The 57,671-nt window shown below is 43.9% G+C and carries 48 protein-coding genes (2 of these 48 only partly in view); 17 read left to right on the top strand and 31 right to left on the bottom strand.

The window, feature by feature from the left end; all coding sequences use genetic code 11:
- The 4 genes in view from QY309_14015 to QY309_14000 are tightly spaced (at most 59 nt apart) and all read left to right on the top strand, a layout consistent with a single transcriptional unit that may run on beyond the window.
- Nucleotides 1–1,136: the 3' portion of an aminotransferase class I/II-fold pyridoxal phosphate-dependent enzyme gene (locus QY309_14015; protein ID WKZ58977.1), read on the top strand. The gene continues 64 nt to the left of window position 1, outside the view; only the last 1,136 of its 1,200 coding nucleotides appear in the window; the start codon falls outside the window, past its left edge; its stop codon occupies nucleotides 1,134–1,136.
- Nucleotides 1,133–2,035, top strand: coding sequence for a prephenate dehydrogenase (locus tag QY309_14010; GenBank protein ID WKZ58976.1), 903 nt, complete (start codon nucleotides 1,133–1,135; stop codon nucleotides 2,033–2,035). Before QY309_14015 ends, QY309_14010 begins: the two co-directional genes overlap by 4 nt.
- A gap of 33 nt (nucleotides 2,036–2,068) precedes the next feature.
- On the top strand, nucleotides 2,069–3,172 hold the full coding sequence (locus tag QY309_14005) for a chorismate mutase (GenBank protein ID WKZ58975.1): 1,104 nt from the start codon (nucleotides 2,069–2,071) through the stop codon (nucleotides 3,170–3,172).
- 59 nt (nucleotides 3,173–3,231) lie between these two features.
- Entirely contained in the window at nucleotides 3,232–3,930 is a 699-nt protein-coding gene (locus tag QY309_14000; protein WKZ58974.1) for a M15 family metallopeptidase, read from the top strand.
- Nucleotide 3,931: 1 nt separating this feature from the next.
- On the opposite strand, the gene QY309_13995 is transcribed toward QY309_14000, so the two are convergent.
- Nucleotides 3,932–4,984: a mechanosensitive ion channel family protein gene (locus tag QY309_13995; GenBank protein ID WKZ58973.1), complete on the bottom strand. Its 1,053-nt coding sequence runs from the start codon at nucleotides 4,982–4,984 to the stop codon at nucleotides 3,932–3,934.
- Between the two features lie 159 nt (nucleotides 4,985–5,143).
- Here QY309_13995 and QY309_13990 point away from each other — a divergent pair, with 159 nt between their 5' ends.
- The 4 genes from QY309_13990 to QY309_13975 all read left to right on the top strand — a co-directional run bounded on the left by QY309_13990 (nucleotide 5,144) and on the right by QY309_13975 (nucleotide 14,831).
- Nucleotides 5,144–10,708, top strand: coding sequence for an MG2 domain-containing protein (locus QY309_13990; GenBank protein WKZ58972.1), 5,565 nt, complete (start codon nucleotides 5,144–5,146; stop codon nucleotides 10,706–10,708).
- Between the two features lie 9 nt (nucleotides 10,709–10,717).
- Nucleotides 10,718–11,155 carry a nuclear transport factor 2 family protein gene (locus QY309_13985; protein ID WKZ58971.1) on the top strand — a complete coding sequence of 146 codons (438 nt, stop codon included), beginning with the start codon at nucleotides 10,718–10,720 and terminating at the stop codon, nucleotides 11,153–11,155.
- A 13-nt stretch (nucleotides 11,156–11,168) separates the two neighbouring features.
- Complete coding sequence (gene pbpC / locus QY309_13980) at nucleotides 11,169–13,526, top strand: penicillin-binding protein 1C (GenBank protein ID WKZ58970.1); 2,358 nt, start codon at nucleotides 11,169–11,171, stop codon at nucleotides 13,524–13,526.
- Nucleotides 13,527–13,619: 93 nt separating this feature from the next.
- The gene (locus tag QY309_13975) at nucleotides 13,620–14,831 is read left to right on the top strand and encodes an OmpA family protein (GenBank protein WKZ58969.1); all 1,212 of its coding nucleotides are present in this window, start codon (nucleotides 13,620–13,622) and stop codon (nucleotides 14,829–14,831) included.
- Between the two features lie 55 nt (nucleotides 14,832–14,886).
- Here the strand turns inward: QY309_13975 and QY309_13970 are convergent, their stop codons facing one another.
- From QY309_13970 to QY309_13925, 10 genes are all read right to left on the bottom strand, one after another.
- Nucleotides 14,887–16,413 (bottom strand): tetratricopeptide repeat protein, encoded by a 1,527-nt coding sequence (locus tag QY309_13970; protein WKZ58968.1) that lies wholly within the window; start codon nucleotides 16,411–16,413, stop codon nucleotides 14,887–14,889.
- A 17-nt stretch (nucleotides 16,414–16,430) separates the two neighbouring features.
- Entirely contained in the window at nucleotides 16,431–17,807 is a 1,377-nt protein-coding gene (locus tag QY309_13965) for a cystathionine beta-synthase (protein WKZ58967.1), read from the bottom strand.
- Between the two features lie 97 nt (nucleotides 17,808–17,904).
- The gene (locus QY309_13960; GenBank protein ID WKZ58966.1) at nucleotides 17,905–18,831 is read right to left on the bottom strand and encodes an aspartate carbamoyltransferase catalytic subunit; all 927 of its coding nucleotides are present in this window, start codon (nucleotides 18,829–18,831) and stop codon (nucleotides 17,905–17,907) included.
- Between the two features lie 2 nt (nucleotides 18,832–18,833).
- Nucleotides 18,834–19,379, bottom strand: a complete 546-nt coding sequence (gene pyrR / locus QY309_13955; protein ID WKZ58965.1) for a bifunctional pyr operon transcriptional regulator/uracil phosphoribosyltransferase PyrR — start codon at nucleotides 19,377–19,379, stop codon at nucleotides 18,834–18,836.
- Nucleotides 19,380–19,412: 33 nt separating this feature from the next.
- The gene (locus tag QY309_13950; GenBank protein ID WKZ58964.1) at nucleotides 19,413–20,918 is read right to left on the bottom strand and encodes a hypothetical protein; all 1,506 of its coding nucleotides are present in this window, start codon (nucleotides 20,916–20,918) and stop codon (nucleotides 19,413–19,415) included.
- Nucleotides 20,866–22,467: a hypothetical protein gene (locus tag QY309_13945; GenBank protein ID WKZ58963.1), complete on the bottom strand. Its 1,602-nt coding sequence runs from the start codon at nucleotides 22,465–22,467 to the stop codon at nucleotides 20,866–20,868. Before QY309_13945 ends, QY309_13950 begins: the two co-directional genes overlap by 53 nt.
- Nucleotides 22,464–22,868 carry an EVE domain-containing protein gene (locus tag QY309_13940; protein ID WKZ58962.1) on the bottom strand — a complete coding sequence of 135 codons (405 nt, stop codon included), beginning with the start codon at nucleotides 22,866–22,868 and terminating at the stop codon, nucleotides 22,464–22,466. Before QY309_13940 ends, QY309_13945 begins: the two co-directional genes overlap by 4 nt.
- An 83-nt stretch (nucleotides 22,869–22,951) precedes the next feature.
- Nucleotides 22,952–24,826, bottom strand: coding sequence for an amidophosphoribosyltransferase (locus tag QY309_13935; GenBank protein WKZ58961.1), 1,875 nt, complete (start codon nucleotides 24,824–24,826; stop codon nucleotides 22,952–22,954).
- A 69-nt stretch (nucleotides 24,827–24,895) separates the two neighbouring features.
- Nucleotides 24,896–26,956 (bottom strand): tetratricopeptide repeat-containing sensor histidine kinase, encoded by a 2,061-nt coding sequence (locus QY309_13930; protein ID WKZ58960.1) that lies wholly within the window; start codon nucleotides 26,954–26,956, stop codon nucleotides 24,896–24,898.
- A 222-nt stretch (nucleotides 26,957–27,178) separates the two neighbouring features.
- The gene (locus QY309_13925) at nucleotides 27,179–27,913 is read right to left on the bottom strand and encodes a hypothetical protein (GenBank protein WKZ58959.1); all 735 of its coding nucleotides are present in this window, start codon (nucleotides 27,911–27,913) and stop codon (nucleotides 27,179–27,181) included.
- 134 nt (nucleotides 27,914–28,047) lie between these two features.
- On the opposite strand from QY309_13925, the gene QY309_13920 reads away from it, so the two are divergent.
- Together QY309_13920 and ispE are read left to right on the top strand one after the other, a co-directional pair.
- Entirely contained in the window at nucleotides 28,048–28,860 is an 813-nt protein-coding gene (locus QY309_13920; GenBank protein WKZ58958.1) for an SDR family oxidoreductase, read from the top strand.
- Between the two features lie 21 nt (nucleotides 28,861–28,881).
- On the top strand, nucleotides 28,882–29,694 hold the full coding sequence (gene ispE / locus QY309_13915; GenBank protein WKZ58957.1) for a 4-(cytidine 5'-diphospho)-2-C-methyl-D-erythritol kinase: 813 nt from the start codon (nucleotides 28,882–28,884) through the stop codon (nucleotides 29,692–29,694).
- Here ispE and QY309_13910 read toward each other — a convergent pair.
- The 3 genes from QY309_13910 to tgt are packed head-to-tail and all read right to left on the bottom strand — an operon-like array spanning nucleotide 29,684 to nucleotide 32,818.
- Nucleotides 29,684–30,583 carry a DMT family transporter gene (locus QY309_13910; GenBank protein WKZ58956.1) on the bottom strand — a complete coding sequence of 300 codons (900 nt, stop codon included), beginning with the start codon at nucleotides 30,581–30,583 and terminating at the stop codon, nucleotides 29,684–29,686. The genes ispE and QY309_13910 overlap by 11 nt on opposite strands.
- Complete coding sequence (locus tag QY309_13905; GenBank protein ID WKZ58955.1) at nucleotides 30,584–31,684, bottom strand: LptF/LptG family permease; 1,101 nt, start codon at nucleotides 31,682–31,684, stop codon at nucleotides 30,584–30,586. It lies immediately after the preceding gene.
- A 3-nt stretch (nucleotides 31,685–31,687) separates the two neighbouring features.
- Complete coding sequence (gene tgt, locus QY309_13900; GenBank protein ID WKZ58954.1) at nucleotides 31,688–32,818, bottom strand: tRNA guanosine(34) transglycosylase Tgt; 1,131 nt, start codon at nucleotides 32,816–32,818, stop codon at nucleotides 31,688–31,690.
- Nucleotides 32,819–32,959: 141 nt separating this feature from the next.
- On the opposite strand from tgt, the gene QY309_13895 reads away from it, so the two are divergent.
- Genes QY309_13895 through rsmG form a run of 3 tightly spaced genes read left to right on the top strand, consistent with a single transcriptional unit; the run spans nucleotide 32,960 to nucleotide 35,295 of the window.
- The gene (locus QY309_13895) at nucleotides 32,960–34,054 is read left to right on the top strand and encodes a glycosyltransferase (protein WKZ58953.1); all 1,095 of its coding nucleotides are present in this window, start codon (nucleotides 32,960–32,962) and stop codon (nucleotides 34,052–34,054) included.
- Nucleotides 34,042–34,653 (top strand): sigma-70 family RNA polymerase sigma factor, encoded by a 612-nt coding sequence (locus QY309_13890; protein WKZ58952.1) that lies wholly within the window; start codon nucleotides 34,042–34,044, stop codon nucleotides 34,651–34,653. Before QY309_13895 ends, QY309_13890 begins: the two co-directional genes overlap by 13 nt.
- A 12-nt stretch (nucleotides 34,654–34,665) precedes the next feature.
- Nucleotides 34,666–35,295, top strand: coding sequence for a 16S rRNA (guanine(527)-N(7))-methyltransferase RsmG (gene rsmG / locus QY309_13885; GenBank protein ID WKZ58951.1), 630 nt, complete (start codon nucleotides 34,666–34,668; stop codon nucleotides 35,293–35,295).
- Nucleotides 35,296–35,300: 5 nt separating this feature from the next.
- On the opposite strand, the gene QY309_13880 is transcribed toward rsmG, so the two are convergent.
- The 3 genes from QY309_13880 to QY309_13870 form a co-directional block, all read right to left on the bottom strand.
- Nucleotides 35,301–37,949: a PQQ-dependent sugar dehydrogenase gene (locus QY309_13880; protein ID WKZ58950.1), complete on the bottom strand. Its 2,649-nt coding sequence runs from the start codon at nucleotides 37,947–37,949 to the stop codon at nucleotides 35,301–35,303.
- 34 nt (nucleotides 37,950–37,983) lie between these two features.
- Nucleotides 37,984–38,721, bottom strand: coding sequence for a lysophospholipid acyltransferase family protein (locus tag QY309_13875; protein ID WKZ58949.1), 738 nt, complete (start codon nucleotides 38,719–38,721; stop codon nucleotides 37,984–37,986).
- Between the two features lie 114 nt (nucleotides 38,722–38,835).
- Nucleotides 38,836–40,020, bottom strand: a complete 1,185-nt coding sequence (locus tag QY309_13870) for a class I SAM-dependent methyltransferase (protein WKZ58948.1) — start codon at nucleotides 40,018–40,020, stop codon at nucleotides 38,836–38,838.
- Between the two features lie 73 nt (nucleotides 40,021–40,093).
- Here QY309_13870 and QY309_13865 point away from each other — a divergent pair, with 73 nt between their 5' ends.
- On the top strand, nucleotides 40,094–42,889 hold the full coding sequence (locus tag QY309_13865) for a CHAT domain-containing protein (protein WKZ58947.1): 2,796 nt from the start codon (nucleotides 40,094–40,096) through the stop codon (nucleotides 42,887–42,889).
- A gap of 37 nt (nucleotides 42,890–42,926) precedes the next feature.
- Here QY309_13865 and QY309_13860 read toward each other — a convergent pair whose 3' ends face one another.
- From QY309_13860 to aspS, 6 genes are all read right to left on the bottom strand, one after another.
- Nucleotides 42,927–43,898 (bottom strand): NAD(P)-dependent alcohol dehydrogenase, encoded by a 972-nt coding sequence (locus QY309_13860; GenBank protein ID WKZ58946.1) that lies wholly within the window; start codon nucleotides 43,896–43,898, stop codon nucleotides 42,927–42,929.
- A 13-nt stretch (nucleotides 43,899–43,911) separates the two neighbouring features.
- Nucleotides 43,912–44,646 carry a class I SAM-dependent methyltransferase gene (locus QY309_13855; GenBank protein WKZ58945.1) on the bottom strand — a complete coding sequence of 245 codons (735 nt, stop codon included), beginning with the start codon at nucleotides 44,644–44,646 and terminating at the stop codon, nucleotides 43,912–43,914.
- The gene (speB, locus tag QY309_13850) at nucleotides 44,646–45,434 is read right to left on the bottom strand and encodes an agmatinase (GenBank protein WKZ58944.1); all 789 of its coding nucleotides are present in this window, start codon (nucleotides 45,432–45,434) and stop codon (nucleotides 44,646–44,648) included. The genes QY309_13855 and speB overlap by 1 nt, the downstream gene beginning before the upstream one ends.
- Before the next feature lie 15 nt (nucleotides 45,435–45,449).
- Complete coding sequence (locus QY309_13845) at nucleotides 45,450–45,908, bottom strand: DUF3368 domain-containing protein (protein WKZ58943.1); 459 nt, start codon at nucleotides 45,906–45,908, stop codon at nucleotides 45,450–45,452.
- A complete protein-coding gene (locus tag QY309_13840; GenBank protein ID WKZ61706.1) occupies nucleotides 45,886–46,068 on the bottom strand; it encodes a UPF0175 family protein in 183 nt (60 codons plus the stop codon). The genes QY309_13845 and QY309_13840 overlap by 23 nt, the downstream gene beginning before the upstream one ends.
- A gap of 114 nt (nucleotides 46,069–46,182) precedes the next feature.
- Nucleotides 46,183–47,976 carry an aspartate--tRNA ligase gene (gene aspS / locus QY309_13835; GenBank protein WKZ58942.1) on the bottom strand — a complete coding sequence of 598 codons (1,794 nt, stop codon included), beginning with the start codon at nucleotides 47,974–47,976 and terminating at the stop codon, nucleotides 46,183–46,185.
- Nucleotides 47,977–48,063: 87 nt separating this feature from the next.
- Here aspS and QY309_13830 point away from each other — a divergent pair, with 87 nt between their 5' ends.
- The 3 genes from QY309_13830 (at nucleotide 48,064) to QY309_13820 (ending at nucleotide 49,853) form a co-directional block, all read left to right on the top strand.
- Entirely contained in the window at nucleotides 48,064–48,633 is a 570-nt protein-coding gene (locus tag QY309_13830; GenBank protein ID WKZ58941.1) for a hypothetical protein, read from the top strand.
- 5 nt (nucleotides 48,634–48,638) lie between these two features.
- Nucleotides 48,639–49,082 (top strand): nucleoside deaminase, encoded by a 444-nt coding sequence (locus QY309_13825; protein ID WKZ58940.1) that lies wholly within the window; start codon nucleotides 48,639–48,641, stop codon nucleotides 49,080–49,082.
- Between the two features lie 162 nt (nucleotides 49,083–49,244).
- A complete protein-coding gene (locus QY309_13820) occupies nucleotides 49,245–49,853 on the top strand; it encodes a superoxide dismutase (protein ID WKZ58939.1) in 609 nt (202 codons plus the stop codon).
- A gap of 86 nt (nucleotides 49,854–49,939) precedes the next feature.
- Here the strand turns inward: QY309_13820 and QY309_13815 are convergent, their stop codons facing one another.
- From QY309_13815 to QY309_13780, 8 genes are all read right to left on the bottom strand, one after another.
- Nucleotides 49,940–50,560 carry a hypothetical protein gene (locus QY309_13815; GenBank protein ID WKZ58938.1) on the bottom strand — a complete coding sequence of 207 codons (621 nt, stop codon included), beginning with the start codon at nucleotides 50,558–50,560 and terminating at the stop codon, nucleotides 49,940–49,942.
- Between the two features lie 58 nt (nucleotides 50,561–50,618).
- A complete protein-coding gene (locus QY309_13810) occupies nucleotides 50,619–51,041 on the bottom strand; it encodes a hypothetical protein (protein WKZ58937.1) in 423 nt (140 codons plus the stop codon).
- A gap of 33 nt (nucleotides 51,042–51,074) precedes the next feature.
- Nucleotides 51,075–53,099, bottom strand: coding sequence for an excinuclease ABC subunit UvrB (gene uvrB / locus QY309_13805; GenBank protein WKZ58936.1), 2,025 nt, complete (start codon nucleotides 53,097–53,099; stop codon nucleotides 51,075–51,077).
- A 93-nt stretch (nucleotides 53,100–53,192) separates the two neighbouring features.
- Nucleotides 53,193–53,936, bottom strand: coding sequence for a shikimate dehydrogenase (locus QY309_13800; protein WKZ58935.1), 744 nt, complete (start codon nucleotides 53,934–53,936; stop codon nucleotides 53,193–53,195).
- A gap of 2 nt (nucleotides 53,937–53,938) precedes the next feature.
- Complete coding sequence (locus tag QY309_13795; protein WKZ58934.1) at nucleotides 53,939–54,877, bottom strand: DUF368 domain-containing protein; 939 nt, start codon at nucleotides 54,875–54,877, stop codon at nucleotides 53,939–53,941.
- A 2-nt stretch (nucleotides 54,878–54,879) separates the two neighbouring features.
- On the bottom strand, nucleotides 54,880–55,683 hold the full coding sequence (locus tag QY309_13790; protein ID WKZ58933.1) for a phosphosulfolactate synthase: 804 nt from the start codon (nucleotides 55,681–55,683) through the stop codon (nucleotides 54,880–54,882).
- A 73-nt stretch (nucleotides 55,684–55,756) separates the two neighbouring features.
- Complete coding sequence (locus QY309_13785) at nucleotides 55,757–57,166, bottom strand: tetratricopeptide repeat protein (protein WKZ58932.1); 1,410 nt, start codon at nucleotides 57,164–57,166, stop codon at nucleotides 55,757–55,759.
- Between the two features lie 57 nt (nucleotides 57,167–57,223).
- Nucleotides 57,224–57,671, bottom strand: the final stretch of a protein-coding gene (locus QY309_13780) for an NAD-dependent epimerase/dehydratase family protein (protein ID WKZ58931.1). It continues 536 nt past the right edge of the window; only the last 448 of its 984 coding nucleotides appear in the window; its start codon lies beyond the right edge, outside the window; it ends in the stop codon at nucleotides 57,224–57,226.

Raw genomic sequence — 57,671 nt, 5'->3', positions numbered from 1 at the left:
AAGTGCGTTCGCTGGATACACCGAAACTAAAAGTAATCAACCTGGGTATTGGCAGTCCGGATTTAGCCCCGGCACAACCTGTTATTGATGCGCTTACCACTTCGGCACAGCAACCCAACAGTCACGGCTATCAGAGCTACAAAGGGATTCCGGATTTTCGAAGAAGTATATCTGATTTCTACAATCGCACATATGATGTCATTCTTGATCCCGAAACCATGATTCTTCCGCTTATGGGATCAAAGGAAGGGATTTTGCATATCAGCATGGCATTCCTGAATGAAGAAGATGAAGTATTGATTCCTGATCCGGGTTACCCAACGTATGCTTCTGTGACAAAACTGGTTGGCGCCAAGCCCAAAACATACGCGCTAAAAGAAACATTGAACTGGGGCATTGATTTGGAGGAACTGGAACAACAGGATTTATCGCGGGTAAAAATCATGTGGGTTAATTTTCCGCATATGCCTACGGGACGCATTGCTTCGCACAATGAATTGCAGGCGTTGGTTAATTTGGCGCGCAAACATAAATTTTTAATCATAAATGATAACCCATACAGCCTGATCCTGAACGATCATCCCATCAGTATTTTATCAACAGAAGGAGCAACGGAAGTCGCACTTGAATTAAACTCCTTAAGTAAGTCGCACAACATGGCCGGTTGGCGTTTGGGCTGGGTGGCCGGAAGGAAGGAATACATTGATGCGGTGCTGCGGGTTCGAAGCAACATGGACTCGGGAATGTTTCTTAGCTTACAACATGCCGCGGTTGAGGCGTTGAAGAATGACGCAGCGTGGTTTACGGAATTGAATAAGGTGTATGCAAGCAGAAAGGCATGGGCACACAAAATTCTGGATACACTTTCGTGCACATACTCACCGAATCAATCCGGATTGTTTGTGTGGGCAAAGGTGCCAGATCAAATTGCGGATGTAGGTGAGTGGGTTGATCAGATTTTATATGGTGCTAAAGTTTTCATTACACCAGGTTTTGTTTTTGGTCAGACAGGAAACCGGTATATCAGGCTTTCATTATGTTCACCTGAACAACAGTTGAAAGAAGCACACCAGCGGATTGCAGACTGGAAGCAAGCAGAGCCTGAATCGCTAAAAGATAAATCAGTAGCAGTATGAAAGTAACAGTTGTTGGATTGGGTTTAATTGGGGGTTCGTTGGCAATTGACCTGCGCAAAACAGGGTTGGCTACTGAACTGGTTGGGGTGGATGCCAGTGCGGCTCATGGTGAGCGAGCAGTCGAGTTAAAAATTGTTGATCGGATAGCAGATGAACATTCAGCTTTTACTTCGGCTGATCTTGTAATTTTTGCAATCCCTGTAAACTTGCTGGCTGGCAAACTTCCGCAGGTGTTGGATAGCATCGGAAAGCATACGGTTGTGATGGATGTAGGATCCACTAAGGCACAGATTTGTAAAGCGGTTACCAACCATCCAAAGCGTGCGCAGTTTGTGGCGGCTCACCCGATTGCGGGTACTGAAAATTCCGGACCCGATGCCGCGTTCTCCGGATTATTTACTGGAAAGACAACCATTATCTGTGAACATCAGCGGTCATCTGCGGAAGCATTGGCTTTGGTGAACAAGGTATTTGAAACCTTGCGCATGAAAGCCATCTACATGCAACCTGATGAACACGACAAACATGTGGCGTATGTTTCGCATTTGTCGCACGTAAGTTCTTTTTTGTTGGGGCAAACCGTGTTGGATATTGAAAAGGATGAAAAAAATATTTTCACCCTGGCCGGTAGTGGTTTTGCGTCAACGGTGCGTCTGGCAAAAAGTTCACCGGGTATGTGGGCGCCCATTTTTGAGCAAAACATGGAATACCTGAGCCAGGCGTTACAGGAATACATCATTCATTTGCAACGCTTTCAATATCATTTAATGAAAAAGAATACAACCGAATTGTACAGGATTATGACCGAAGCAAACGAAATCAGAAGAATACTGGATGGAACTGAACTTTCAGCTTCATCAACAAAAGAGAACAAACAAACCGAAATGGTAAAAGCATAAAAATTTTAAGAAATAAATAAGGATATGTCAACTATGAAAAAGGAATTACAACTTGAACCGATGAAGAACTGGTCGCCTGCAACTACGCGGCCACTCATTATAAGTGGTCCGTGCAGTGCGGAAACAGAAAGCCAGATGGTTACAACGGCCAAGCAAATTGCAGCAACCGGAAAGGCACATGTATTGCGTGCCGGAATCTGGAAACCCCGCACACGGCCCGGTCAGTTTGAGGGCATGGGTGAAGAAGGATTGAAGTGGTTGGTGCAAGCAAAGCAGGAGACCGGGTTGCCCATTGCTACGGAAGTAGCCAATGGGGCACACGTGGAAGCCTGTTTGAAAGCCGGTGTGGATATTCTTTGGGTAGGTGCACGTTCAACGGTAAATCCATTTTCAGTTCAGGAGATAGCGGATGCGTTGAAGGGCGTGGATGTTCCGGTGTTGGTGAAAAATCCGGTTAACCCTGATCTGGAATTATGGATCGGAGCGCTTGAACGCTTGAACAAGGCTGGCATTACCAAGTTAGCGGCCATTCATCGCGGATTTTCTTCATTCGAAAAAGGACCGTTTAGAAATGCACCCATGTGGGATATGGCCATTGAATTGAAAACACGCATTCCGGAACTGGATATCATCTGCGATCCCAGCCACATTTGCGGTACGCGCGAATTGATTCCGTTCATTGCACAAAAAGCACTCGACCTCGATATGGCTGGGTTGATGATCGAAAGTCACATACATCCGGATGCTGCGTGGAGCGATGCGAAGCAACAGGTAACACCATCATCATTGGCGAAAATTATTGAGGGATTGGTGGTGCGTACGCCATCGGCTGAAGATAAAAATGTGAAGGATGCATTGAGTATGTTCCGTGAGCAGATTGACCAATTGGATGATGAGATCATGCAGAAGTTTGCGGCCCGAATGAAAATATCTGAAAAGATCGGCCAGTTCAAAAAGGATAACCAGGTCACCATTCTTCAGGTAAATCGTTGGGAAGAGATCATTCATACACGCGTAGCGCTTGGGTTGGCGATGGGATTATCTGAGGATTTTTCTCGCGAAATGCTTAAGCTGGTACACCAGGAATCCATACAGGTGCAAACCCGTGTGATGAACAAGGCCGATGTAAAAGTTTAGGTTTCTTGTTTTGAGGTAAAATCTTAGTTTTAGGCTTCATTTTTGTAACCAAACCGAATATGAAGTCACTTACCTCATTTCTTGTACTATTTCTTTTTAGTCTATCACTTCTGCATGCGCAGGATGTTGATAAAAATTATTTGTTGGGCAAGTTCAATCAAAATCAGGATGACCGGTTTGTGCAACTTGACGACCAGTATACAGGTGGATCAGCAAAAGGAGCTTATTTGCGTAAGGAAACGTATGAAGCCTTTGTACGCATGGCTGAAGCTGCAAAGCAAGATGGCGTAAACCTGGTGATCATTTCGGCTACGCGAAATTATTTACAGCAAAAAGCCATTTGGGAAAGAAAATGGGTTAATGACAAGGAATCTAAAACTGATGTGGATCGGGCAAAGAAGATTTTACTCTATTCATCAATGCCGGGTTCATCGCGCCACCATTGGGGTACCGATATGGACCTCAACAACCTGAACAATGAGTATTTTGATTCTGGCGAGGGCTTGAAAATTTACGAATGGCTGAAGGCGCATGCCCATGAATATGGATTCTGCCAACCGTACACTACAAAAACGGATGGGCGAACTGGTTACGAAGAAGAGCGGTGGCACTGGTCGTATACACCGCTTTCCATTCCTTTTCTGGAAGCCTATAAAAAAACAGTAGCGCTGACCGATATACGCGATTTCTTAGGCAGCGAAACAGCGGCTAAGATTGACATCATCACCAATTACGTAGATGGCGTAGCCTGCAAATAGGCTAAGGCTGTTTTTGCAGGTGTATGGTTTGTGTTGGGAATGCAAACTCAATACCACGCTGCTCAAACGCTTCGTAAATTCTGAAGTTGATGTCCTGATGGATGTCCATGTACTGTTTATAATCAGCACTCTGTACAAAAAACACGATTTCAAAATTTAGACTAAAATCACCATAGCTGGCAAAGTGCACACGATCGGGAGTGGTGATGGGTTCGTCTTCCAGAATTTTAGTAATAATTCCAGGTATCTCCTTCAGTTTCTCCAGCGGTGTTCCGTACACTACGCCAATCTGAAATACAATACGTCTTTGCTCCATCCTCTTAAAATTATGGAGTCTTGAATTCGTTAAGTTGCTGTTTGAAATCACCACCTGTTCGCCTGATAAGCTTTTAAGCCGGGTAGTTTTAATTCCGATATATTCAACGGTTCCCTTCTTGTCATCAACCACAATAAAGTCGCCAACTTCAAAAGGACGGTCGAAGAAAATCACAAAATAGTTAAACAGATCGCCCAGAATATTTTGTGCTGCAAGCGCGATTGCGATACCACCAATACCCAAACCGGTGACAATGGCCGTTACATTATACCCAAGGTTATCGAACAAAAACACCAGGCCTAACGCCCAAACCGTAATGTTGATTACGATCATGATGCCGGTAATCTGCTTGAGTTTGGTTTCTCCGTTTTCTTGTTTGAGCACGTAGGCTTCAAGCGCCTTTCGGATAATAGTAAGTACAATGCGAACAACGAAATAAACAATAACCGCAGAGGTTGCGACTGTTACAATTCGCGATATTTGGTCGGATAGTTTGAGGTAGTGGATGCCCCAATAGAGCACAATAAAATTCAGAATGGGCAATCCAAATTTTTCAATTCCGGTGATGATGTAGTCATCAAATGAAGTTTCTGTTTTAGCAGCCCACGCCTTCAGACGCCTGAGCAAGTAGTTGCGGAACAAACGCACAACCAGTATTCCACCTAGGATAATGGCAAGTGCAATGGCATAGTCTTGTACGGTATTGTTTAAGTATTTCTCCTGAAGCAGATCTTCCATATAGCCAATGATTTTGTTATGAGGTTCAAAGTTAACGACTATCAACTTTTTAGCCTGAGCGAAATCACCTTATTATAAAATCTTTGCAAAGATTTTATACAATCGTGCAATCATTCTCCGTTAATTTTTCGAAATTTCATTTCCTAATCCTTGCATCTTATGAAAAACCTCCCCTGGAAAAAGATATCGATCGGTGTGATCGGTGTTGGCGTATTTGCTGTTGCCTTATTTTATGGAATTACCAGCACAGGCTCGCGCGAGCCGCAAGCTGCGCTCAACCCGGCCTTTGCAGAGTATATATCCTCCTACACATCGGGCGTGATCAGCTCAACAGCAACTATCCGCATTATTCTGGCGGAAGATGCTGTATCGGAGGATGTAGTCGGATCAGAAACAAGCGCCAGGCTTTTTAACTTTTCACCAACCGTTAAGGGGAAAACAGTTTGGCTGGATAAGCGAACGGTTGAGTTTACGCCCGAATTCCGGCTGACATCCGGTCAGCGTTATGAAGTAAATTTCAGCCTCTCGAAATTAATGGAGGTTCCTTCATCGCTCAGTAACTTCGTTTACTCGTTTCAGGTTATACCGCAACACTATGAATTATCTATTGATAATATTAAGCCTTACGTAAAAACGGAATTGGTTAGGCAGAAGATTGAGGGTATTTTGTTCACATCCGATTTTGCAGATGGCGATGTAGTTGAAAAGATGTTACAGGCCAATCAGGATGGTAAGCCGCTTACAGTTAGCTGGAGTCATGCAGGTGAAGGAAAGCAACATGCATTTGTCATAGAAGAAGTTTCCCGTAAGGAATCAGCCAGTAAGGTCAGCATCTCCATTGAAGGAGAGCCTTTGGGGATCAGTCAGTCATCTGCTCAGGAGGTTGAGATTCCTGCGTTAAGCGATTTTAAAGTCATGAATGTTCGCGTTGATCAGGGAACCACACAACATGTGGTGGTGCAATTTTCTGATCCGCTTAGTGAAAAACAGAATTTACAAGGACTTATCCGCATTGAGGGATTATCCAGTCTTGATTTTGAGGTCCGCGATAATGAAGTGAAGATTTATCCGGCCGTTCGTCAAACCGGAAGCAAAATACTTACGGTTGAAGCCGGTGTTCGAAACGTTTTGGATTACCGCATGAAAGAAGGAGGGACTTTTGATGTGTTGTTCGAAGAGGTAAAACCAGCTGTGCGCTTTGTGGGCAAAGGAACTATTTTGCCGAGCTCGGATGGATTGATTTTACCTTTTGAAGCGGTGAACCTGAAGGCCGTTGAAGTGCAGGTTGTGAAAATTTATGAGCGCAATATCGTTCAGTTCTTACAAGTCAATAATTATGACGGTAATGCTGAATTGCGCAGGGTTGGGAAGCCGGTATTGAAGAAGATGATTTCGCTTGAGAATTCCGGTGTAACCGATTTAGGAAAATGGAATCGCTTTACACTGGATTTGGCTACACTAATCAATACCGAACCAGGGGCCATTTACCAGGTGCGCCTCAATGTTAAAAAGGCTTATACAACATTAGCCTGTAACGAAGGCGAAGAGGCTTCCGCTGCAGCATTTGAACAAGAAGAAGACTGGTCGGAAGGTGAAGGAGAATCAAGTTACTGGGATTCGTACGATGATTATTATTATGGTTATGACTACGATTGGCGTGAACGCGATAATCCGTGTCATTCATCGTATTATACCGGTCAACGTAATATCAAACGAAATGTAATTGCTTCCGATCTTGGCTTGATTGCAAAACGGGGAGCCGATGGCAACACCACCATTTTTGTAACTGATCTGAAAACCACACAGCCACAATCGGGAGTGACGCTGGAGTTGTATAATTACCAGCAGCAGGTCATCGGTACAGCTTCAACTGGCAGCGATGGAAAGGCTGTGATTCAAAGCGATGAAATCCCATTTGCGTTGGTTGCTAAAAGTGGTGCACAACGTGGCTATTTGAAACTTCCGGATGGTGAATCGCTTTCGTTGAGCAGTTTTGATGTTGGGGGTGAACGGGTGAACAAAGGACTGAAGGGAATGATTTATGGTGAGCGTGGGGTGTGGCGTCCGGGCGACTCCCTGTTCCTCACGTTTGTGCTGGAAGATAAGATGAAAAGATTGCCGGCTACACATCCGGTTGTGTTTGAACTTCAGAATCCACAAGGTCAGGTAGCAAGCCGGCTGGTTCGTTCTGCCGGTGAAAATGGTTTTTACAAATTTGCTACGGTAACTGCCGATGATGCCCCAACCGGTAACTGGACTGCGCGGGTCAAAGTTGGGGGAACTGAGTTCTCACAATTGGTAAAGATTGAAACTGTAAAGCCAAACCGGCTAAAAATCAATCTTGATTTTGGCGTAGATAAGATCAAAGCCGGGACCAATAACATTTCAGGGGATTTAAAAGTGAATTGGTTACACGGGGCACCGGGTAAAAACCTGATGGCCGAATTTGAGGTACTGCTTACAAAGGCTGAAACGAAATTTTCCCGCTATCCGGATTACGTATTTGAAGATCCTTCAAAAGAATTTTACAGCGAAGCGCAAACTATTTTTAGTGGGTATACTGATGCGGAAGGAAATGCACGTGTTAATTTTTCACTTGAGCCAACCACCACTTCACCAGGTGCGCTAAATGCCATTGTTCGTGGAAAAGTATTTGAAGAGAGTGGTAATTTTTCAATCGATCGGTTTAGCATACCCTATTATCCATATACATCGTTTACGGGAATCAGACTTCCGCTTGGCGATAAGGCAAGAGGCATGTTGTTAACCGACACTACACACACGGTTGATGTAGTGACCATCGATGCCGATGGTAATCCGGTTAACCGTGATCAGGTGGAGGTTTCTATTCACAAACTCCGGTGGCGGTCGTGGTGGGATAATACAGAAGAAAGTGCGGTGTACATGAGCGATTACTACAGTACACTAATCAGCAAGGGAACCATTCGCACCAGCAATGGCAAGGGCCAATGGAATTTTAAAATCAAATACCCTGATTGGGGCAGGTACCTTGTGAAGGCATACGATCCTGTTTCGGGTCACTCAACAGCCAAAATTGTGTACATCGATTGGCCAGGATGGGCTGGTCGCGCACGCGGTGGAAGTGAAGGAGCTACCATGCTGACCTTCTCTTCCGATAAAAGCAATTACACCATTGGTGAAAAGGCCAGTATTGTTATTCCCGGAAGTGGTGAAGGACGAGCCTTAGTTAGCATTGAAAATGGAAGCCGTGTATTGGAAAGTTATTGGGTTGAAACCAAACAAGGGGATACGCCTTTCAATTTCACCATTACACCCGAAATGACACCGAATGCTTTTGTTCATGTTACACTTATTCAACCGCATGCACAAACAGTAAACGACTCACCCATTCGCATGTACGGAGTTATTCCAATCGGTGTGGAAGATCCAAAAACACATCTTGAGCCAGAGCTTTCCATGCCCGATGTGCTGGAGCCCGGTCAGGAAGTTGTGATTCGTGTTTCTGAAAAATCAAAGCGTAAAATGACTTACACGTTAGCGATTGTTGATGAGGGTTTACTTGACCTTACCCGCTACAAAACGCCTGATCCGTGGAAACGTTTTTACGCACGCGAAGCACTTGGCGTAAAAACATGGGATTTGTACGACAATGTAATGGGTGCTTTCGGTGCACGCATTGAACGATTGCTTGCCATTGGTGGTGATATGGAAATAGCAGCTAAGGAAGATGATGCCAAAGCGAATCGATTTAAACCCGTGGTGAAATTTTTCGGACCATTTACTCTTACAGGGGGAAGTGATGAACATAAGTTTATTATGCCGCAATACATCGGTTCAGTTAAAACCATGCTGGTGGCCGGCTATGAAGGAGCCTATGGGGCAGCCGAAAAAGCAACACCTGTTCGCAAGCCGTTGATGGTGCTGGCGACCTTGCCACGTGTGCTGGGCCCGGAAGAAAAACTTAAGTTACCGATAACCTTGTTTACCATGGATAAGAATATCCGGAATGTAAAAGTTGAAGTAAAAACGTCAGGGCCTTTGCAATTGAGTCAGGCTTCGCAACAGGTAAATATGGTTGGTTCTGACCAAACCGTTGAGTTTGATCTTGCTGTGTTGGGAACATTAGGCGTTGGAAAAGTTGAGGTAACGGCAACATCAGGAAATTTCAAAGCTACTGATGTGATTGAGATTGCTGTACGTAACCCAAATCCTCCGGTTACCCGTGTGCAAGAAGCATTGCTTGATGCCGGTAAAACCTGGAATGGATCAGTAACACCCGTTGGCATGGTAGGTTCTAATTCGGCAATGCTTGAAGTATCAAGCCTTCCTCCGATTAATCTTGGTCAGCGCATGCAGTATTTGTTGCAGTATCCGTATGGCTGTATTGAGCAGACAACCTCTTCTGTGTTTCCACAATTATATTTGGATCAGGTGAAAGTATTGACTGATGCGGAGCGAAGCATGATTCAATCAAACATCAAAGCTGGTGTTGAGCGACTAAAATCATTTCATCAGCGCGATGGTGGTTTTGGGTACTGGCCAGGGGCTGAAAATGCCGATAGCTGGTCAACAACCTATGCTGGTCATTTTTTGGTGGAGGCCGAGAAGAAGGGATACCTGGTTCCTGCTGATATGTTGAGGAAGTGGAAGAAGTATCAACGCAGTAAAGCACAGGCGTGGCGCAGGAATCAGGAAATGTATAGCAGCGAACTTATTCAGGCATATCGGTTGTATTCTCTTGCATTGGCAGGAGATCCGGAATTGGGTGCCATGAACAGGTTGCGCGAGCAAGGTAATTTACCGGTAACCGCAGCCTGGATGTTGGCTGCAGCTTACGCAAAAGCAGGACAGCCAGAAGCAGCAAAAGCGTTAGTCGAAAAAATACCAACTGTGGTTAAGCCTTATCAGGAGATGGCGTATACCTATGGATCGGATTTGCGTGACAAGGCTATCATTCTGGAAACACTTGTCTTGTTGGGCGATCGTACCAAGGGATTTGAGTTGTTGAAAGATATTTCTGCTTCATTAAGCAATTCGTCCTACTGGATGAGTACGCAAACTGTAGCGTGGTGTTTGAAATCCGTAGGGGCATTTGCAGGAACAGAAAAGCGTGGCAGCTTGAAGTTTACCTACTCGTATAATGGAAAAGATATTTCAGCCAGCACCGAATTGCCGATTGCACAGGTTTCTATTCCAGTTGATGGTGTAAAATCAAATGCGTTGAAAGTAGTGAGTGAAAGCGGTGGCTCGTTGTTCGTGCGCCTGATTTCGGAAGGAACACCAGCGCGTGGTGATGAAACAGAAGAATCCAATAACCTGAATTTAAGTATTGTATATACCGATGTGGATGGTCAACCTATTGATCCGACTTCACTGGAGCAGGGCAAGGAGTTTATTGCTTCGGTTACCATTTCGAATCCGGGAACAAAAGGTGCCTACAAGAATTTGGCACTGAATCAGATTTTTCCTTCGGGTTGGGAGATTAACAACCTGCGATTGGATGAGGCAGAAAGCCGGTTGGGTGGTGATGTGCCTACCTATCAGGATATTCGCGATGACCGGGTGTATACGTATTTTGATCTTGCAGTCAATCAACGAAAAACATTTCAGGTGATGTTGACGGCTAGCTATGCCGGAACGTATTACTTACCGGCTGTAAGTTGTGAAGCCATGTACGACCGGTCAATCTATGCACGTAGGAAAGGACAAGTCGTTCAGGTTGTTAAACCATCAGGAATTTAAAATCGGATTATGCGAAACGTTAGAAATGGTATTCTCGTGTTATTGACTGTCCTGATTTCAGATTCTGTATTGGCGCAGTCGAAAACTGAACGATACATACTCAATCTTTCGAAGCAAAAGTTTGTATGGCTGATAGAGAAGCAACGCGATTCGCTTGATCTGTTGTTGGATGATCGATTGATGTATATTCATTCAAATGGATGGACACAATCGAAAGTTGAGGTTTTTGATGATATACAGTCGGGCAAACTTGTTTATAAGCAGATAGATGTTGAGGCAATACAGGTGAGGCTATATGGCAACACAGCCATTGTTACGGGTACCGGAAGGTTTCAAGGATCAAGAGAAGATAAAGAATTTGATCTTCCGTTATCGTACACAGAAGTTTATGTGAAGGAGGGCAAGAGATGGGTTCTTGTTTCCCGTCATGCTAATCGTATGCTATGAAGAAATGAGGGGAATGAGCAGGAGAAGTTGGATCGGGCTAGTTGTTTTACTGATTTCAGGTATAGCATATTATTTCGCTTTGTCGGAAACTTTGTTTGATGATCCATGCTCAACTGTATTAGAAGATCAGGAAGGAGAGTTGATGGCTGCCACTATTGCTACTGATGGGCAATGGCGGTTCCCCCAGCTCGATACCGTTCCGGATAAGTTTGTTCAAGCTATTATTCATTTTGAAGATAAGCGCTTCAAGAAACACTGGGGTGTTGATGTGCGAGCCATGGCACGTGCCATCAGACAAAATATAAACGCTGGAAAGGTTATTAGTGGAGGCAGTACCATTTCCATGCAAGTAATCCGATTATCCCGTAAAGGAAAAAAGCGAACCTATTTCGAAAAGTTGTATGAAGTTATTCTGGCTACGCGACTGGAACTTCGATATTCTAAAGACGAAATTCTGACCTTGTATGCCTCGCATGCACCTTATGGCGGAAACGTAGTTGGTTTGGAAGCTGCCTGCTGGCGATACTTTGGTCGTGATGTACATGAACTTTCATGGGGTGAAGCCGCCATGTTGGCTGTATTGCCTAATGCCCCTGCGTTGATCCACCCTGGAAAGAACCGGGAAAAACTTCTTGCCAAGCGAAACGCTTTGTTGGATAAGCTTCAACAAGCCGGATTGATTGATGACGTTACCTGTGAGCTTGCCAAGTCAGAAGTGATTCCTGATCAATCTGCCCCCTTACCTCGGTATGCCCGGCATTTGTTGCAACGCATAACACGTGATGGGCGGGCGCAAACACGTGTGCGTTCAACCTTGCACTCCGGTATTCAAAGAAGGGTTGAACAAATTATTCAGGATCATCACAAACATTTGGTTGGAAATCAAATTTACAATGCAGCTGCATTGGTGTTGGATGTTGAGACCGGTGATGTTCTTGCTTATGTGGGAAATACAGCGGTGGAAGAGTCGGGCTATCACAGTGAAGAAGTGGATGTGATCAACGCTCCACGAAGTACAGGAAGTATTCTGAAACCCTTTCTGTACGCGGCTATGCTGGATGAAGGAAAAATTCTTCGACACACGCTGTTGCCTGACGTTCCGCTGGTTATTAACGGGTTTGCTCCCAAAAATTTCAAGCGTGAATTTGATGGTGCAGTTCCGGCAGATCAGGCGTTAATCCGTTCCTTAAATGTTCCGGCTGTGCACATGCTGCGCGACTACCGATATGAAAAATTTCATACTCTGTTGAAACGAACGGGTATGACTTCCCTTTACCAACATCCTGACCACTATGGGTTATCACTTATTTTGGGAGGCGCTGAAGGAAAATTGTGGGACATTACCGGCATGTATGCCTCCATGGCGAGGGTGTTGAATAGATATTTCATGCGTTCGCAATCGCTTCGGTATTCCGATGAAGATTATCATGGGCCTAATTACCTAACTCGAAGAAAGCAGAAAAATTCTGAAAATGCCTTGGCGCCATCGTCTGTATTCACAGCTTCAGCTATTTATCACACACTTGATGTATTAAAGGAAGTTTACCGACCTGGTGAGGAAACCGGTTGGCGAAATTTTTACAGTTCGAAAAAGATAGCCTGGAAAACCGGTACAAGCTTTGGCCATCGCGATGGTTGGGCCGTGGGCATTACACCACAATATGCCGTGGGCATTTGGGTAGGCAATGCCGATGGTGAAGGCAGGCCGGGACTTACCGGAACAGAGGCAGCTGCTCCGATCATGTTTGATATTTTTTCCTTGCTGCCAGGCAATGCCTGGTTTCAAGAACCCTTATTAGAAATGGAACAAGTAGCGGTTTGTTCAACCAGTGGCTTGCGTCTGGGAGAATTTTGTGAGCAGCCCGATACGGTTTGGGTTACCCCTAAAGGCCTTGAGGCACGGGCCTGTACGTATCATAAACGTGTGCACCTTACCCATGATTTAAAGCACCGCGTGTACTCAGGTTGCGTTCCTCCCAGCGAAATGATTAGCCTGAACTGGTTTGTATTGCCTCCTGTTCAGGAGCACTATTTCAAGCCGAAAAACGTATCCTATAAAGCCCTCCCTGCGCTGAAGCCAGGCTGTGGCGATGAAGTAAGTTTGCAGCCCATGGAATTGCTATATCCAAAGGCGGAAGCCCGAATCTTCATTCCCCGCGACCTTGACGGAGAGCCTGGAAATGCCGTTTTTGAGCTCGCCCACCGAAATTCCGCTTCGGTTGTATACTGGCACCTGGATGGGGAATACCTTGGAAATACCACTAAAAATCACCGATTTCCTGTAAATCCGGGCGAAGGACAGCATATTTTAACCCTGGTGGATGACTCCGGCCTTCTCTTGGAGAGCCGGTTTGAAGTAGTATCAAAATGATAAATATCTGATATGTAATGTTTTAAACATATATATTTAATTCTATATTTGATATGTAGCTACCTTTGTAGCTGTTAATAAACCCTGTCACTAATGAAAAAGTGCTATTTTTTTGGTTTAGTCGGGCTTCTGATTTTCCAATCAGCTTTTAAAGCCCCAGGTCAATTACCAGACCCGCAGTACCCCAACTATGTTGTGATTGGTGCATTTGAATTCAAAAAGAACGCAGTGAAATTTTCGTCAAAGGCTTCTTCCGAATTCAAGGTAACGTATGAGATTAACCCCAACCGAAATCTCTACTATGTTTACATCCTTAAAACCAAGGATCGTCAGGAGGCGATTGCAGAGGCGTTGCGCTTGCAGGCAAACTCTCCGTACAATGATACCTGGGTATATAGCGGTCCTTTGGGTAGCGATAGGGGTATAGTAAAAGGTAGCGACATTAATCCGGTAACGGAAGAGGCCATTGAGTCTGTTAAACCTACCGATTCGCCCGCCATGCAAGCGAATATTACTGAAGAACCAGTCGTAGCAACTGAAAAAGTTGAGGAAATGGTTGAGGAAGAAGCGGAAGTGGAGAAGCCGCTGCCTGCAAATGATGATAAGCAGAAGAATTTCTTTTTTAAAATTTACCGGGCCGATAACAGTTCCCAATTGGAAGGTAACGTAGATGTGATTGACGTTGAACGTTCAAGAAAATTAGGTACCTACGAGGGCAACAAGGCGGTTCAAGTCTCCTCGCCAGGAACTTCATCCGGCAACATCTCTCTGTTGTGTGAAGTGTTTGGTTACCGTAAGGTTCAGAAAAATGTGAGCTTCAACGATCCGCAGGAGGAAACTATCACTTTTGAAGAAGATAAGTATGTCGTTCCGTTTGAGTTGGTTCGTTTACAAAAAGGTGATATTGCTGTCATGTATAACGTTTACTTTTTTAAAGATGCCGCAGTAATGCGTCCTGAATCCCGTTGGGAAGTAAACAGCTTGCTGGATATGTTGAAGGAGAATCCAAACTATAAGATACGCATTCATGGACATACCAATGGAAATGCATCAGGTAAAATTATTTCGAAAGATGAAAAATCGGACAACTTCTTCAGTTTAACCGATACAAAAGATGGTTTTGGTTCTGCTAAGAAACTTTCAGAAGTTCGCGCAGAAATTATCCGCGATTATCTTGTTGCAAATGGTATTGATGCGTCACGCATGCAAATAAAAGCCTGGGGAGGGAAACGTCCTCTTGTAGATAAGCTTCATACACAGGCTCAGAATAATGTTCGCGTTGAAATAGAAATTTTAGAAAACTAATCCTGTATTGAGATTTCAGAAAGGCCTCACTAAGAAGCGGGGCTTTTTTGTTTGATTAATTTTCAATAATCCCACTTTCAAGCGTACGGCTGATTTGCCGTGTAATCTGATCGAGTTGTTCACTGCAGGTTTTAAGATGATTCATAATTACCTGCTTTTCTGACTCATTGGCCTGATCCATCAGGTTAATTAGACCAAGAATGCTGGATACCGGGGCGCGAAGCTTATGCGCATTTACAAACGTGTACTCGGTGAGTTTTTGATTTTGTACAGTGAGTTGTTGTGTGCATTCTTCAATACGATCTTCAAGTGTTTTGTTCAGTTGCTGAAGTTCTTCATTGAGTTTGATCAGGGCCGTAGCCTGAAGCTCAATGGCAATTTTCTGACTATGAATTTCCTCTGACTTACTTTTCAGCAATGCGTTCACAGAAAGAATCTTTCTTCTCTGCACAAGTAGTACCCAGGTCATTACCCCAGCCAGTATAAGCCCGAGACTAATGACAATGATGATTTGCTTTTGTTGTTTGAGTTGGGCATCGCGCAGGGCTTTTTCCGATCGAAGCTTACGGTTTTCTTCTTCCTGTACTTCGTTTTGATAGACCATTTGCATGCGGGCAATCTGTTCTGTCTTAGTCAGGTTGTATACGCTGTCTTTTAACTGATTGTGCTTGTATAAATTTTCAAGCGCTCCGGTATAATTGCCACGAAGTGAATCCAATTGCGATTTCTTTTGATAGTTAGTTACCAACAAATCAGTCGCTTTTACAAACAAGGCCATTTCGTTGGCAAACGTGAGGCATCGGTCTGCTTTTTCAAACAGTTTTAGCATTTTGTAGGTGTCTGCCTGGTGGTGATAGACCTGTATCAATATCCTGATTTCCCCAATTTCTGAGAGCATTTTTTCTGCACGGGTAAAGTAATCCAATGCGTTCTCCAGTTTGTTTTGTTTCTGGCTAATCAATCCAAAGCCCATGTAGTTGTAGGCAATTACCCGTTTATTATTATCGCGGATGGCTTGCGAAATCGAGTTTTCGTAATACTCATTGGCGGCTTTTAAATCACCAACCATTAGGTACTGCTCTCCGATATTATACAGCGTAATGGCTCGTGTGGCAGCATCCCGCTTCTTTAATTCAGCAGATTTTACTAAAAACTCCAAGGCTTTATCCGGATTTTCCAGTCGCTTATAAACTTCGCCAATGTTGTTGTAGGTCTGCCCAAGCCCGATACTATCTCCGATGGTTTGGTATTCCCGTGCAGCCTGCAGGTAATAGCTTTGAGCCAGTTCAAACACGCCTTCGTACCAGTAGGAGTTACCTACAATTGTGAGTGCACGCGCAAAACCTTTGGTATAGTCTATTTGCTGGGCTATTTCAGAAACATGTTGTGCAATTTTTCGGGATGCAATAGGATTGTTACGGAGCGAGGCAGTAGCCAATTCGTTCAGTGTGTTAACATACACTGAATCTTTGGGCAACTGCGCAAAGCGTTGCAGGCTATCTGGCAAAGGCGTTTGCGCAGCAAGCCTCAGCGTAATGATTAGACCAACAAAAACAATAAAAGGAGATACCCTTCTTCCCATCACAAGCCAGTTGATAATTAACTGGTCATCGCGCGTAACAAATCGTGCTGTGTTATGATGTGCACTTTTTGTGTTTCATCACGAATCAATACGGCCTTATTTTCCCGGTTTAGCAGGGAAGAAAGGACATCCAACGTGCTGTCAGGGGCAACGAATAACATGGGTTTATCCATTACCTCACCAACTGTTTTTTCCCGCAGTTGCGGATCCTCAATCATTTTTTCAAGCAGGGTAGATGAACTTACGCTGCCAACAAACTGATCGTTTTCAGTAACGGGAATCTGATCAATTCCTTCGCGGTTAAGCAATAAAATCACATCACTTACCCGTGCTTTCGGCTCAACCGTAACAAGTCCATCGTGACCATTGCGTACAGCAATAATATCTTTGGCTTTTGTACTGAATGATTTTGTTTCCAGAAAACCGTGGTCTTTCATCCACTGATCGTTGTACACCTTTGCCAGGTAGCGGGTGCCATGGTCAGGAAGAAGAATAACCATAACATCATCTTTCTTCAGGTTAGTACGGGCATACTCCAATGCACCGTGTACGGCCGAGCCACTCGACCATCCAATGAACAGTCCTTCTTCACGCGCAAGTCTGCGTGTCATTAAAGCGCCATCTTTATCGGTAACCTTGATGAAGAGATCAATCACATCGAAGTTAACGTTCTTGGGTAGAATATCTTCTCCGAAACCTTCTGTCAGGTAAGGGTAAATTTCATTCTCGTCAAAAATTCCTGTCTCTTTGTATTTTTTAAATACTGATCCGTAGGTATCTATACCGACACTCACTACGTTGCTGTTCTGCTCCTTCAAAAATTTAGCCGTACCGCACATGGATCCACCAGTGCCAACCGTAGCCACGTAGTGTGTTATTTTTCCATCCGTCTGTTTCCAGATTTCTGGGCCGGTAGTTTCGTAATGTGCCTGGGCGTTAGATGGATTATCGTATTGATTTGGATAGAATGAATTTGGAATTTCTTTGTTGAGTTTTCGGGCGATCGAATAGTAGGAGCGAGGATCGTCCGGGGCAACGTTTGTCGGGCACACAATAACCTCTGCGCCTACTGCCTTCAAAATATTAATCTTCTCCTGCGATTGTTTATCAGCCATAGTAAAGATGCAACGGTAACCTTTGGCTACCGCGGCAAGCGCCAATCCCATACCGGTGTTTCCGGAAGTACCTTCAATAATGGTTCCTCCTGGTTTTAAAATGCCAGCCTTTTCAGCATCCTCAACCATCTTTATCGCCATGCGATCTTTGGTTGAATTTCCAGGATTGAAATATTCAACTTTTGCCAACACGGTACCTGGAATTCCCTTAAATACCTTATTCAGTTTAATAAGTGGGGTATTTCCAATGGTTTCAATAATGGAGTTGTGATAATGCATGAATCAGGAGGATTTTAATTTCGAGTGCGCAAAGTTACTAAAAACCGCCCGAACGGGCCGGTGATGTAGGAAAAACAGCAAATCGCAAAATAAATGATTAGTTGGCGCTGCCCGCAAGCAAATAAAGTACGGCCATTCGTATCGCTACGCCATTTTCTACCTGATCGAGTATTACAGCGTGATGTGAGTCGGCTGCATCGCTGCTTAATTCCACGCCCCGATTTATTGGGCCGGGGTGCATCAACACAATTGGCTTTTTCAGTGCATCCAGCATCTTTTTATTGATGCCATAGTAGAGCGAGTATTCGCGCAGGGAAGGAAAATATTTTATCTGTTGACGCTCTAATTGAATACGCAGTACATTGGCAACATCGCACCAGGCTAATGCTTTTTTAACATCGGTTTCTACCAACACTCCGGTGTGAGAAATGAATTTAGGCAACAACGTTGGTGGTCCGCACACCATCACTTTAGCGCCAAGTTTTTGAAGCGCGAAAATGTTGGATAGGGCTACGCGTGAGTGTAGTATATCGCCAATGATGGCGATTTTTTTACCGGAAACGTCTCCTAATTTTTCGCGGATGGAGTAAGCATCCAGCAAGGCTTGCGTGGGGTGTTCGTGTGTTCCATCTCCGGCATTAACAATGTTTGCCTTGATGTGTCTTGCGAGGTAATGCGGGGCACCGGGGCTTGCGTGTCGCATCACCACCATATCCACTTTCATTGCGAGAATATTGTTGACGGTATCCAACAAGGTTTCGCCTTTTTTTACCGAGCTGGTGGAGGCTGAGAAATTCACCACATCAGCCGAAAGCCTTTTTTCAGCAAGCTCGAAAGAAAGTCGTGTGCGGGTTGAGTTTTCAAAAAAGATGTTGGCGATAGTAATGTCGCGCAAGGAAGGAACTTTCTTGATGGGACGATTCAAAACATCTTTGAATGTATCGGCTGTTTCAAAAATAAGTTGAATGTCCTGAGTGGTGATGTCTTTTATTCCTAGAAGATGTTTTTTACTCAGCTTCGACATGCTCAATCTTTATTATTAATCAGCCAGATTTTATTTTGTTCATGACCTTGCGCTTCCAGTTCTACCAAAACTTTTTGCGATGCCAATGTATTTACAGTTTTGCCTACATAGTCTGGTGCAATTGGTAAGTCGCGTGTGTGACGTCTGTCAATCAGAACCAACAGTTCAACACGGGCGGGTCTTCCAAAGGCGATCATGGCATCCAACGCGGCTCTTACGGTTCGGCCAGTAAAGAGCACATCATCAACCAGAATCACTTTTTTGTCTTCTATGATAAACGGAATCCGAACCTCACTTGCTTTTGCAGGGATTTCACGTCTTCGAAAATCATCGCGGTGAAAGGTGGCATCGAGGTAGCCCAAAGGCACCTCTTTTTTTGTTAATTTCTGGAGTTTTTTGTGGATGATTTCAGCCAAAAAAACGCCTCTTGGCTGAAGCCCAAGAATTACGCTGTTTTCAAAATCACCATGATTTTCAATGAGTTGCTGGCAAAGACGGCTTAAGGTTATATCCAGCAGGTCCGAATCGAGAATGAGTTTCTTCTGCATAAGCCGGGTACAAATATACGGCTTTCCTTGTCTTTATTCGAACCTGATTTTATTCACAAAGAAAATTTGTCTGGTGTGTCTGCCGGGGGTGTTTCTGCCGAAGTACTGAATACCCGAGGCCAGGAAGTGTCCGTTATACCAATACTCCAGCCGGGCTATTTTTTGATCTTCCAATGGTGCAGCGTTTTCCAATCCTGTTCCCAACTGGCGGAAAGACTTACCCTCAAGTACGGTATTGTCCTGGATAATTTTCGAGCGGATTTTATTATCGAATAAGTAAAGGAGTACAATTTTATCACCCTGTAGGTCCATTTTAACAAATTGTTCGAGTGTAAATGTTTTTACATCATTGATTTCAAAGCTGTTATCCCATAAAAGTTTTCCTTGTTTATTAAAGCCAAGTATAACCGCGTGGGTGTACTGATAACCGTCAAAGATCATGCTTGACTGAGTGGAGCCTATTCCATAAACACCCCGGTCAATGCTGCGGTATTTTGGATAAAAGGCTTCTCCCAACAGAATATATTCATTGTTGTACTCCACAAATTCGTGAACCAGAAAGCGATATTGAAAGCGGATTTTTTTTCCTTTAATTTTTTTTCGCTGGATTCGCTCTTTCACACGCAATTCCCGCTTAGCCTTCATAAACTTGAAAAAGTTCTCCAGGTCGGCAAAAGGAAAATAGAGGGGTGCTGAGGTTTCATCACCGTTAAGTTGGGCTAAAAAGATGCCACGTGAATATTCGGAATTCCGCTGTCCATAAACACCGGCTATCAACTGGTCGTTACCTAAAGTGAGTGCTCTTCCAAACAACAAGCTACTGTTCTCTTCAGGTTGTAAGATTTCGTTTTGGAGCAGGTCTCCGGTAGCGGTGTACCGTTTGATCCACAGGGTGCGTTGCCGCTGTATATTTTTTGCATTTATTAAAACGGAGAATTCTCCTGAGGCTTCACTTTCCATCTGAACCAGTTCTCCTTGTTCATTAAAAAGGCCGGGCAAGATTTTGCTTTTAAGGGTTTGAAAGTCGAAAAACAAAACCACTGGTATCCTTCCACCAAAATAGCCACCCACCAATGTTCCTGCAGGAGTCACTTCAAACTCTGTAACACGAAACGGTATGTAATTGCGAATGGTATACCTGCTAAAATTTCCAGAGGCCAGGTTTACCTCAATCATCTGGAAATGGATGTCTGCATAGGTTTTGTTTGTAAGAAGAAAATAGACATTGCCCTTTACTACGGCTTGTTTTGATAATTGATATTTGGGATCCAACGTAATTGAACCGAACCATTTCTGTTGAAAGGCGGTATCCAGGTGTATAAGCTCCAGGGCGGGTGAAGCTCCATCTCTGCCTCGGTATAAAATCAGCCCTGCGGTGGAACAGGGTAACACCTCGTAGTCACTTGCCCCTTTTATGAGGGGGATTTCAATGCGTTCTTTAAAGGTAAGTTGTGCATTACCCGAAAGAGAAAGCAGTAGAAAAAACTTAAGGGATAGAAATTTTATTGATGTAGAAAACCTGGCGATTTCCGGCCGCACGTTTTGCTTTATTGGCCACAGCATGTTGCCCCCAAACAAAGAAATGCTTGCCATACCAATGCCTGACATATCCTATGGATTTGTTTTCTGAACGAATCTCATCTCCCTCTGCAAGGATCTGGATTGTTTCTTTGATTTCTTCAATGTCACCACTTTCCAAAGTAATGATTTTTCCAATCAGGTCAGATTCCTTTTTGTACAGGATGTAGATTTCGTCCTTATCAACATAGCAATCGGCAATTTGTTCAAGTGTGCCGGAGCGCATATCCTCCAGCTTGAGGCTATAATCCCAAACCACTTTTCCTTCACTATTAAAAGCCATTACAACCGACTGTACCGCTTTTATTTCATCGTTATTGGTGCGCATGTTATTGCCATAACCGTAATAGTACGGATTGTACATGCGGTTGTATGTACCGGGATAATATCCCCAAAAGGGTGAGTAATAAGGATAGGGCGTAAATGCGTAGGGCGAGTTGGCGGGGTATCGGTTTATGGTGTTGCTGGGATTATAGGTTTCAGCAAATAGAATGAAGCCGTTCGGTTGCTCTTCAATTTTATACGGCATTACATAGTTGGTGAAATCCGGTAACCTGTTTTGTTTGAGTAAGGCTTCCGTACGCTCTTTAATTTTTGCCGCACGCTTTTCGGTTTGGTAACTCAGGTATTCATTGAGTTGCCCGAATGCAGTGACCCGTAATTTTTGTTCTTTAAACGGGTCAACCGAAAGCGCATAAAAGCCAAGCGATTGTTTGGAATTTCGGTTCCCCCATGTGCCCAGCACCATCATATCTTCCCGAATAAGGGAGCTTGCTATGCCGGTTTGTAAAAAGTAGTCTTCTTCAATGGGCGAGGAGTCCTCCAGCAATTCCTTACCGGTAGCATCAAATGTTTTGAAAACAAGTTTTCGTTGTCCACGATCACTACGGTCGACCAAAATAACATTGAATGTTTGATTTTGATTAGGCCTCAGATCAACCAATTCGGTTTGCTTTTGAAAGAACCCGGGTAAAACACGCGTGTTGTTTTCGGTCATGCTATACAGCAAAACTGTTGGTTCGGTATTCACATAACCCCCAACGATGATGTTGTCGGCTACTTTTATAAAATGCGTTAGTTGTAACGTAAGTTCTGTCTCTATTTCATAACGTTCAATAGCGGCATCACTCAATCGAACAGCAATTAAATCCAGTGTAACTTTCAGGTTATCGCCTGGCTTGTACAACAGGTACAGGTATCCGGGAGTTTGCTCATAGCCAATCAGGCTTTTGCGTTGATCAACCTCCAGAACGAGGCTGTGGCGTTCTTTAAGTTCATTGTCGAGAATAATTAATTCCCAGCTGCGGTTACCGCCTTTGTATTTGTTGTCGCTACGGATAAGGGCAATACCATCTTCTTTTAGCGAGATGATGGTAAAGTCGTCATCGGAAAACTTGTGTTCCTTTTCAAATCGTGCAGTTTGCAGGATCAATGGGTCGCGTTCATCCTGGCCAAAAGCAAGCGATTGGAAAAGAAATAGTACGAGTATGCCTGCGAAGCCTTTTTTCATTTCTGTTCACTCAATTCAAGTATGCGATCAAATTCTTCTTTTTTAACCGGCTGAACGGAAAGCCGGGCATATTTAACGAGGGCCATGTCGGCTAATTTTTTATCAGCTTTTACCTCTGCTAACGATACGCCACGTTTCAGTGCTTTTTTAGGCACCAGTTCAACAACCAGCCATTCTTTATCTTTTGGGTCGGCATAGGCTTCTTTTTTCACTTCCGCAATGCCCACCGCAGCCTTCTCTGCTCCTGTGTGGTAAATAAACACCCAGTCGCCAACTTTCATGGCCTTCATGTTTTTGCGTGCCTGAAAATTCTTAACGCCATCCCAAACGGTTTTCTTGTCTTTCACAAGATCGTTCCATGAATATGTATCGGGTTCAGTTTTCAATAGCCAGTAATTCATAAGCCATAGCAAATTTGAATTACTAAAGTAACAAACTTTAATGGGCTATAGTGTCGGGAAATGGGTGTTTTTTGGGAGTCTTGTTAATAAGCACGCACAAGTTTGCCTTCCATAAAGTTGACGAATGCCCGGTTAGCAACTTTCATACCGCCCGGTGTTGGAAAATTACCGGTGAAATACCAATCGCCCAGGTGATCCGGGCACGCCTTGTGCAGGTTTTCAACCGTTTGGAATACAACTTCCAATTCAGCTTTCATGGATGCAGGACGAACAATCTCTGCAATCTTAGCCGAGATTTCCTCATCGGTAAATTGCTCGTATAATTTTTTAACGTAGTTCTCTTCCCCTTTTGAACGCAGGCACTGGTCGTACACTTCGCCCAACTGGTAATCTTTACCGCTGTCCTTCACCAGTTCAATCATGGCACGGAAGGCCACAAAATCACTCATGCGACTCATATCAATTCCATAACAATCGGGAAAACGAATTTGTGGTGCTGAAGAAACAACCACAATCTTTTTTGGTCCGAGCCGATCTAAAAGTGTAAGGATGCTTTTTTCCAATGTGGTTCCGCGTACAATGGAATCATCAATGACCACTAACGTGTCTTTTCCGCGGTTGACTACTTCATAGGTTGTATCATACACGTGGGCAACGAGGTCATCACGATGTTGATCATCGGTGATGAACGTACGCAGCTTGGCATCTTTGATTACAATTTTTTCAATACGCGGCCTGAACGACAATACGTCTTCTACCGGATCTACAGAAGGTTTTCCTTCTATGATGATTTCCTTTTGTTTGTTGATCAGGTAATCTTCAATGCCTGCCATCAATCCATAAAATGCTGTTTCGGCTGTGTTTGGAATGTAGGAGAAGATGGTATTTTTCAGATCGAAGTGAATGGCACGTAAAACTTGCGGCACAAGTAAACGGCCAAGCTTTTTTCTTTCCTGATAAATATCCGGGTCGTTGCCCCGCGAAAAATAAATGCGTTCAAAGCTGCAAGACTTCTTTTCATCTACACGTGTAATGAGGTGTTGACCATACTCACCATTTTTATTGATGATCAGGGCGTGGCCAGGTTTAATTTCTTCGATTTGATTATACTCAATATTGAAGGCTGTTTTAATGGCAGGTTTTTCGGATGCAACAACCACCACTTCATCATCGGCATAATAATAGGCTGGTCGTATTCCGTTTGGATCACGTACCACAAAGGCTGAGCCTGATCCGGTTAAACCAGCCATGGCATAGCCGCCATCGAAATCTTTACACGCCCGCTTCAGTACCCTGGAAATATCAATCTCATTTTCAATGATCTCGGATATTTCCTTATTGCTGTATTTGTCTTTATAAAGCTCGAAAAGGTTTTGAACTTCTTCATCCAGGAAGTGGCCAATTTTTTCCATCACGGTGATGGTGTCCACTTTTTCTTTCGGATGTTGCCCGATGTTGATGAGGATGTCAAACAATTCATCAACATTGGTCATGTTGAAATTACCAGCCATAACCAGGTTACGGCTACGCCAGTTGTTTTGCCTTAAAAACGGATGAACGCTTTCGATGCTGTTGAGGCCGTGAGTTCCATAGCGTAAGTGACCCAGCCAAAGTTCACCGGTGAAGGCAACATTCTCCTTCAACCACTTTTCATTGCGGAATTTCTCCTTTCCTTCTTTTTGGGCGTTACGGAATTTTTTACCGATTTTCTTAAAGAGGGCTTCTACCGGCTGGCGTTTTATAGAACGGTACCGGCTGATGTACCTGCGTCCTGCTTCCAGGTCTATTTTGATGTTGGCAATACCTGCGCCATCCTGCCCCCGGTTGTGTTGTTTTTCCATGAGGATGTACATCTTTTTCATGGCATAGGTTGGGCCATATTTCTCGATGTAATAGGAGAGGGGTTTTCTCAGGCGGACCAGGGCAATTCCGCATTCATGGAGGATTTGATCACTCATGGCGCTTGGTAAAGCACAAAATTACAGCTATTCGTGCTACCCATCAACAGGAACGGGGGTATAAAGGTTTCAGGCTTTGGGAACGCTGAACCAGAAGGTACTTCCTTCGCCTAATGTGCTCTCTACCCAAATTTTACCGTTATTCTTTTCTACAAACTCCTTACAAAGGATCAATCCGAGTCCGGTGCCCTTTTCATTGGCGGTGCCGCGGGTGCTGTATGGATTAATTTTATCGAACAACATGTTCAGTACTTCAGGTTTTATACCAACACCGTTGTCGGATACGGCCACTACCCAATGGTCGGGCTTTTCCTCCGCAGTTAGTTTTATCTCACCACCTTCGTTGGTGAATTTGAGCGCATTGCTGATCAGGTTGCGGATCACCAGGTTAATGGTGTTGCTATCCGCAAAGGCAATGGATTCTGTGGGGATGGTATTGATAAAGTTTACCTGTTTAGTTTGGGTGGAGCGAATCAGTTCAATGTTTTCATTAGCCAGATTTTTCAGGCTGATTTTTGCAGGTTGCAGATTAATTTTATCCATCTGCAACAAGGTCCAATCCAACAGGTTGTTCAGCAGTGTACGGGTATGGTTAAAACGAACGCGCAGTTCTTTGATGGCCATGGGCAATTCATCGCTGGCGATAGCGCCTTTGTCCAATAAATCCAGTAAGCCGGCCAGGGCGTTAATGGGCGAACGCAAATCGTGCGAAATGATGGAAAAGAATTTGTCCTTTACCTGATTGAGCTGCTCCAACTCAATGCTTCGCTTCTCCATTTCTTCCTGATGTTGCAGCAACAGCGTATTGATGCGTTTTCTTCGCTGGCCGCTTCGGTACACCGTAACCAATAGGATTACAGATAGTGCCATCACGACAACCAAAACATTTCGGATAAATTCCTGGCGTTTGATTTCAGTTCTGCGAAACTCCTCCATCTTCGTTAGCGCCTGAATCTGTATATCTTTTGATTCTGTAGCGAAGCGCAACTGATCACGGAAAAGTTTTTGCTGCATTTCCTGACTGAAAAGGCTGTCGTTGAGGTTATTGAATTTTTTGTAATAAGCTAAAGCGGTTTTGTGATCACCTTTCTTTTCCCACAACTGGGCCATTTGTGTATAGCAATTGATTTCCAGTACGCGCGCATTGATGCGGTGAGCAATTTCCAGCGCGATGTCAAAGTGATTCTCAGCCTCCACAAAATTTTCTTGGGCGAGAAATACCGTTCCACGGCCTAATTCAACTTCGGCAATGCCAAACTGGTTATTGGTAAATTCATGGAGCTGATAAGCGGAATCATAAAAAGCCAGTGCACTGTCAAATTCTTTTTTGAACATGTATGCTTTGGCAATTTTTATCAGTGTTTTAGTCCGAAGTTCTTTAACCAATGTTTCCGGATCTTTTCGGATGAAATTATTGATCTCATCCAACGCCAGTTGCAGATATATTAGGGCAGAGTCGTACTTACCTTGCCGGATCATAACATCTCCCAATTCATCAAGCGCATAAGGTCTGCCTTCTTCATCTTTTAGCTTAATGCTGGTTTGCTGAGATAATCGAAGGTGTTGCAGGGCGGTTTCAAATTGACCCATTTCTTTAAATACACGGCCCACGTTATGAAGCACAATGTTCATCAGAACCGAGTCTTCGCGTGTTACATCGCCTTGACTTAAAATACTGTAGGCGCGTGTGAGGTAGTAATAGGATTCATCGTATACACCCAGTTCGTAGTAATAGTTGCCTATGTTGCTATAGCTAAGGCCTATTTCCGTTGAATCCTTTTCTTCATCAGCAATTTGCAGGGCTATTTTTTCGTGACTTAATGAAGAAGTGAAGTCACCTCCCAGCATATATACCAGTGCCATTTCACGGTTAGCCTTCAAACGCGATTGTGCCTCTTCAGTCTTGTCTGCCAAAGCAACTGCCTCCCGGGCATACTGAAGGCTTTTATTAAAGTTTACCAACATGTAAGAATTCGCCAAAGAAGTAAGCAACCTTACACGGGCTGTATCAGGCTGTTTGTTTTGAAGCTCTTGCTCCAGGCTATCAATGTAAGCACCTTGGCGGGCAAGTGAGGTGAATGCCAGAAAACAGCAGATTAACAGGGGACTATAGACACGAAAAAAGCTCATCGAAATTTGTTGAAAAATAATCTTTTAATAGCATTTCATGGTAATACAACTCATAAAGTTGTTAATAAAACCTCACTTATTTTGCTAAAAAAGCCTTAAAACAATACATGCGTTAAAAGTACGGGCTCATGGCACCCGGGTTGTTTACGTAAGCGTATGGCTTATAAAAAAAACTGCGACAAGGAATTTATCCCTGTCGCAGTCTGTATGCTTGCCTCTCCATTATACGTTAGATGAAAGTCGGGCTAAAACTTGTTCACGACCTTCCCGATGCGAACAATAACTACACTTAAAGTGCTTAATAAATAAACCGGTTTCATTTTGGGTGGGAGCCTTTTCAAGTTCTTCCCGGTCTATTCGGAAGGTAAAGTATCCGCACTCGGGGCATTCTTCAGAATGTTGGTAAGCAAAATACTTCTCAATTTTCTTTTCACCACTCGCATCATCAATCCAAACATCGTAATCAACCGAATGGAACATCTCCTCTTCAATCATGCTGGTTTCCAGGTGTGCATCCTCCTCTTTTTCGGAGAGTTTTCGCATAGGATTTCCCGTGGAAGAAACGCGGGGCTTGTTCCGGAGTTTGCGTAATCTTTTTTCAACAAAGCGTGGGTAATAAATGCGAACAGCACTGAAAAAGATGAAGTAAAAGATGATGGCAAAACTGGTAGTAATGAAAAGGCGAACATAAAACCAGGTCATGCCACTCTTGTGTATCATGTCGGTGGCAATGGTATTGAAAAACATAAAGCCAGCCACAATAAAGGCTATTATGGCATACCAGAAATACTTGATTTCATGCAGGTTTACATAGTCGTATTTTTCTTTGAAATCCTTGATCATGAGTATGCGAAACTCATGATAACCCAAAATCAGAAAGCCAAGGATGATAAAAGCGACCATTCCCAGGTACATATAGTTACTCCAGGAATCAAGAAATTCGTGTGGAACGTCCATGGTGAGTGGGGTTTAGGTAACTAAAATTACTAATAATTCCTTAGGCAACGCAAGATTTCGCAGGTTTTTCCGGATTCCCTTTGCATATTGTCTCCCAAACGGAATTCGAATACTTTTGACAAAATTTTACACTTATGGCCTATAGCTTATTGAAAGGAAAACGCGGTATCATTTTTGGCGCGCTTGATGAGAACTCTATTGCGTGGCGCACAGCCCTGAAAGTAAAAGAAGAGGGTGGAAGCTTTACCCTTACCAATGCTCCCATTGCCATGCGCATGGGCAAGATTAATGAGTTGGCCAAAATGTGCAATGCTGAAATTATTCCTGCCGATGCCACATCAGAGCAGGATTTGAATACCCTGTTTACCAAATCCATGGAGGTACTGGGCGGTAAACTCGACTTTGTACTGCACTCCATTGGCATGAGCCCGAATGTGCGGAAAGATCGCACCTATGGTGACCTTAACTACGAATGGTTTTTGAAAACACTTGATATCTCCGGTCTTTCTTTTCATAAAGTGATGCAAACGGCCGAGAAGACCGATGCGATGAACGAGTGGGGCTCCATTGTTGCCTTAAGTTACATTGCGGCACAACGCACCTTCCCCGATTATTCAGATATGGCTCAAGCTAAGTCTGTACTCGAATCGATTGCCCGCAGCTATGGCTACCGGTTTGCTAAACTGAAAAAGGTACGGGTGAATACCATTTCGCAATCACCAACAAAAACCACTGCGGGTGCAGGTATATCGGGCTTTGATGTATTTTACGATTACGCCCAGATGATGTCGCCCTTGGGTAATGCCACAGCCGATGATTGTGCGAATTATATCGTGTCACTGTTTTCTGATTATACGCGCATGGTTACCATGCAAAACCTGATGCACGATGGCGGATTTTCTTCTACCGGCATTACAGAGGATTTGATTGAACGCCTGACAAAGTAATCGTTCCGGTAACCGACAATTATGGTTACGTTCCCTCCCTGCAAAATCAATTTGGGGTTGCGCATCTTGTCCAAACGGCCAGATGGCTACCACGATATTGAAACGTGTTTTTACCCGGTTCCCTGGACTGATATTCTGGAGATACTTCTGGCAGATTCATTTTCCTTTACCTGTACCGGATTAGCGCTTCCCGGAGATGCAGAAGAAAACCTGTGTGTAAAGGCCTATCGGTTAGTACAGAAAGATTTCTCCTTGCCGCCCATTCACATGCACCTGCATAAAATCATTCCTTCCGGTGCCGGGCTTGGCGGAGGATCATCTGATGCGGCACATACATTATTGTTGCTTAATGATGTTTTTGATTTAAAACTTTCCGTTCAGCAGTTGCAGCGCTATGCCTCCATGCTTGGAAGTGATTGCTCTTTCTTTATAACCAAACATCCTATGATGGGTAGGGGAAAGGGAGATTTGCTTTCGCCTGTTGAAGTCACTTTAAAAGATAAATACCTGGTCGTGATCAAACCTCCTATTCACGTTTCTACTGCAGAAGCGTATAGTCGGGTTAAAGCGACCCAGCAAGAAATTGCACTTGCAGAAATACTCAAACAAGATATTTCAACCTGGAAGGATTTACTGGTGAATGATTTTGAAGAATCTGTTTTTAGTGTTCATCCGCAGATTGGTGAGATTAAGGATGAACTGTACAAACAAGGTGCCTTGTATGCCTGCATGAGTGGCTCAGGCTCAAGTGTGTTTGGAATTTTTTCGGATGAGGTAAATCTAAAAAATCAATTTCCAGGCACGACCTACTGGTCGGGAAAAGCTACTGCATAAATACGGGCTTATCAAACTTTCGTTTGAGGGTTGGGTAAACCAATACGGCACTGATGATAATTAACGTGCCGATGTAAAAATTCAATCCCATTTTTTCTTTGTCTCCCAAAATGATCAGCGCCATAATAATGCCGTATACGGGCTCAAGGTTCAGCGTAAGCTGAATGAAAAACACAGAAAGCTTTTTCATGAGTTTTACGGCCATAGAAAAAGCATAGACGGAGCATACCCAGGCCAACGCAGCGATGTAAACCCAATCCAGTGTGGTAGGATTTAATTGAAGCACTTGCTGATCGGCCAGTGTGTATTTATAAATCGGCAGAAAAAGGGAAGTGGCGATAAAAGCGCCTACCATTTCGTAAAAGGTAATGTTGTAGGCATCAATCCGCCTTACCAGTTTTCCATTGAACACAGAAAAAAGCGCGGCAGTAAAACCGGCAGCAATACCCAACGCCAGTCCGAGTTTGTATTCAAAATCGAAAGAAAAAATTACGTAAAGTCCAACAATAACAATGAGACCGAGAAATACTTCGAATATTTTTATCCGGTTTCGGTTCATTAAGGGCTCCAACAACGCTGCCCATAACGAATTGGTAGCAAAACCCACCAGGCTTACCGAGGCATTGGATACACGAGCAGAGCCGAAAAAGGCGAGCCAATGAATGCAAACAATAAACCCAATGAGCATAAGTTTGATGGCATCTCCTGAAGAAATTTTTATGCTGCCCTTGCTGTAAGCAATGTAGGCCCACATGCCGATGGCGGCCAACAAAGTGCGGTAGAAAACCATCTCCACGCTGGGTATGGAAATCAGTAAACCCAACACGGCCGTGAAGCCCCACAAAAAAACAATGAAGTGTAACTTCAGATAATCACCGGTAGTGGCCATTTAGCGCGGAACGTATTTGTACATGAATGCGGAAATGATTCCGAACACCAAGGTAGGAATCCAAACGGAAATGGCTGGTGGCATGGCGCCACTTTCAGCAAATGATCTAAACATAATCACGAATAAGATAAAGATGAACGACAAGGCAAAGCCAATGGCAATCTGAAGGCCGGTGCCCCCGCGACTTTTACGACTGGAAACAATTACACCCATAAAGGTGAGAATGAAAATAGAAAAGGGAGAGGCATAGCGCGTATACAATTCCACCTCGTACGCTTCAATTCCTGCTGATCCCCTGAACCGCAAGGTGCTGATATATTCCTTTAGTTCATCGATGGTCAGGCCGTCATATTTGCGATAATCGTTTTTGAATTCTTTGGGTTCAATTACCAGCAACGTATCCATGGCAAGTCCTGATGTTACCGTTTCACCAACAGAATCTCTGCGGACTTTCTCAAATACGTTATCCACCTTTCTGATTTTCCAATCGCGCAACGTCCATTTCGATTTGGCGGTGTCCCATTCAATTCGGTTGGCTGTTAATTTTTCAACGAGGCGGTTGTCATCAAATTTTTCAATGCTGAATTGATAGCCCACATCCGAAACGCTGTTGTAATTCTGAATATAGATAAACGTGTTGGGCGAAACCTGAAGGTGAATGTTGCGCAGGTTTGGATTGGAGCTCTTGTTCAGGTACTCAATTTCAAAAGCCAATCGTGTTTTGTTTGAGTTGGGTATAACCCAACCATTCAACCAAAAACTGGTGCCGGCAATCAATACAGCGCCAATGAAATAGGGAAGCATCATTCTTCTGAAACTCATGCCGCTGCTGAGCATGGCAATAATTTCAGTACGGCCCGCTAGCCTTGCGGTAATGTAAACAGTGGCAATGAATACCGTAATGGGTGTAACTAATCCGGCAATCCACGGAAGGAAGTCGCCATAGTAGCCCAATATTTGCCACGCAGAAAGATTAGCTTTAGAATACTTGTCGGTTTTTTCTGTCAGATCGATCACGGTAATGACCGCAAGCAGAATCAGCACCACGAAAATGAAGGTGGTGAGCATTTGCTTCAGTATGTAGCGATCGAGCAGTTTCAAAATTTACAATCGGGTTTTTACTTTTCTAACCATCTCATTTTTCCAGGAGACGAACGTTCCTTCGTTTATGTGTTTACGAGCCTCCTTAACCAACCAAAGGTAAAAAGTAAGGTTGTGAATAGAAGCAATTTGCGCGCCTAAAATCTCTTTGCTGATGATTAAGTGACGGAGGTAGGCTTTGCTATAATGTGTGCTGGCATAGCCGCCAAGGTTAGCATCAATGGGTGACAAGTCGTCTTTCCACTTTTCGTTACGGATGTTAATAATGCCTTCTGAAGTAAACAGCATACCATTGCGGGCGTTGCGGGTGGGCATTACGCAATCGAACATATCGATACCCAGCGCAATGCATTCCAGTATATTTTCCGGTGTGCCTACGCCCATCAGGTAACGGGGTTTGTCTTTCGGTAAAATGCCGCACACCAGCTCGGTCATGGCATACATATCTTCGTGTGGTTCACCAACCGACAGGCCACCAATAGCATTGCCACTCAGGTTTTTTGAGGCGATGTAGGTGGCCGATTGTTCACGTAAGTCTTTATATGTGCTTCCTTGCACAATGGGAAAGAGATATTGGTTGTATCCGTAGAGCGGTTGCGTTTCATTTATTCGGGTAACACAGCGATCAAGCCAGCGGTGTGTCATTTCCATCGACTTTTTGGCATACTTGTATTCACACGGGTAAGGTGTACACTCATCAAATGCCATAATAATATCGGCTCCGATGGTGCGCTGAATGTCCATTACATTTTCCGGAGTGAAAATATGTTTGGATCCATCGATGTGTGATTTAAAGGTAACGCCTTCTTCTTTTATCTTCCGGTTGTCGGATAAGGAATAAACCTGGTAGCCACCACTATCCGTCAGGATGGGTTTATCCCACCCGATAAAAGCGTGCAAGCCACCTGCCTGTTGCAGCAACGGCAATCCGGGTCTTAGATAAAGATGATAAGTATTGCCCAAAATGATTTGTGCCTGGATGTCGTTTGTCAGTTCCCGTTGATGCACCGCTTTTACCGATCCTGCTGTTCCCACCGGCATGAAAATCGGTGTTTCAATCGGTCCGTGATCGGTAAGGATTGTGCCTGCACGTGCGGAGGATTGTGAATCGTTTGCCTGAATGGAGAATTGCATACTTGCCGGTAGATAAAGACCCAAAAATACCGTTATCCCTGCAATATTCCGCTCGTATACATTTGCTCCGTAAATGTTTTCACCGGATAATTCTGCCTCTATCTTTGCACGATTAATTCAACCCGTTTTCCCTTGTCTGTTGTGTTTGTTTTTTTTTGTGCTGCGGTTGCCATTCAGTTGATCTTCTTCTTCGTTTTTGTTTACGGACTATCCCGAAAGACACAGCCACAGGAGGCATTTGAACCTGAGCCTGTTTCCGTGATTGTTTGTGCCCATGATGAAGAGCAAAACCTCCGTGAACTTATTCCGTTACTGGTGGCACAGCACTATCCCGACTTTGAAGTGATTATTGTGAACGACCGGTCGAATGATGGAACGTACGATTTTTTGCGTGAGGCTTCCGGTTTATACCCGAAACTTCGCGTGGTTCAGGTCGATCACCTGCCTCCCCATGCCAACGGAAAAAAATATGGGTTAACACTCGCCATTAAAGCTGCCCGAAATGAAGTAGTCTTACTTACCGATGCAGACTGCCGACCCCAAAGTGCGCTATGGATTCACAACATGATGAGTGCCTTCACGGATAAAACGCAACTTGTTTTGGGGTATTCACCATATCGCAGGCAAGCAGGTTTTTTAAATCGGTTTATCCGATTTGAAACCGTGTTTACCGGAATGCAATACTTAACTCTCGCCAATGCGGGCATGCCATATATGGGTGTAGGTAGAAACCTGGCGTATCGAAAAGCACTCTTTTTGGAGAACAAGGGTTTTAATGGATACCTGCACATTACCGGTGGTGATGATGATTTATTTGTGAACCGCCATGCAACGGCATCCAATACACGTGTGTGTGTTGATCCGGATGCAGTTATGGTTTCCGAGCCCAAGCAAACCTGTAGCGAATTTTTCAGACAGAAGATCAGGCACCTGGGTGTTGGGAAGTTCTACCGTGGTAAGCACATGGTTATACTCGGATTGTTCAACAGCACTCACTTGTTGAGCTGGTTTTTGGGAATTTTTTTGTTGGTCTTTAGCCCGTTTTTTGCTTGGGTAGGGGTTGCGCTAGCTGTGCGACTTGGTGTGCTTATGTTTACCCTTTACCTGTTTTCAAAGCGTGTTGGGCACAAATTTGAGGTGTGGATTGTTCCGCTTTTAGATTTTCTTTTTACGATTTACTATCTTTCAACGGGCACGGTTGCGTTGGTATCAAAAAAAGTACAATGGAAGAGCTAGAAGGCCGATTTTCGACAAAAGCGCTTGAGGATTTCCGGTTGATTGACGAGGCCGTCAATAACAACGATGAGCAGGCTTTTGCCAAGCTGATGCAGCGCTACAAGCGCCCTGTGTACCATATGATTTTAAAGATGGTGCGCAACGTAGATGATGCAGAAGACCTTACGATCGAATCGTTTGCCAAGGCGTTTAAAAGTCTGCACCGGTTTAAGAAAGATTTTACATTCTCCACCTGGCTTTTCCGCATCGCCACCAACAATACCATCGACTACATCCGCAAAAAGAAACTGAATACACTTAGCATCAGTAATACCTTTACCGATGATAACGGAGAAGGTGTTTCGATTGATGTAGAAGATGAAAATCCAAACCCACAGGAAGAGGCGATCAAAGCCCAGAAGGAAGAGTTGATTCAGGTGTTTGTGGATAAGCTGCCTCCCAAATACCAAAAGCTGGTTCGCTTGCGTTATTTCCATGAGCTTTCGTACGAGGAGATTGCTGCTGAGATTGAAGCGCCCCTTGGAACAGTAAAAGCACAACTTCACCGCGCACGCGAACTGATGTTTGACATGGTGAAGAATAAGCGGGAGCATATTTAAGTTTTTTCCTGTTTGCAATCAGCCGAAACTATATTCCAGTACTTTCCTGAACTGACCAATGAGCAGTGTAATCAGTTTTCACAGCTTTATAATCTTTACAGTGATTGGAACGAAAAAATTAATGTCATCTCCCGAAAGGATGTCGATAACCTCTATGTAAACCACGTTTTACATTCATTGGGCATTGCAAAAGTTCTGGCATTCAAACTAGGTGCGGAAATCCTTGATGTGGGTACTGGTGGGGGCTTCCCCGGAATACCGTTAGCCATTCTGTTTCCCGAAACCAATTTTCATCTGGTAGATTCCATCGGTAAAAAAATAAAAGTTGTAAATGCTGTAGCAGATGCGCTCGGTTTGAAAAATGTTCGTGGCGAACAAATTCGTGCAGAGCAAATCAAGGGTCAATATGATTTTATCGTAAGTCGTGCGGTTACCCGTTTGAAAGAATTTTATGGATGGGTACATAACAAAGTGAAAAAAGAATCTGTCCATGAACTGGACAACGGAATTCTATACTTGAAGGGTGGAGATTTGGAGGAAGAACTGAACGAGCTCCGAAAACCGTATGCGCTGTACAATCTTTCGGATTATTTCAAGGAGGAGTTTTTCGAAACTAAAAAGGTGGTGTACGTTCCGTTTTAAAGCGGTTATTTTTTAATGATGCGGTGTACACCAGTCTTTAATCCGGGTAGCATCAGTATATAAAAACCAGACGGGTGATTATTCAAATGAATGATCTCTTCTTTTTCCGTAACAACTCCTTTCGCAACTTCCTGACCGACACTATTCAACAGTATCCATCTGTTACCTGAATAATCTTTTAATTTAATGATCAGATAGTCTTCAACCGGGTTAGGGTAAAACGCAACATCAGCATGAGCAGGCTCTTCCGCGCTGGTAATCAGTTCGGTAAATAACTGCGATTGTGGTATAACCTGTTTCGGTAGCAGTGTACTTTGCCAAAGCAGTCGGATCACTGCTCCTCCTCCTTCTTCAAAAAATTCAAGCGTGACCGGATAACGTTTCTCTGCCTCCAGATTTATGGTTCCGCTCCATTCGGTTGGGGCCTGTGGTATCCATTTGTCGATGATCAGCTCGTTGTTAATCCACAGCCTTACACCATCATCGGCAACCACGCTAAAGGTGTAGGTGTCGGTAAATTGTGCCAACACTTCGCCTCTCCAACGTGCAGTAAAATTATCGGTCGAAATGGATGAAGCGGGAGAGCCGCCTCCCCAATCAAAATTTATTTGCGGATCGGTTCTTGTCAGCGTAGCGGTTCCATTAAATGTTCGGGATTGATCGGAGAAATAAAACCCTTTCAGACCATCCCCGTTTCCTATAGGAACCGGGCTATACGTTGCTCCATAGGTGATGTCTCCTTCTGGAGTATCAAACGTGAACAAGCGGGTTTGCCCATCTATCCATTGGTTAAATACATAAAGTTCACTTCCGGCAGTTTGCGTGGCAGGTGCTTCAATGGTTCGAGTTACACCCACTACACTGGTGATGGTTGCAGGTGTATTTATCGGCTGTCCATCCACCAGCAAGGTAAGGCCTGATGGGTTAGTGTTAAGCGTGAATTCTGAAACTTCAGGAAACACATCCCTGTACACGGTTTGCGTAAATCCCTCACTGTCTTGCGCGGTTAGGTAAATGCGATACCAAACATTGGCAGCAGTTTCCCCAATTTGCGGAATAAGGTAATCCAGTTCATAGAACCCCGATGTATTTCCTAAGGCAGGGTGGGTGTGGGTATCATGATGAAATTCAATTCTCCAGGTCAGCTGATTTTCTGTAAGTGTTCCATCTTCAGCATCGGTAGCACTACCCTGTAAAGAAAGTACAGCGCCTGCGCGATAGGTTGATCCTTCGATGGGTGTTTGAATGGCTGGCACTGGACGCGTATTACTTGTAACAGTTAACGTTGCTGATGAACTGGTAATGCTGCCAAAGGCATTGCTAATGGTGCACGTAAATTGTTTACCGTCATCAGCCAGTAAAAGTGGTGTAGTCGTGTATGTGTTTTCCGTTGCTCCCGGTATTTCTGTGTCATTTTCTTTCCATTGGTAGGTGAGTGGTTGCGACCCGAAAGCTGAGACAGCGAAGGTTGCAGTTTCGCCTACTGTTTGAAGCGCATTTTTCGGTTGACTGGAAATTACCGGTGGCCCGGCTCCGGTATACGTTACTTTCCATAATGAGCCATTGTTTGTGCTCGTGTTATCTCCCTCCGAGCCGCCTCCTTGCCCTGCACGCGCAATGTAATATACTGATCCATCCGGAGCGGTACGAATAACCAAAGGCCTGTTTATGCCTGTTATAAATGTGTTTACTTCAGCCGTGACTGGGTTTAATCGTTTGATGTATCCACCACAATAATCGGCAAATAAAAATGCACCCGAATATTCGCTTGGGAAAGCATGAACTTCCGGATTATAAAACGATGACCCTACGATTGCGCAACCCTCTGCGTGACTATAGGTATAAAAAGGATCTTGATAATTAGTGGGTGGCGTTTGCGTAGTGCGCATTCCTTCTATTAGCGGCCAACCGTAATTTCTTCCGGGTAAAATTTCATTCACTTCCTCCCAGTTTGCCTGACCTACATCGCAAGTAAAAATTTTTCCGGTGCCGGGCTGGATGTCCAACGAAAACGGATTTCGTAGTCCAAGTGCATATATCGCCCGATTATTTCCTGAAGTTGATGTGTAAAAGGGATTGTCTTCCGGTATGCTGCCATCTTTGTTAATGCGAAGAATTTTACCTAATAGGTTAGTAAGTTGCTGCGCACTGTTTGCATTCGCACCATCACCGGTAGCTATGTATAACTTGCCGTCTGTACCGAATGCCATGGCACCTGCATTATGAATGGCACCTGCCATTGGGTCAAGATCAAGGAGAATGGTTTCACTGCCGGGTAAAGTAAAATTTCCATTGGCGGTAAAACGGCTTACCCGGTTACGGTTGGTTCCTGGAACGGTATAATAGATGTAATAATAGTTATTCGTTTCAAAATCGGGATCGAGTACCATGTGACCTAATCCACGCTCATTGAAATTGTCAACGGAAAGGGTGAGAAATGTTCCGGGTAACAATTGTTCATTTTCAACAATTACAATCTGGCCGCTTTTTATGGTGATAAAAATTCTGCCATCTGGCGCTAGTACCATGTCAGTCGGGTCGAGGTTCTCAGCCAACAGTTCTTGTGCAAAACCCTCAGGTAGTAGCTGCGCGTGAAGCGTTATTGATGCGTTGACAATAAAAAAGTAAAGCAGAACCCGGTACATTAGTTTCATGATTGAAAGTTACCGGATACAGCGTCAAATTCCTTCAAAAATTCGTTGAATGGTGCTTGATTAATTCCACTTTCATCCGTTCAAAGGTTTTTTGTTTAAGTGCAGACGCATCAGTTGTTGTTAAGCCTTCAACAGAAATTTCGGGTAAAGCAATCACTTTAATTTTGCCTGGCCGAATGGAAAGCTTTCCCGGTGGCATGAGTTTACCTGCATTAATCACCACCATAGGAAGGATGGGTGTTTGTGTGTCAATGGCAATGCGGAATGCACCATCTTTAAAAGGTTGCAGCAGTTCTTTGGTTCTGTTTTGTGTCCCTTCGGCAAAAATCAGCATGGAAATTCCGTGGGAAAGAATTCGTTTGGCGTATTCCATACTTTTTTTCCGGCTTTCATGACTGCTTCTGTCCACCACAACGGTTGCTGCTTTTACAATAAAGCCGAATACGGGGATTTTGAGTAGTTCTTTTTTCGCAATCGGTCTGAATTCTCCGGGAATAATCAGGCGAATGCCGGGTATATCCAAAAAGGAAGTGTGGTTGCTTACGTAGATGTACGACTTGCCTTTTTCAAAATTTTCCTTTCCATGAAACTCATATCGGATAAATGTGAATACACTGAATATCCACGACCATATCCAAAGAAATTTGTAGCCGATCCAGCTAAAACGGTTGCCCAGCAAAAAGGGAATCATGATTCCGGGTAGGAGGATAATCATGAATACACTGAATACCACAATTACCCAGAATGTATAAAGTTTGCCGAGTAGCTTCACGTAGAAAAATTTAAGCGCGCAAGATAAACAAGTTATGCCAAACGCCTGATGCGGGAAGATGAACTTTAAACTCAGCTCGAAAGGCAGGCATTACAATTAATGAGCGAGCTAAAGTCAAATCTCCAGCCTTTTTATCCGGGCCATATAAAAGCCATCCGTAAGCATCGAAGGCTTGATGGTTATTTCTTCTTCAAGTTGAAATGCGGGATGCTGATCTAGAAACTGTTTCACCTGGTTTTCATTTTCGGATGGCAGTATGCTGCAGGTTGAATACACCAACTTGCCTCCTGGCTTAACCATCAGGGCATAGTCGTTTAAGATAGCTTGTTGCGTATTCCTGATTTTTGTGATGTACTCTGGTTTTAGTTTCCAACGTGCATCCGGATTTCGTTTTAGAACCCCCAGTCCGGAGCAAGGGACATCCAGCAATAACCGATCAGCTGTTTCGTGCAGGCGCTTGATGGATTTTGGTGATTCAATGGTGCGTGTTTCGAAATTATGAACCCCCGCTCTGCGGGCGCGGACTTTAAATTCTTCCAGTTTCCATTCAGCAACATCCATGGAAATCAGCCGACCTTTGTTTTGCATTTTAGCAGCGAGGTGTAATGATTTTCCACCAGTGCCTGCACAGGCATCAATAACCCGCATGCCGGGTTCAGCCTGAAGGTAAGGCACGATTTGCTGTGAGCCAAAATCCTGAACTTCAAACAGGCCATCTTGAAAGGCGTTCGACTGAAAAATATTTTTTCGTTCACTAAGTTGAAGTCCTTCCGGAAATTGATCGTTCAGCTCGGTTGAAAATCCTTCTTCCTGAAGTTTTGCTTGTAGTTCTTCCACAGAAATTTTCAACGTGTTAACCCGGAGTGCTATCGGAGGTACGCGATTGAGTTCTGGCAACATTAAATCCCAGCCCTCTTCCAATTCAGCCTCACCCAACTCATCCAGCCAATCCGGGATGGATTCCCTGATTTTTCGTTCTTTTTTTGCTGCTTCGTACCGTTGATGAATTTCTTTGGCATTCAGCGAGGCAAATTCCTTCCATCCATCCAAGGTGTAGTGATTATGAATGGCCCAGGCGCCAAGAATTTTCCACAGGCTTTCGCTTTGGCTGATGGTGGTGAGCAACCGGTAGTACCGGATGATGTCGTAGCTGGTTTCAGCAATGAGTCCGCGATCAGCCTCCCGCGACTTAAGCGTTTTAAAAACCTTTTCAAGGGCTTTGTCGGCATAGCGGTCGTTAAAAAGCACTTCTTTTAAAACCTGTATGATGGCTTCTGCCTGTGGACGGGTTAATTTCATCAACTTAAGGTGGAATAATTTCGTAAACGAAGTAATTTAGAGGTTACAAAACTAACGCTTAAAGGCTCTCACCATGCGTATTCTATCATTTATTCTGCTGTTTGGTATTTCGTTTTCACTTGCCGGCCAGGACTGGCTGACTAAAGCCATGGGGGATGCTGGTGCGGAAGCAAAAGCCAAATTGGATTCCGTTGATTTTCAGTTCACCATTTCGGTAAACGAAAACTCTGGTTTTATTGATGTGGAGCAAAAGGGTGAGATGTGGACACGTGGTTTTTACACATATAAAGAGGAAGCCACCAAGACAAAAGTTGAGCAAGCACGTGATATTATGGAGCGCGCTATTGCATACTATAGAGCACGTTGGTTTCTCCTGGCAGAAGTTGAATTCAACAACGCGAAAAGTTTTATGGAGCAAAATAACCTCACGAATGAGGTTATCTACTTGAGATGCGTCTCTACTATGGCATTGGTTTATCTGGCCCAATCCAAATTTCAACTGGCAGACGAGTTTATTGAGTGGTCACTTACTTCTTCTGAAAATACACGTGGAATAAATAGTGCAGCTTATGTTTCAAACCTAAATAGTAAGGCCAAGCTATTGCAACAACAAGGACAATACAATGAGGCTGAAAAAATATTTGATCTTGCCTTACGCAAATGTGAGAGTCGATTTACAAATGAAAGTCTTCAGTATGCGATTCTCTTAAATAACAAAGCTATGCTCTATCAAACGATGGGTCGTTTTGATGAGGCTATAGCTGAAATGGATAGATCAGTTATTGTTGCGCAGAAGGCGTTAAAGGAAACAAATTTTATAAAAGGTAAAAAATCATTCGAGAGCCGACAATTTTTATCTAATCAGGCGAGCGTTAACCAGGCAGCTGGCAAATTCGATAACGCAGAAAAAATTTACCTTTCCATAAAAACCATATACGAAAATAAGCTTCAAAAGAATAGTCCGGAGTATGCTAACGTACTGAATCAATTGGGTATCCTCTACATTCAAATGGGTAAAATGGATAAGGTTGAAGCTTTATTAAAAACTTCATCAGATGTCTATAAGAAAAAATTCACCGAACAACATCCATCCTTCGCCAAAGTAACAGCTGATCTGGGCAACTTCTATCGCATGCAAGGCAGGAATGCCGAGGCTGAAACGTTGTTGAATAAAGCACTGAGCATTCGGGAAAGTACATTGGGCGTTAACCACCCCGATTATGCGCGTTCCCAGGAAGACATGGCCATTCTGTTTTGGAAAACTGGTCGGTTGGATAAGGCCTACATGATGTACCGCGATGTGATGGACAAAACCATCGACTTCATCAACCAGTATTTTCCTCCCATGAGTGAGGCCGAAAAAACCAAATACTGGGATATTACCGCGCCTCGCTTTCAACGCTTTTTCAATTTTGCCATTGAAGCGCATATTGAACAAAGTCCGGTGGTGCAGGATTTTTATGATTACCACATCGCTACCAAGGCTATTTTGCTGAATGCTACCAACAAGGTGAAAGAGGCTATTCTGAAAGGCACAGATGAAAATCTGAAGAAAGATTATTTACAATGGCTCGATCAGAAAGAACAGTTGGCAAGACTTTATGCGTACTCCAAAGAAGAATTAAAAGAACAAAAAATTGATTTGGCTGATCTGGAGCGAAAGGCCAATGCCATGGAACGATCACTCTCCGAACGTTCTTCCGATTTCTCTGCCGGATACTCCACATCAAAAATCAGTTATAAGCAAATTCTTTCTTTGCTTACCGATACCGAAGCCGTTGTGGATATCGTTCGCGTGCGCAAATTCGATCAGGATTTTACCAATGAGTCGCGGTATGTGGCGCTTGTATTGAAGAAAGGATTGGAGATGCCGCGCCTGGTGGTGTTGGAAAATGGCAACCAACTTGAAACGCGTTACGCCAGGTTTTATCGTAACGCCATTCATGAAAAAATGGCTGATACCTATTCGTATGAACAATACTGGAGCAAGATTGAGCCGGAAGTGTCTACGAGGAAGGTTGTTTACCTCTCACCGGATGGGGTGTACAATCAGCTTAACCTGAATACCCTAAAAAAACCGGAAGGCGATTATGTATTGAATCGCTATGACCTGGTGATCATCGGTAATTCAAAAGACCTGATGACGTTAAAGGCAAAGAAAACAGTGGCGCCAAAGAAGAATGCATTTCTGCTCGGCTTCCCGGATTATGCTACAGCTGATATATCATCACTGCCCGGTACCAAAACAGAAGTGGATGCGGTAGCCAAGCTTTTGAAAGCTTCTGGCTATCAGGTAAACCAGGTGATGGAGAAAAACGCAACCGAATCTAATGTAAAAAAATTAAAGGGCCCAACGCTGGTACATATCGCCACGCACGGTTATTTCCTTCAGGATGTGGAGGGAGCTGGTGGTTCCGTATTTGGTGTGAATGCAGAGAATGCTTCAAACAATCCGTTATTGCGTTCGGGTTTGATTTTAGCCGGAGCAGGTCATGCCCTTAGTGGAGGAGGCACCGATATTTCCAGCAACGATAACGGTGTACTTACGGCCTATGAGGCCATGAACCTGAACCTGGAAGGAACCAACCTGGTGGTGCTCAGCGCCTGCGAAACAGGACTGGGAGATGTAAAATCGGGTGAAGGAGTTTACGGTTTGCAACGGGCATTCCTCGTGGCTGGTGCTGATGCGATGATTATGAGTTTATGGAAAGTGGATGATGCCGCCACACAACAACTCATGACCAGCTTTTACTCCAACTGGCTCAAACTAGGCAACAAACAAAAAGCTTTCAAGCAGGCCCAACTCCAACTCATGACCAAATACAAAGACCCGTATTACTGGGGTGCGTTCGTGATGATGGGAATGTGAGTGATTTTGGATTGAAGATTTGACTTTGCGTGAGATTTCAAGAATCCTTGGAAATTTTAATAATCACATTTCCAATCTTCTGCCCTGAATTCACATATTCGAAAGCTTCTTTGATTTCATCTAACGTGTAAGTACGATCAATAAGCGGTTTGAATTTTCCTTTCTCGGCCAGGTCAGCCACGTAAGCCAGACTTTTCAAAATATCAACGGGAAGGGGAAAGATTACTTTTTTGCCGCCTTTAATGGAAGTCAGTAAGGGTAAGTATAAATTTTCAGCACCAGGGCCTAGCTCGGATGAAATATAAATGCCGTTGTCTTTTAAAATTTTTGTGCAGGGTTTGAATGAACTCTTACCTACAGCATCAAAAACGAAATCATATTTTTCGTAATCCTGAGTAAAATCTTCTTTGTCGTAATGAATAATGCGGTCTGGACCTAATGCGCGAACGCGATCATCGTATTGCGAGTGGCACACAGCCGTTACAAAAATATCCATACTCTTTAAAAACTGAATGGCTGCCGAGCCGATGCCACCGGTTCCGCCATTGACCAGTACCTTATCTCCCGACTTAAGCTTTACCTTGTTCAAAAAGTTATACGCATAATGCGCAGCCTCCGCGCTGGCTGCAGCCTGTTCGTAGGTAAAACCATCTGGGATTTTAGCTATCGGTTTCTTGCAGTCAATAGCCATGTATTCAGCATGCGAGGGCAGGGTATTGTCATCAAATCCAAAAACCCGATCGCCAATTTTAAATTCACGTACTTGTTCACCCACAGCTTCAATTATTCCGGCAAAGTCAGTACCGGTAATGGAGTTTCTGGGTTTGAATAATCCAATGAAGAATCGGTATACAAACGGCTTTCCCCAAAGTGCTCCGCAGTCGGTACGGTTAACAGTTGTAGCGTGAACACGAACTAGAATTTCGTTTGCTTTTGGCGTTGGCTTTTCAATATCTTTTACAGTAATAACATCAGGTGGACCGTACGTTGTTCGGGTTGAAGCTTTCATGAAGAGGGTCTGGTTACTTTACCCGCATTAGTCTGAGAAATATTGGAAATGTTACAGGCATTTCATTTTTCCAATATGGTTTTATGCGCTCCATAAATTCAGGAACCGGATCGTTAGCAGTTGTGCAAATATATTTTTGCGTAGCCGACCAGGTAGTGATGTATCCGGCAAACTGCTCGAGATTCCAGTTAACCTGAATCTGAAATGGAGGTGACGGTATTTCTTCAAACGGAAATGATATGGGTTGATAATGTTGCTCAATTAACACACGTGCTTTATCCCAATACGGCCCTACAATGTGTTGATAGAAATGCACAAAGTGTTTATCGATTTCTGAATTGACAAAACAATTCGCGTACCCCCAAACTGCCAGAATAGCCCCAGGTTTGACAACACGCGTTACTTCACGAAAAAAATCTTCAGGTTGAAGCCAATGCATGGCCTGGGCAACTGTAATCAGATCAAATTGATTATTGGCAAAAGAAGTTTGCTCTGCAGGCTCTACTTTGTAAACAATATTCTTTTCCTGATGCGCATGTTTAATTTGCTCACTGCTGATATCAGTTGCATACACCTGTTTGAAGTGCTTGGCCAACACGTGTGCCACTTGTCCATTGCCTGTGGCACAATCCCACGCTTTATCAAATTGCCTTACATGCTTGAAAATAAATTCATATAACGCTTCCGGGTAGGTTGGCCGGAAGGTGGCGTACAGTTTTGAATGCCCGGAGAAGTAATCCTTGGCCATCAGCTAATCATTTTAGCCAAAAGTTCCTTTAAAAATTTAGCTGCGGTCATGGCCGTCATGTTATGGATGTCCCGCGAAGGATTTAGTTCTACAATATCGGCACCGACTATGTTCGATTTCAGATTTTGGATAATGCTCAACACCTGGCGGGTAGAAAATCCACCCGGTTCATGATGCGAAACCCCAGGCGCAAATGCAGGATCCAATGCATCCATATCCAATGAAATGTAAAGTGGACCATCAAAGGAAAAAGCCTGGTTGTCACTCCAGTCTTTCATTTCAATTAGTTCTACCCCGAATCGTTTGGCTTGGTCACGCTGATGTGGGTTGAGCGTGCGAATGCCCACCTGTACCAATCGCTTAGCCAATCCGTGTTCCATGATGCGCGCAAACGGACTGGCGTGTGAGTGTGGATTTCCTTCGAAGTCGTCATACAAATCTGCATGGGCATCAATGTGGAGAATGTTCAAATTCTTGTGGGTTGCAGCCACTGCCTTAACGATGGGGAAGGTGATGGAGTGATCGCCACCCAGGCATAGAATTTTATTTCCTGCTTCAATTTGATTTTTTACCGCAAGTTCAATTTCTGAAATGGCTTGCGGCATGGGCCCCAGCATCAGGTCACCTGCATCTTTCCAACGCTTATCGGACTGGAGATCAATTCCGGATTCAGTACAATAGTTTGTTGAGGTTGAATGAAAGGCATCGCGAATAGCCTGCGGTGCAAACCGGGTGCCTTCCAGGAAAGATGAATTTTCATCAAGTGGAATACCTAAGAGGGTAGCCATGTTTTCTTTTTGGGGCTATGTTTCGTTTGATTTCAAGAGTGCTCTTGCTTCCAGTTCTTCAGTTAGTCGAAAATCAGTTTTTTTAATTTTGTCTAACAAGGGCTTAATTGATGGGATGTGTCCACTTAGTTTAGCATCAATGATTACGCCAAGCGTTCCGGTTATTTTAATCCCGAACTGCTCAGCATATTTTCTGCCCTTTTGATCGTCAATTATCAACAAGCAATCCAATTGTTCAATTGCTAATGCAATTGCACTTGCTTCACCCTTATCCAATGAAGCTTCAAGAATTTTTTGATAGGTTTTGTTTAGCAGCTCTTTTACCTCAAACCAGTTTGGAAGTTCTTTCTTGAACTCAAGGGAAATTTCTGGTGTGATTATAATTTGACCGAAGAGCTTATTTAAAAGGTTTAATTCCCCGATTTTATCGAGGAGAATCAAACAGCTGGTGTCAGAGATTATAACGTTTTGCATTCTCTACATCTTGGTCAAGATCAGAAGAAGGATAGTTAAAAACGGAAACACCATAGCTCGCTAGAATTTCCATAAAAGCGCTTTTTGACAGCCCAACCAATTCAGCCGCCTGACCCAACGACAATTTGCCCTTTTCGTATAATCTTGTAGCGATTACCATAAGAACCTCCCTGTCGTCAAGATCCACAGTGGTTGGTATGTTTATCGTTATCGTTTTCATACTTGAATGTACGCTTTTATTCTCACTTTCTCTTCTAACAGGCTTGTTGCAATCCTAGTTCCTTACCTGAATGCCCAGTTCTTTCAATTGTTCTTCCGAAATGGTGGAAGGTGTATCAATCATCATGTCGCGACCTGCGTTGTTTTTCGGGAAGGCGATATAGTCGCGTATTGATTCAGACCCACCGAACAACGCGCATAGCCTATCGAAACCAAAGGCAATACCGCCATGCGGAGGCGCGCCATATTCAAAAGCCTCCATCAAAAAGCCGAATTGTTTTTTCGCTTCTTCTGGGGTGAAGCCCAGATGGTTGAACATCATTTGCTGTGTGGCGCGATCGTGAATACGAATGGAGCCACCACCAATCTCACTTCCGTTTAATACCATGTCATACGCGTTGGCACGCACCTTCCCGGGATCGGTTTCCAGCAACGGAATGTCTTCCGGTTTTGGTGAAGTGAACGGATGGTGCATGGCATGATAGCGATTGGTTTCTTCGTTCCATTCCAGCAAGGGAAAGTCGAGTACCCAAAGCGCTGAAAATTTATTCTTATCACGAAGCCCGAGTTTTTCACCCATCAATAAGCGCAACTCATTCAGTTGTTTGCGTGTGCTGTTGGTTTCGCCAGCCATAATCAGCATTAAATCGCCTGGTTGTGCGTGGAATGCTTCAGCCCATTTCTTTAAATCATCAGCTGTATAAAATTTATCAACAGAAGATTTAAATGTTCCATCCGCTTTGTATTGAACATACACCAAACCTTTGGCGCCAACCTGCGGGCGTTTCACAAACTCGGTAAGTTCATCGAGTTGTTTGCGGGTATATTCTGCGCAACCTTTTGCACAAATACCCACCACAAGTTCAGCGCTGTCGAATACGACAAAGTTTTTGCCGGTGGTAAGGTCGACACCCCCCATTTCCCCCCTCGAGGGGGGACTAAGGGGGGTGCTTTTAAGTTCTGTGAACTTCATCTCAAACCGTGTATCGGGTTTGTCAGATCCGTAATATTTCATCGCATCGTCATACGTCATGCGGGGTACGGAGGGAAGGTCAACTCCTTTTACGGCCTTAAACAAATGACGAATCAACCCTTCAAACGTTGACAGAATATCTTCCTGTGTGATAAACGCCATCTCGCAGTCGATTTGCGTAAACTCAGGCTGACGATCGGCACGTAAGTCTTCATCGCGGAAGCATTTTACAATCTGATAATACCGATCGAAACCGGAGACCATCAACAACTGCTTAAACGTTTGTGGCGATTGTGGTAATGCATAAAACTCACCATGATGAACGCGCGAAGGAACCACAAAGTCGCGGGCACCTTCAGGTGTTGATTTGATCAGCACCGGTGTTTCTACCTCAACGAAATTCAACCCATCCAGATAAATGCGGGTTTGTTGAGCCATTTTATGCCGCAGCAAGAGGCTTTCCCGAACGGGTGTTCTGCGCAAATCCAGGTACCGGTATTTCATGCGCAGTTCATCACCGCCATCGGTTTCATCTTCAATCGTGAAAGGAGGTGTTTTGGCTGCGTTGAGTATGGTGAGCCCGGTCACTTTTATTTCAATATCCCCGGTCGGCATCTTATCGTTTTTGGAAAGGCGTTCGATGACGGTGCCCGTAGCCTGAATTACAAACTCACGACCCACCGATCTTGCCTTTTCCATAAGCGAGGCTTCTGTTGAACTCTCATCAAAAATCAGTTGGGTAATGCCGTAGCGGTCGCGCAGGTCAATCCATAAAAGACTTCCCTTGTTGCGTACCCGTTGTACCCAACCCGTTAACGTTACCGACTGATTAACATGATTTATTCGGAGTTCACCGCAGGTGTGCGTTCGTAACATACTCGATTTCCTTAATTTTGTACGATAATTGCTTTTGAGACGTTTCTCAGGGGGGCGAAGTTAACAATACTTTTACTCAGGGCATGAATGAATAAAAAATATAGTATGCGAACCGGATTGCTTGTTTTTCTTGCTTTTATATGGGGTGGTTTTGATTCGGCCGTTAAGTTGGTACGCACCAAAGTAACGCCCGAAATTTCGGTGCTGTTGCCCAAGGATTTCCGGCCTATGGATGACCTGGATTTTGGCCAGCGCTATCCGTCTGTTCGCAAGCCAATAGCCGCGTATACCAATCCCGATCGGATGGTTGACTTCAGCGTAAATGTTTCGGCTACGCAATGGCCCGATGCCAATATCGAGATGGCACAAAAGTTCTTCAAGGCGGGATTGGCCAATTTGTTTGATAACATCGAATTTGTTTCAGAAGGCATTCATGAAGTGCACGGCAAACGATTGATTTACTTTGAATTTGAGTCTCGCATTAAGGGAAACTCCATGGAGTTATCACAGCGCGATCCAATTCTGAACTATACTTATATCCAATACCTGGTAGAACCTGGGCGAACGTTGGTGTTCTCGTTTAACTGTCCGCGCAGAATCCGTACCGACTGGCAGGAGACAGCCCAAAAAATGATGACGAGTATCAAAATGAAATAAGGCGGATGGAGTTGTACACCGATGAATACTTCATGCGCGAAGCACTAAAAGAAGCGCAAAAAGCACTGGATATCGGTGAGGTTCCGGTGGGCGCAGTTGTGGTTGTAAAGAACCGGATTATTGCGAGGGCTCACAATCAAACGGAAAAACTTACCGATGCCACGGCACATGCTGAAATGCTCGCAGCCACTGCAGCAGCCAACTACCTCGGATCAAAATACCTGAATGAATGCACATTGTATGTGACTCTGGAACCTTGCGTCATGTGTGGCGGTGCATTGGCCTGGGTTCAGTTGGGAAAATTGGTATACGGAGCTTCTGATATTCAACGCGGGTATAGCCTTATCAAACAGCAGGTACTGCATCCTAGAACAGAAGTGGTTAACGGAGTTTTTGCTGTTGAGGCGAAGGGGTTAATTGACACATTTTTCAAAGGAATTAGGGAGTAGAATGAGTAGAATAAGCCTCTAGCCGCGAGCTTTTAGCCTCAAGCTTGTGGCTAAAAGCTAGTAGCTGGTGGCTATTAAAATTCTATTGAACCGAATTTTATCCCCGTTGTTAGGGTTGTATATTTGACATCTTTCATGTTTCACAATTAAACCATTTTACATATGCCGTTTACATTGCCCAATTTACCGTACGCTTTTAATGCACTTGAACCTCATATCGATGCACGTACCATGGAAATCCACCATGGCAAGCATCACAATGCTTATGTAACCAACCTGAACAATGCGGTTGCGGGTAAGCCCGAAGAAAACCTGAGCATTGAAGAAATCTGTAAAAATATTTCCAAGTACCCGGTAGCTGTTCGCAACAACGGTGGCGGTCATTATAACCACAGCTTGTTCTGGACCATTATGGGTCCGAATGCGGGAGGTGCGCCAACCGGTGCGTTGGCTGATGCCATCAACAGTGCCTTTGGAAATTTTGATGAATTTAAAACCAAGTTTGCAGCTGCCGGTGCAGGCCGTTTCGGTTCCGGCTGGGCGTGGCTGATTGTGGATGGCTCAGGCAAGTTGCAAATCACCTCCACACCGAATCAGGATAACCCGTTGATGGATGTAGCCGAAGTTAAGGGCACACCCATTTTAGGTTGCGATGTGTGGGAGCATGCCTATTACCTGAATTACCAAAACCGCAGACCGGATTACATCACCGCGTGGTGGAATGTGGTGAATTGGGGAGAAGTGGCGAAGCGATTTGCTGCTGCGAAGTAAGTACGTTTTTAGTATTCTATTAAATAAACCCCGACTGATTAGTTGGGGTTTTTTATTGAAACATTTCTGTTTGTTTGGACTTTAGATTATCTGGTTGTAGGATCTGCGGGATAAATCAGCTTGTGTTTGCGTAGTGAAACTGCAATTTTTCTGGCAAGGGTGTTGTTAATGGTGTCGTATCCTGCATATATACCATTTACTATGGTGTTACCCATCCAAACTATTTGATCATCCGATAACCTGACCAGATACGTATTGAAGGATGCATTTGGTTCTGCAGAAACCTGATTATTTTGATCGTAGAATAATGTTGTCCAATATTCACGCAAATTTATTACCAGGACGGCATGTACTTGCAAACTGTCAATAGTCTTTCGAAAAGTTGAGTAGGGTATAGGGTCATTAACAGGAAAAACATCAGCTGATTTTATGATTACAGTTCCTTTCGACTGCAGATTGCGCTGAAAAGTCTTTTCTAAGTGATTTCTATATCGGATGCCCTCCAACGTATTAAAGTGATCCTGAATATGATTTGTATAAAAAGCAGAATCGAAAGTGGTTAATTTCAAGTCGTCATCAGAGAGCAGAATAAGTATTCTATTCAATGGAGCTACTTGCGTTTGTTTTAAAACTGAACTATGATTCGAAACCGCACAGGAAGTAAGTAATGCAATTGAAAGAACTGAGAAAAAAATTCGGATCATCATATCGGGGGATTAGAATTTCCATAGAAATATAACAAATTACATACCACTTATTGTTTTATTATCTGCTAATCACATACGCCACCCCAGTCCGCACAGCAAACTCTCCTTCAAAGTAAAAGTCACCAATCAATTCAAATCGCCAATTCTTTTGAAAAGGAATCGCTCCGCCTGCACCAATGGAAAAATCATTCTGACCGATCAATCCGCGGAAACGGGCAAAAAATTTATCAGCCAGGTACCAACGAGTGCCGAATACAAAACTCGACTCGCGCTCTGTCCATAAATCCACACCGGCTGTCACCGTGAATTTTCGGATAACAAAATAATTTGCCTCAAACCCGATTTGTGCTTTTTGAAATAACTCCTGGTTGTCGGTTTTTAGAAAATCAAGTCCGCCACCGATCATAAAATCCTGTGAGCTTTGGGCATAGGCTGTTCCTGAGAGGACAATCAGTAAAATGAAAAGAACACGTTTCGTCATGGGGTAAAATTTTTTCAAATATAATGATCCCGATTACTTTTTCTCCTCAATCAGCTTCTGCAGGGCGAGGTATTCGTCACGTAATCGCGCAGCTTCGATGAACTCCAATTCTTTGGCAGCCTTCTCCATGGCCTTCTTTGTACGATCGGCCATTTTAATCAGTTCCTCCTTGCCGAGGTAGGCCACAACCGGATCGGCCGCCAGACTGGCTTCCTCATTTTCGATATAATAGTTGCGCGTTGATTTTTTGGAGTCGGCAACTTTGGTCTGACTTAAAATCGATTCTTTGGATCGGATAATCGTTTTGGGCGTAATGCCATGTTCCTTGTTATAGTCGGCCTGAATCTTTCTTCTTCGGTTCGTTTCATCAATGGCCAACTGCATAGATTCAGTTACGGTATCGGCATACATGATTACCCGGCCATTTACGTTACGTGCCGCGCGACCAATAGTTTGAACCAATGATCGCTGGTTACGAAGGAAACCTTCCTTGTCCGCATCCAGAATGGCAACCAATGAAACTTCAGGCAAATCAAGACCCTCACGTAATAGATTTACACCCACCAGTACATCAAATACACCTAGGCGAAGTTCACGTAAAATTTCCACGCGCTCCAATGTATCCACTTCCGAATGAATGTAGCGACACTTAATAGCAGCACGCTCCATGAATTTGGTAAGCTCTTCCGCCATGCGCTTGGTCAACGTAGTTACCAATACGCGCTCCTGTTTCTTTACACGCTCATCAATTTCTTCAAACAAGTCGTCAATTTGGTTTCGACTTGGCCTGATGTCAATTTCCGGATCGAGCAAGCCGGTAGGCCGGATGAGTTGTTCTACCACCACACCTTCTGATTTTCTCAGTTCATATTCAGCAGGAGTGGCACTCACGTAGATCACTTGATTGACCACAGATTCAAACTCGTTGAATGTTAATGGACGATTATCCAGTGCTGAAGGCAATCGAAACCCAAAATCTACCAGGTTAACTTTTCGTGAACGATCACCACCCCACATGGCCCGGATTTGTGGAACGGTAACGTGACTCTCATCAATAATCATCAGGTAATCATCCGGGAAATAATCCAAGAGACAGAAAGGACGTGCTCCGGGCTTTCTGCGATCGAAGTAGCGGGAGTAATTCTCAATACCTGAACAATACCCGAGTTCGCGCATCATTTCCAGGTCAAACTCGGTTCGCTCTTTTAACCGTTTGGCTTCGAGGTGGCGTTTCTCCGATTCAAACATCTCCACCTGAACCATCATGTCATCCTGTATTTCACGGATGGCCTGTTGTAGCGATTCTTTTCCCGTAACAAACAGGTTGGCCGGAAAAATTGTCACGATTTTTTCATCGGATATTTTCTTTCCTGTTACAGGATCAATGCGTTGAATGGATTCAATTTCATCGCCCCAGAAGTAAATGCGGATGGCATAATCGGCATACGCCAGAAAAATATCCACCGTATCGCCTTTAACGCGAAACGTACCGCGTTTAAAATCTGCTTCAGTGCGGTTATATAAAATGTCAACCAACGCAAAAAGAAGCTTATTCCGTGCAATGGTTTCATTCACCTTTAGCTTGATCACATTCTTCCCAAACTCATCCGGATTACCGATACCATAAATGCACGACACAGAGGCCACAACCAATACATCCCTGCGTCCGGTAAGTAATGAACTGGTGGCACTCAACCGGAGTTTTTCAATTTCTTCGTTGATGGAAAGATCTTTTTCAATGTAAAGATTGGAAGAAGGAATATAGGCTTCGGGCTGGTAGTAATCATAGTATGAGATAAAGTACTCAACCGCATTTTCCGGAAAGAAATTTTTGAATTCACCGTAAAGTTGAGCGGCAAGCGTTTTGTTGTGGCTGAGTACCAGCGTGGGGCGCTGAACGCGTGAAACCACGTTAGCCATGGTAAACGTTTTGCCCGAACCGGTAACCCCTAACAGCGTTTGATGCGGTTCACCCCGTTCAACACCTTCTGTAAGTTGTTTAATGGCTTGTGGCTGATCGCCTGTGGGTACGTATTCGCTAACGAGTTTGAAATCCATGCTGGAAGTTCAAGGTTTAACGTTTAAAGTTCAAGGAAGTTGAACTGAATTTGCTAAACTTTAAACCTTGAACCTTAAACGCTAACCTGTGAACTAGTTGTTCCAGATCTGCCAGGATTTTTCGGCCTGAATGTGAAGCATTTCAAGTCCGTTTTTGATCATCGCGCCACGCATCTCAGCTTTCTGTAAAAACATGGTGCGGGCAGGGTTATAAATCAAATCGTATACGTAGTGATTTTTGGTCAGGCACTCGTATGGGATGGGTGGAACCAGGTCGGTTTGGGGATACATGCCCAGCGGAGTTGTGTTGATCACCAACAGTGATTCTTTTACGATCGCAGCATTATTCTTAAGGTCATCGTAAGTCAGGCCACCTTTGCCCTTATCCCGCGATACGGTTTTAAACGGGATGTTTAGTTTGGTTAGCGCCTGACGCACCGCTTTAGATGAACCACCTGTGCCTAATATGATTGCACTAAACTTCTGCTCTTTCGGAAGCCACTTTTCAATGGTTTCCAAAAAAGCAGCCGAGTCGGTGTTGTAGCCTTTAACTTTCCCTTCTTCAATTTTTACCACGTTAACTGCGCCAATTTCTTTAGCGGCTGGGTCCACCTCATCTAGGTATTTCATTACCTGTTCTTTGTAAGGCAGTGTAACATTTAAACCACTGAGGCCTTTCGTGTTCTTCAACAAGTTTTCAACATCCTGAATTTTTTCCAGCGGAAACAATTCATAGTGGTGATCGCGTAATCCTTCGCGAAAAAATTTCTCATCAAAATATGATTTGGAGAATGAATGGCTAACGGTTGCACCGATAAGCCCAAAGATTTTTTCCATGATCAGTTGTTAGTTTTTAGTCTTTCTGCAATCTTTTCAATCAAAACAACAATAAATACACCGAGTGCCATCATTACAATGGCCTGGATTATCTGAGGGTCATTTCCGGTTTTTTCAAAGAAGTCCCAAGGTAACACACTTTTATCAATTGCAGGAACCTGTTTCCCTGAGCTGTCTAAACGGAAGGAAATGACCTCTTTCCACGGCCAGACTTTATTCAATGAGCCCAGCATAAAGCCTCCTAGCATAGCCAAGGCGATATGGCGGTAGTTTTTTAAAATCCAGCTTAATAAGCGTGAAAAACTCATAATGCCGGTGAGGCATCCCAATGCGAATACCACAATTACAGGAATGTTCACCTGGGTAATGGCCTGTATCATGTATTCGTATTTGCTTAGTAGCAACAGAATAAATGCGCCTGAAATACCGGGTAAAATCATAGCACAGATGGCAATGGCACCTGCGATGAAAATGAACCAAAGGTCATCAGGTGTTTGTGCCGGTGAAAGTATGGTAATCAGATAAGCGATTACGATGCCTGCGATGAAAGAAAAAATAATGCCTGCATGCCACTTCTTGATTTCACGTAAAATTAGTGGCGATGAAATAAGAATGAGCCCGAAGAAGAATGACCATACCTGAATCGGATGGTTAGCCAGTAACCAGGTCATGAGTTTGGCTAAGGATAACAAACTTGTCAGGATTCCGGCAAATAAAACGAGGAGGAATGATCCGTTTATTTTTTTCCAGAAATCAGCAAACTGAAATGAGCGAAGCAACTTCAATGCATCCAAATCCACCGAACGAATGGAGTGCAGCAGTTCTTCGTAGATACCGGTAATGAATGCAACGGTACCACCCGAAACTCCAGGTATAACATCCGCACCGCCCATGGCGATTCCCTTCAGGTAAAGGAGAATATAATCTTTAGCGCGCCTCACGATCAATCAACGTGGAATGGCGGAGTGCTTTTATCAACCTTGCGTTCAATGCCCAGAAAGTGCAGGAACGTGTCGCCACGCAAGCCGAGGCGGATCGTTTCTAATGGGATTACTTCATTGGGAGCAATGTTGCCGAGGTTAACATTGGCGCCTAATAATTTAATAAACCATACCTGCTGTGCTTTTTGAGGTGCTTCCCAGATAATTTTTTCAAATGGAATCTTTGTCAGGATTTCCTGCACCAAACCGGAACGTACTTCACCGGTTGAGCGGAACAGACCTACGTTACCACTTTCGCGTGCTTCACCAATTACTTTCCATGCACCGGCATCCAGTTCTTTTTGCATCAGGTCAATCCACATGTACGGGGGAATGATTTTGTCGGCATCTTTTGAACCTACTTCCGACAGTACCGTTACCTGTTCAGAAAGTTTGCTGATGTAATCACATTTCTTGTCGTGGTCTAAATCAATTGACCCATCACTAACTTCCGCAAACGACATGTCATATTTATCAAGCACTTTGCGGTAATCATCAAATTGATCGCGGATGATGAAGGCTTCGAAAAGGGTTCCACCAAAGTAAGTGGGTATGCCCGCATCTTTGTACACCTTAAGTTTGTCTTTCAGGTTAGGTGTTACATACGAAGTGGCCCAGCCCAACTTTACAATATCCACGTGGTCGGAGCATATTTCTACAAAATCTTCTGCTTCGCGTACACTTAGGCCTTTGTCCATGGCCATAGTAAAACCGTATTGCCTGGGTTTTTTAGTTCGTTCAGGCAAATTCTTCAGATCGTAATTCATTTAAAGTACAATTGAGTTAATGGATTAAAAAAGTCCATTGAGGAAATGGAATAGATTATAATTAATGATTCGGTTAGGTGTTTTCTTTTCTAAACTGCTCTATAATTTTGAACAATGCCTTCTGTGTTTCGAGTTGGGGGAAGAATTCGTACAAAGAAGCATGTGCATCAAAGTCCAAAATTAGTGCATTTTCCAAATAATTAAAGGCTTCTTTAAACCGGCCGGCCTCTATCAGGTAAACGGTCATGCGGTAAAACAATTCGGGATCGGCAGCAATTTCATCAAAGCCATGTGCCAAAACCTCTACAGCCTTATCGTAGTCGCCTTGCTCATAGTAAATAAATGACCAGTTTAACCAGATTTCTTTATCCTGTGGATCAAGTTTACTGGCTTCTTCGTAGGCATCCAAACTAGATACAATGTTGCCAACCTTGAACTCAGCATGGGCAATGGCTTTCCAATACTCTGGATTTTCAACATGAAGCTTCAGTGCCTTATTGTAAAAGTGAAGTGCCTGGTACCACTTCTCCTGCTTCTCCAGGCAAACTCCAGCGCCAAACCAGGCCTCGTCATACATGTTGTCGAGCTTGGTGGCTTTTTGATAATACTTCAATCCTAAATCATATTGCTCCAGGCTTTCATAGGCAGCACCAATCGAACAATACACTTCTGCACTTGGGCCTTCTATGTCGATTGTTTTTTTGAATGAATCCAACGCTTTTGTGTATTCAGTCAGATTCATGTACGTATTGCCCATGTTAAAGTAGGCGGAGGCAAACGTATCATCAACCGTTACGGCATAATCGTACGCATTTAAAGCTTCTTCAAATTGACCCAACTTGTTGTACACAATACCGAGGTTGTACCATGCGGCTGCTGAGTACGGATCTTCGTCAATGAATTTTTTGTAGTAAGAAACGCTGCTCTCTAATTGACCGGTTACATCCAGGCAGTACGCAAGTTCGTACAATGCACCTTCGTGATTGAGGTTATTCTCAATTGCATTTTTGTACGCATCAATGGCCTTGCTGTATTGTTCAAGGTTTTGCCAGGCTAAACCGATGTTATAGAATACTTCGTCTTTATCTTCGGTGAGGTTGAGCACGCGTTCGTAGCAATCAATAGCTTCCTGATATTTTCCCTGAACTGAAAAAATTGAACCTTTGGTAAATAAAATTTCTGAATCGTTTGGCTGAAGATTTTCAGCTTGTTCCAGCAGTTCCAACGCTGCCGGATATTCTTCCAGGTGCGAAAGAATCTGAGCCTTGATAACGATCAGTTCAATGGAGTACGGATATTGATTGATGGCGTGATTAACTGCCTGAAGAGCTTTATTGTGTTTACCCCTCAGCATGTAGAAATCAATTATCTCTTCGTAGGCATCAAGATCAAAAAAATCTGATTTTCTCTTTTTCAGGTGATCCTCGAAACGCTTGATCAACTCATTACCCTCGTCCTCTCGTTTGCGGAATTCTTTCGCCATGTGCTTAATGGGTTTTCCTAAGGTAGACAAAAAATCAGCTCAAAACTACGACCAATTTTAATTTTTTAATTCCATTTGTTTTCTATAAAATTCAGCGCACCACCCCAGGGTCTCGTCAATCGTTTGAAACTCGCATGAAAGGGCATTTTTGATTTTAGTGTTCGAATAAGAGAAGTGTGTTTCGGCCCCACGGGCTGTTTCACGGGTTATCAATGGCGTTGAACCGGTAAGGTATGAGCGCCACAATTCAGCTAATGCTAAAGCTTTCAATACAGGTTTCGAAACTTTAATGGCGGGCGCTTTCTTGTTGAAAAGAACTGCCAGCTTTTGAAAGAAATCCTTAATGGTAATTGATCCTGCATTTGAGATGAATCGCTCTCCTTCCAGATCAGAAAAGAACAGTTGGTGTATCTGGTGAGCCACATCACGCACATCCACGTAATTAAATGATCCTTCTGAATAGAAGGGACGCTGGCGCCACACATATTTAAAAAGTTGCGCACTG

The sequence above is a fragment of the Cyclobacteriaceae bacterium genome, from assembly GCA_030584025.1.
Taxonomy (GTDB): Bacteria; Bacteroidota; Bacteroidia; order Cytophagales; family Cyclobacteriaceae; genus UBA2336.
The sequence above is the reverse complement of the archived record's forward strand: the minus strand, read 5'-3'. Positions and strand labels throughout refer to the sequence as shown.

Bases quoted from the DNA above. Each gene is read 5' to 3' on its own strand.
- QY309_13880 (WKZ58950.1), bottom strand. From the start codon at position 37,949: ATGAAACTAATGTACCGGGTTCTGCTTTACTTTTTTATTGTCAACGCA.
- QY309_14005 (WKZ58975.1), top strand. From the start codon at position 2,069: ATGAAAAAGGAATTACAACTTGAACCGATGAAGAACTGGTCGCCTGCA.
- QY309_13890 (WKZ58952.1), top strand. From the start codon at position 34,042: ATGGAAGAGCTAGAAGGCCGATTTTCGACAAAAGCGCTTGAGGATTTC.
- QY309_13855 (WKZ58945.1), bottom strand. From the start codon at position 44,646: ATGGCCAAGGATTACTTCTCCGGGCATTCAAAACTGTACGCCACCTTC.
- pbpC (WKZ58970.1), top strand. From the start codon at position 11,169: ATGAGCAGGAGAAGTTGGATCGGGCTAGTTGTTTTACTGATTTCAGGT.
- QY309_13845 (WKZ58943.1), bottom strand. From the start codon at position 45,908: ATGCAAAACGTTATAATCTCTGACACCAGCTGTTTGATTCTCCTCGAT.
- QY309_13995 (WKZ58973.1), bottom strand. From the start codon at position 4,984: ATGGAAGATCTGCTTCAGGAGAAATACTTAAACAATACCGTACAAGAC.
- QY309_13800 (WKZ58935.1), bottom strand. From the start codon at position 53,936: ATGGAAAAAATCTTTGGGCTTATCGGTGCAACCGTTAGCCATTCATTC.
- QY309_13935 (WKZ58961.1), bottom strand. From the start codon at position 24,826: ATGAGTGATCAAATCCTCCATGAATGCGGAATTGCCCTGGTCCGCCTG.
- QY309_13870 (WKZ58948.1), bottom strand. From the start codon at position 40,020: ATGAAATTAACCCGTCCACAGGCAGAAGCCATCATACAGGTTTTAAAA.
- QY309_14010 (WKZ58976.1), top strand. From the start codon at position 1,133: ATGAAAGTAACAGTTGTTGGATTGGGTTTAATTGGGGGTTCGTTGGCA.
- QY309_13920 (WKZ58958.1), top strand. From the start codon at position 28,048: ATGGCCTATAGCTTATTGAAAGGAAAACGCGGTATCATTTTTGGCGCG.
- pyrR (WKZ58965.1), bottom strand. From the start codon at position 19,379: ATGCAGAAGAAACTCATTCTCGATTCGGACCTGCTGGATATAACCTTA.
- uvrB (WKZ58936.1), bottom strand. From the start codon at position 53,099: ATGGATTTCAAACTCGTTAGCGAATACGTACCCACAGGCGATCAGCCA.
- QY309_13970 (WKZ58968.1), bottom strand. From the start codon at position 16,413: ATGGGAAGAAGGGTATCTCCTTTTATTGTTTTTGTTGGTCTAATCATT.
- QY309_13860 (WKZ58946.1), bottom strand. From the start codon at position 43,898: ATGAAAGCTTCAACCCGAACAACGTACGGTCCACCTGATGTTATTACT.
- QY309_13925 (WKZ58959.1), bottom strand. From the start codon at position 27,913: ATGGACGTTCCACACGAATTTCTTGATTCCTGGAGTAACTATATGTAC.
- QY309_13815 (WKZ58938.1), bottom strand. From the start codon at position 50,560: ATGATGATCCGAATTTTTTTCTCAGTTCTTTCAATTGCATTACTTACT.
- QY309_13910 (WKZ58956.1), bottom strand. From the start codon at position 30,583: ATGGCCACTACCGGTGATTATCTGAAGTTACACTTCATTGTTTTTTTG.
- QY309_13965 (WKZ58967.1), bottom strand. From the start codon at position 17,807: ATGCATTATCACAACTCCATTATTGAAACCATTGGAAATACCCCACTT.
- QY309_13865 (WKZ58947.1), top strand. From the start codon at position 40,094: ATGCGTATTCTATCATTTATTCTGCTGTTTGGTATTTCGTTTTCACTT.
- aspS (WKZ58942.1), bottom strand. From the start codon at position 47,976: ATGTTACGAACGCACACCTGCGGTGAACTCCGAATAAATCATGTTAAT.
- ispE (WKZ58957.1), top strand. From the start codon at position 28,882: ATGGTTACGTTCCCTCCCTGCAAAATCAATTTGGGGTTGCGCATCTTG.
- QY309_13985 (WKZ58971.1), top strand. From the start codon at position 10,718: ATGCGAAACGTTAGAAATGGTATTCTCGTGTTATTGACTGTCCTGATT.
- QY309_13940 (WKZ58962.1), bottom strand. From the start codon at position 22,868: ATGAATTACTGGCTATTGAAAACTGAACCCGATACATATTCATGGAAC.
- QY309_13975 (WKZ58969.1), top strand. From the start codon at position 13,620: ATGAAAAAGTGCTATTTTTTTGGTTTAGTCGGGCTTCTGATTTTCCAA.
- QY309_14000 (WKZ58974.1), top strand. From the start codon at position 3,232: ATGAAGTCACTTACCTCATTTCTTGTACTATTTCTTTTTAGTCTATCA.
- QY309_13825 (WKZ58940.1), top strand. From the start codon at position 48,639: ATGGAGTTGTACACCGATGAATACTTCATGCGCGAAGCACTAAAAGAA.
- QY309_13840 (WKZ61706.1), bottom strand. From the start codon at position 46,068: ATGGTAATCGCTACAAGATTATACGAAAAGGGCAAATTGTCGTTGGGT.
- speB (WKZ58944.1), bottom strand. From the start codon at position 45,434: ATGGCTACCCTCTTAGGTATTCCACTTGATGAAAATTCATCTTTCCTG.
- QY309_13790 (WKZ58933.1), bottom strand. From the start codon at position 55,683: ATGAATTACGATCTGAAGAATTTGCCTGAACGAACTAAAAAACCCAGG.
- QY309_13960 (WKZ58966.1), bottom strand. From the start codon at position 18,831: ATGTCGAAGCTGAGTAAAAAACATCTTCTAGGAATAAAAGACATCACC.
- QY309_13820 (WKZ58939.1), top strand. From the start codon at position 49,245: ATGCCGTTTACATTGCCCAATTTACCGTACGCTTTTAATGCACTTGAA.
- QY309_13990 (WKZ58972.1), top strand. From the start codon at position 5,144: ATGAAAAACCTCCCCTGGAAAAAGATATCGATCGGTGTGATCGGTGTT.
- QY309_13830 (WKZ58941.1), top strand. From the start codon at position 48,064: ATGAATAAAAAATATAGTATGCGAACCGGATTGCTTGTTTTTCTTGCT.
- QY309_13810 (WKZ58937.1), bottom strand. From the start codon at position 51,041: ATGACGAAACGTGTTCTTTTCATTTTACTGATTGTCCTCTCAGGAACA.
- QY309_13930 (WKZ58960.1), bottom strand. From the start codon at position 26,956: ATGAGCTTTTTTCGTGTCTATAGTCCCCTGTTAATCTGCTGTTTTCTG.
- tgt (WKZ58954.1), bottom strand. From the start codon at position 32,818: ATGCAATTCTCCATTCAGGCAAACGATTCACAATCCTCCGCACGTGCA.
- QY309_13785 (WKZ58932.1), bottom strand. From the start codon at position 57,166: ATGGCGAAAGAATTCCGCAAACGAGAGGACGAGGGTAATGAGTTGATC.
- QY309_13945 (WKZ58963.1), bottom strand. From the start codon at position 22,467: ATGAAAAAAGGCTTCGCAGGCATACTCGTACTATTTCTTTTCCAATCG.